This window comes from Pseudomonas sp. 2(2015) (assembly GCF_000955865.1).
Lineage (GTDB): Bacteria > Pseudomonadota > Gammaproteobacteria > Pseudomonadales > Pseudomonadaceae > Aquipseudomonas.
In genome coordinates this window covers 1-56356 of the sequence record NZ_JYOF01000006.1, presented here as the reverse complement: position 1 = coordinate 56356, position 56356 = coordinate 1, and the positions used below count along the sequence as shown (strand labels likewise).

At 63.2% G+C, this 56356-nt stretch carries 51 protein-coding genes and 2 tRNA genes (1 of these 53 cut by a window edge); 26 read left to right on the top strand and 27 right to left on the bottom strand.

What is annotated here, in order from left to right:
• The 4 genes from UB48_RS11270 to cycA form a co-directional block, all read left to right on the top strand.
• Positions 1–287: the end of an ABC transporter ATP-binding protein gene (locus tag UB48_RS11270; protein WP_045196957.1), read on the top strand. The gene continues 502 nt to the left of window position 1, outside the view; only the last 287 of its 789 coding nucleotides appear in the window; its start codon lies off the left edge, out of view; its stop codon occupies positions 285–287.
• The gene (locus UB48_RS11265; protein WP_045196954.1) at positions 284–1234 is read left to right on the top strand and encodes an ABC transporter substrate-binding protein; all 951 of its coding nucleotides are present in this window, start codon (positions 284–286) and stop codon (positions 1232–1234) included. Before UB48_RS11270 ends, UB48_RS11265 begins: the two co-directional genes overlap by 4 nt.
• Complete coding sequence (locus tag UB48_RS11260; protein ID WP_045196952.1) at positions 1231–2253, top strand: iron ABC transporter permease; 1023 nt, start codon at positions 1231–1233, stop codon at positions 2251–2253. Before UB48_RS11265 ends, UB48_RS11260 begins: the two co-directional genes overlap by 4 nt.
• A 110-nt stretch (positions 2254–2363) precedes the next feature.
• Positions 2364–3782, top strand: coding sequence for a D-serine/D-alanine/glycine transporter (gene cycA / locus UB48_RS11255; protein ID WP_045196950.1), 1419 nt, complete (start codon positions 2364–2366; stop codon positions 3780–3782).
• On the opposite strand, the gene UB48_RS11250 is transcribed toward cycA, so the two are convergent.
• Complete coding sequence (locus tag UB48_RS11250; protein WP_038997400.1) at positions 3783–4331, bottom strand: hypothetical protein; 549 nt, start codon at positions 4329–4331, stop codon at positions 3783–3785.
• A gap of 54 nt (positions 4332–4385) precedes the next feature.
• Complete coding sequence (locus UB48_RS11245; protein ID WP_256326692.1) at positions 4386–4961, bottom strand: hypothetical protein; 576 nt, start codon at positions 4959–4961, stop codon at positions 4386–4388.
• A 246-nt stretch (positions 4962–5207) separates the two neighbouring features.
• Between UB48_RS11245 and urtA the strand changes: the two genes are divergently transcribed.
• From urtA to UB48_RS11210, 7 genes are all read left to right on the top strand, one after another.
• Positions 5208–6473, top strand: coding sequence for an urea ABC transporter substrate-binding protein (urtA, locus tag UB48_RS11240; RefSeq protein WP_045196946.1), 1266 nt, complete (start codon positions 5208–5210; stop codon positions 6471–6473).
• 144 nt (positions 6474–6617) lie between these two features.
• Positions 6618–8117 carry an urea ABC transporter permease subunit UrtB gene (gene urtB, locus UB48_RS11235; RefSeq protein WP_045196945.1) on the top strand — a complete coding sequence of 500 codons (1500 nt, stop codon included), beginning with the start codon at positions 6618–6620 and terminating at the stop codon, positions 8115–8117.
• The gene (gene urtC, locus UB48_RS11230) at positions 8117–9196 is read left to right on the top strand and encodes an urea ABC transporter permease subunit UrtC (protein WP_045196943.1); all 1080 of its coding nucleotides are present in this window, start codon (positions 8117–8119) and stop codon (positions 9194–9196) included. Before urtB ends, urtC begins: the two co-directional genes overlap by 1 nt.
• 35 nt (positions 9197–9231) lie before the next feature.
• On the top strand, positions 9232–10053 hold the full coding sequence (urtD, locus tag UB48_RS11225; RefSeq protein ID WP_156160192.1) for an urea ABC transporter ATP-binding protein UrtD: 822 nt from the start codon (positions 9232–9234) through the stop codon (positions 10051–10053).
• Between the two features lie 20 nt (positions 10054–10073).
• A complete protein-coding gene (gene urtE / locus UB48_RS11220; protein WP_045196939.1) occupies positions 10074–10772 on the top strand; it encodes an urea ABC transporter ATP-binding subunit UrtE in 699 nt (232 codons plus the stop codon).
• A gap of 38 nt (positions 10773–10810) precedes the next feature.
• Positions 10811–11338, top strand: coding sequence for a GNAT family N-acetyltransferase (locus UB48_RS11215; protein WP_045196937.1), 528 nt, complete (start codon positions 10811–10813; stop codon positions 11336–11338).
• Between the two features lie 5 nt (positions 11339–11343).
• Positions 11344–11865 (top strand): GNAT family N-acetyltransferase, encoded by a 522-nt coding sequence (locus UB48_RS11210; RefSeq protein WP_045196935.1) that lies wholly within the window; start codon positions 11344–11346, stop codon positions 11863–11865.
• Between the two features lie 63 nt (positions 11866–11928).
• Here UB48_RS11210 and UB48_RS11205 read toward each other — a convergent pair whose 3' ends face one another.
• Positions 11929–12234: a chaperone modulator CbpM gene (locus tag UB48_RS11205; RefSeq protein WP_045196932.1), complete on the bottom strand. Its 306-nt coding sequence runs from the start codon at positions 12232–12234 to the stop codon at positions 11929–11931.
• A 2-nt stretch (positions 12235–12236) separates the two neighbouring features.
• Positions 12237–13196, bottom strand: coding sequence for a curved DNA-binding protein (gene cbpA / locus UB48_RS11200; protein WP_045196930.1), 960 nt, complete (start codon positions 13194–13196; stop codon positions 12237–12239).
• 159 nt (positions 13197–13355) lie between these two features.
• On the opposite strand from cbpA, the gene UB48_RS11195 reads away from it, so the two are divergent.
• Positions 13356–14621, top strand: a complete 1266-nt coding sequence (locus tag UB48_RS11195; RefSeq protein WP_045196928.1) for an Hsp70 family protein — start codon at positions 13356–13358, stop codon at positions 14619–14621.
• Positions 14622–14729: 108 nt separating this feature from the next.
• Here the strand turns inward: UB48_RS11195 and UB48_RS11190 are convergent, their stop codons facing one another.
• Positions 14730–15737, bottom strand: coding sequence for an AI-2E family transporter (locus UB48_RS11190; protein WP_045196927.1), 1008 nt, complete (start codon positions 15735–15737; stop codon positions 14730–14732).
• A 219-nt stretch (positions 15738–15956) separates the two neighbouring features.
• Between UB48_RS11190 and UB48_RS11185 the strand changes: the two genes are divergently transcribed.
• Positions 15957–16877, top strand: coding sequence for a hypothetical protein (locus UB48_RS11185; RefSeq protein ID WP_156160190.1), 921 nt, complete (start codon positions 15957–15959; stop codon positions 16875–16877).
• Between the two features lie 6 nt (positions 16878–16883).
• On the opposite strand, the gene UB48_RS11180 is transcribed toward UB48_RS11185, so the two are convergent.
• Complete coding sequence (locus UB48_RS11180; protein ID WP_045196923.1) at positions 16884–17165, bottom strand: PsiF family protein; 282 nt, start codon at positions 17163–17165, stop codon at positions 16884–16886.
• A gap of 62 nt (positions 17166–17227) precedes the next feature.
• The gene (locus UB48_RS11175) at positions 17228–18019 is read right to left on the bottom strand and encodes a helix-turn-helix transcriptional regulator (RefSeq protein WP_045196920.1); all 792 of its coding nucleotides are present in this window, start codon (positions 18017–18019) and stop codon (positions 17228–17230) included.
• Between the two features lie 98 nt (positions 18020–18117).
• Between UB48_RS11175 and UB48_RS11170 the strand changes: the two genes are divergently transcribed.
• On the top strand, positions 18118–19011 hold the full coding sequence (locus UB48_RS11170; protein ID WP_045196919.1) for a DMT family transporter: 894 nt from the start codon (positions 18118–18120) through the stop codon (positions 19009–19011).
• On the opposite strand, the gene UB48_RS11165 is transcribed toward UB48_RS11170, so the two are convergent.
• Positions 18992–19882, bottom strand: coding sequence for a triacylglycerol lipase (locus UB48_RS11165; RefSeq protein ID WP_045196917.1), 891 nt, complete (start codon positions 19880–19882; stop codon positions 18992–18994). The two genes, UB48_RS11170 and UB48_RS11165, sit on opposite strands and share 20 nt — an antisense overlap.
• A 123-nt stretch (positions 19883–20005) precedes the next feature.
• Here UB48_RS11165 and osmE point away from each other — a divergent pair, with 123 nt between their 5' ends.
• Both osmE and UB48_RS11155 read left to right on the top strand, forming a co-directional pair.
• Positions 20006–20359 (top strand): osmotically-inducible lipoprotein OsmE, encoded by a 354-nt coding sequence (gene osmE / locus UB48_RS11160; protein ID WP_045196915.1) that lies wholly within the window; start codon positions 20006–20008, stop codon positions 20357–20359.
• A 90-nt stretch (positions 20360–20449) separates the two neighbouring features.
• Positions 20450–20980 (top strand): bacterioferritin, encoded by a 531-nt coding sequence (locus tag UB48_RS11155; protein WP_045196913.1) that lies wholly within the window; start codon positions 20450–20452, stop codon positions 20978–20980.
• Positions 20981–21076: 96 nt separating this feature from the next.
• On the opposite strand, the gene UB48_RS11150 is transcribed toward UB48_RS11155, so the two are convergent.
• Positions 21077–23137 (bottom strand): AsmA family protein, encoded by a 2061-nt coding sequence (locus UB48_RS11150; RefSeq protein ID WP_045196911.1) that lies wholly within the window; start codon positions 23135–23137, stop codon positions 21077–21079.
• Between the two features lie 340 nt (positions 23138–23477).
• On the opposite strand from UB48_RS11150, the gene UB48_RS11145 reads away from it, so the two are divergent.
• The 3 genes from UB48_RS11145 to UB48_RS11135 all read left to right on the top strand — a co-directional run bounded on the left by UB48_RS11145 (position 23478) and on the right by UB48_RS11135 (position 25886).
• A complete protein-coding gene (locus UB48_RS11145) occupies positions 23478–23879 on the top strand; it encodes a hypothetical protein (protein ID WP_045196909.1) in 402 nt (133 codons plus the stop codon).
• A gap of 134 nt (positions 23880–24013) precedes the next feature.
• The gene (locus UB48_RS11140) at positions 24014–24643 is read left to right on the top strand and encodes a TetR family transcriptional regulator (protein WP_045196907.1); all 630 of its coding nucleotides are present in this window, start codon (positions 24014–24016) and stop codon (positions 24641–24643) included.
• A gap of 133 nt (positions 24644–24776) precedes the next feature.
• A complete protein-coding gene (locus UB48_RS11135; RefSeq protein WP_045196905.1) occupies positions 24777–25886 on the top strand; it encodes an AGE family epimerase/isomerase in 1110 nt (369 codons plus the stop codon).
• 84 nt (positions 25887–25970) lie between these two features.
• Here the strand turns inward: UB48_RS11135 and UB48_RS11130 are convergent, their stop codons facing one another.
• The 6 genes from UB48_RS11130 to UB48_RS11105 all read right to left on the bottom strand — a co-directional run bounded on the left by UB48_RS11130 (position 25971) and on the right by UB48_RS11105 (position 32497).
• Positions 25971–26738, bottom strand: coding sequence for an SDR family oxidoreductase (locus UB48_RS11130; protein WP_045196903.1), 768 nt, complete (start codon positions 26736–26738; stop codon positions 25971–25973).
• A gap of 676 nt (positions 26739–27414) precedes the next feature.
• The gene (locus UB48_RS11125; protein ID WP_038997425.1) at positions 27415–28131 is read right to left on the bottom strand and encodes an ABC transporter ATP-binding protein; all 717 of its coding nucleotides are present in this window, start codon (positions 28129–28131) and stop codon (positions 27415–27417) included.
• On the bottom strand, positions 28128–29003 hold the full coding sequence (locus UB48_RS11120) for an ABC transporter ATP-binding protein (RefSeq protein ID WP_038997426.1): 876 nt from the start codon (positions 29001–29003) through the stop codon (positions 28128–28130). Before UB48_RS11120 ends, UB48_RS11125 begins: the two co-directional genes overlap by 4 nt.
• Complete coding sequence (gene livM / locus UB48_RS11115) at positions 29000–30283, bottom strand: high-affinity branched-chain amino acid ABC transporter permease LivM (protein WP_045196897.1); 1284 nt, start codon at positions 30281–30283, stop codon at positions 29000–29002. The genes UB48_RS11120 and livM overlap by 4 nt, the downstream gene beginning before the upstream one ends.
• 2 nt (positions 30284–30285) lie before the next feature.
• On the bottom strand, positions 30286–31200 hold the full coding sequence (locus tag UB48_RS11110; RefSeq protein WP_010221625.1) for a branched-chain amino acid ABC transporter permease: 915 nt from the start codon (positions 31198–31200) through the stop codon (positions 30286–30288).
• Between the two features lie 160 nt (positions 31201–31360).
• Positions 31361–32497 carry a branched-chain amino acid ABC transporter substrate-binding protein gene (locus UB48_RS11105; RefSeq protein WP_045196895.1) on the bottom strand — a complete coding sequence of 379 codons (1137 nt, stop codon included), beginning with the start codon at positions 32495–32497 and terminating at the stop codon, positions 31361–31363.
• A 470-nt stretch (positions 32498–32967) separates the two neighbouring features.
• On the opposite strand from UB48_RS11105, the gene pncB reads away from it, so the two are divergent.
• Both pncB and nadE read left to right on the top strand, forming a co-directional pair.
• Positions 32968–34170 (top strand): nicotinate phosphoribosyltransferase, encoded by a 1203-nt coding sequence (gene pncB, locus UB48_RS11100; protein ID WP_045196893.1) that lies wholly within the window; start codon positions 32968–32970, stop codon positions 34168–34170.
• Positions 34171–34173: 3 nt separating this feature from the next.
• Positions 34174–35001, top strand: a complete 828-nt coding sequence (gene nadE, locus UB48_RS11095) for an ammonia-dependent NAD(+) synthetase (protein WP_045196892.1) — start codon at positions 34174–34176, stop codon at positions 34999–35001.
• Between the two features lie 62 nt (positions 35002–35063).
• Here nadE and azu read toward each other — a convergent pair whose 3' ends face one another.
• Positions 35064–35510, bottom strand: a complete 447-nt coding sequence (azu, locus tag UB48_RS11090) for an azurin (RefSeq protein WP_045196890.1) — start codon at positions 35508–35510, stop codon at positions 35064–35066.
• 355 nt (positions 35511–35865) lie between these two features.
• On the opposite strand from azu, the gene UB48_RS11085 reads away from it, so the two are divergent.
• A complete protein-coding gene (locus UB48_RS11085) occupies positions 35866–36453 on the top strand; it encodes a TIGR00730 family Rossman fold protein (RefSeq protein WP_045196888.1) in 588 nt (195 codons plus the stop codon).
• Between the two features lie 28 nt (positions 36454–36481).
• Here the strand turns inward: UB48_RS11085 and UB48_RS11080 are convergent, their stop codons facing one another.
• The 11 genes from UB48_RS11080 to rnr all read right to left on the bottom strand — a co-directional run bounded on the left by UB48_RS11080 (position 36482) and on the right by rnr (position 52997).
• Complete coding sequence (locus UB48_RS11080; RefSeq protein WP_045196886.1) at positions 36482–37387, bottom strand: transglutaminase family protein; 906 nt, start codon at positions 37385–37387, stop codon at positions 36482–36484.
• On the bottom strand, positions 37387–39873 hold the full coding sequence (locus UB48_RS11075) for a circularly permuted type 2 ATP-grasp protein (RefSeq protein WP_045196884.1): 2487 nt from the start codon (positions 39871–39873) through the stop codon (positions 37387–37389). Before UB48_RS11075 ends, UB48_RS11080 begins: the two co-directional genes overlap by 1 nt.
• A 39-nt stretch (positions 39874–39912) precedes the next feature.
• Entirely contained in the window at positions 39913–43197 is a 3285-nt protein-coding gene (locus tag UB48_RS11070) for a DUF2126 domain-containing protein (protein WP_045196882.1), read from the bottom strand.
• Positions 43198–43397: 200 nt separating this feature from the next.
• Positions 43398–45701, bottom strand: a complete 2304-nt coding sequence (locus UB48_RS11065; protein ID WP_045196880.1) for a YgiQ family radical SAM protein — start codon at positions 45699–45701, stop codon at positions 43398–43400.
• A 101-nt stretch (positions 45702–45802) separates the two neighbouring features.
• Positions 45803–47200 (bottom strand): replicative DNA helicase, encoded by a 1398-nt coding sequence (dnaB, locus tag UB48_RS11060; RefSeq protein WP_045196878.1) that lies wholly within the window; start codon positions 47198–47200, stop codon positions 45803–45805.
• 110 nt (positions 47201–47310) lie between these two features.
• Entirely contained in the window at positions 47311–47757 is a 447-nt protein-coding gene (gene rplI / locus UB48_RS11055; RefSeq protein WP_045196876.1) for a 50S ribosomal protein L9, read from the bottom strand.
• 21 nt (positions 47758–47778) lie between these two features.
• Entirely contained in the window at positions 47779–48678 is a 900-nt protein-coding gene (locus tag UB48_RS11050) for a hypothetical protein (protein WP_045196874.1), read from the bottom strand.
• Between the two features lie 36 nt (positions 48679–48714).
• A complete protein-coding gene (rpsR, locus tag UB48_RS11045; protein WP_009403887.1) occupies positions 48715–48945 on the bottom strand; it encodes a 30S ribosomal protein S18 in 231 nt (76 codons plus the stop codon).
• A gap of 28 nt (positions 48946–48973) precedes the next feature.
• Positions 48974–49396: a 30S ribosomal protein S6 gene (gene rpsF / locus UB48_RS11040; protein WP_045196870.1), complete on the bottom strand. Its 423-nt coding sequence runs from the start codon at positions 49394–49396 to the stop codon at positions 48974–48976.
• 254 nt (positions 49397–49650) lie between these two features.
• Complete coding sequence (gene rlmB, locus UB48_RS11035; protein WP_045196868.1) at positions 49651–50403, bottom strand: 23S rRNA (guanosine(2251)-2'-O)-methyltransferase RlmB; 753 nt, start codon at positions 50401–50403, stop codon at positions 49651–49653.
• A complete protein-coding gene (gene rnr, locus UB48_RS11030; protein ID WP_045196866.1) occupies positions 50400–52997 on the bottom strand; it encodes a ribonuclease R in 2598 nt (865 codons plus the stop codon). Before rnr ends, rlmB begins: the two co-directional genes overlap by 4 nt.
• A gap of 266 nt (positions 52998–53263) precedes the next feature.
• On the opposite strand from rnr, the gene UB48_RS11025 reads away from it, so the two are divergent.
• The 4 genes from UB48_RS11025 to UB48_RS11010 all read left to right on the top strand — a co-directional run bounded on the left by UB48_RS11025 (position 53264) and on the right by UB48_RS11010 (position 56282).
• Positions 53264–53350: transfer RNA gene (locus UB48_RS11025), tRNA-Leu, on the top strand.
• A gap of 87 nt (positions 53351–53437) precedes the next feature.
• Positions 53438–53524: transfer RNA gene (locus UB48_RS11020), tRNA-Leu, on the top strand.
• A 176-nt stretch (positions 53525–53700) separates the two neighbouring features.
• The gene (locus tag UB48_RS11015; RefSeq protein WP_045196863.1) at positions 53701–54714 is read left to right on the top strand and encodes an extracellular solute-binding protein; all 1014 of its coding nucleotides are present in this window, start codon (positions 53701–53703) and stop codon (positions 54712–54714) included.
• Positions 54714–56282: an iron ABC transporter permease gene (locus UB48_RS11010; protein ID WP_045196861.1), complete on the top strand. Its 1569-nt coding sequence runs from the start codon at positions 54714–54716 to the stop codon at positions 56280–56282. Before UB48_RS11015 ends, UB48_RS11010 begins: the two co-directional genes overlap by 1 nt.
• Positions 56283–56356: the final 74 nt, after the last annotated feature.

Here is a 56356-nt window from a genome sequence, read left to right as displayed (position 1 = left end):
TCCTCGACGAGCCGACCAATCACCTTGACCCGCGTTACCAGCTGGAGCTGCTGCAGCAGGTGCGGCGCCTGGGCATCGGCACCTTGGCGAGCATCCATGACCTGAACCTGGCGGCGGCCTTTTGCGATCGCCTGTACGTGCTCGACCACGGCCGCATCGTCGCCAGCGGCACGCCAGACCAGGTGCTGACCGCCGAATTGTTGCAGGCGGTGTTCGGCGTACAAGCGCTGATCGACCGCCACCCTCTGGCTGACCACCCTCGCCTTACCTGGATAACCCAGCGATGATTCGATCCATCCTGTTGCTCGGCCTGGCCTTGTTGCTGGCCAGCCCCGGCGCTTTCGCCGAGGCCACCCAATACCCGTTGACGGTGCAAAGCTGCAACCGCCAGGTGACTTTCACCAAGGCCCCGGAGCATGCCCTGAGCCACGACATCAACATGACCCAGATGATGCTCGCCCTCGGCCTGCGTTCGCGCATGGTCGGCTATAGCGGTGTCAGCGGCTGGAAGGCGGTCACCCCGCAGCTGCGCAAGCAACTCGACGGCCTGCCGGAACTGGCGGCCAAGTACCCGTCGGTGGAAACCCTGCTCAACGCCAATGTCGACTTCCTGTTCGCCGGCTGGGACTACGGCATGCGCGTCGGCGGCGACCTCACCCCGCAAAGCCTGGCGCCGCTGGGCATCCCGGTGTACGAGCTGACTGAATCCTGCGCCTTTGTCATGAAGCGCCCGGCAGCCAGCCTCGATGACACCTACACCGACCTGCGCAACCTGGGCAGGATCTTCGACGTGCAGGCGCGTGCCGAGCAGTTGATCGGCGACATGCAAGCGCGCGTTGCCGTGGTCCAGCAGCAGTTGCCGGCCGAGCGTCCACGGGTGTTCCTCTACGACAGCGGTGAAGACCGGGCCATGACCTCCGGGCGCCTGGGCATGCCCGAGGCGCTGATCGCCGCCGCCGGCGGGCGCAATGTGCTCAATGACATCGAAGCCAGCTGGACCCGGGTCAACTGGGAGAGCGTGGTCGAGCGCAACCCCGAGGTCATCGTCATCGTCGACTACGGCGAAGTCAGCGCCGCGCAGAAACAGGCGTTCCTCGAACAGCATCCGGCCCTGCAATCGGTGGAGGCGATCCGCAACAAGCGCTTCGTGGTCATTCCCTACGTGGCGGCCACGCCGAGCCTTGAAAACGTCGAAGCCATCGAGACCATCGCCAAGAGCCTGCACGGCGCATGAGGTCGGCAAACTCCCGGCAGCGGTTGTTGCTGCTCGCGCTGCTGGCCCTGCTGCTGGTGTCCTGCGTGGTGTCCCTGGGCTTTGGCTCGGCACCGGTGCCGGTCGAGGTGGTGTGGCGCGTGCTGCTGTTCAAGCTGTTCGGCGTTACCCCCGAGACACCGGCGTGGACCACGGGCCAGGAACATATCGTCTGGCTGATCCGCGTGCCGCGCATGCTTCTGGCGGCGCTGGTGGGCGGCGGTCTGGCGATGATCGGCGCGGTGCTGCAGGCGGTGACGCGCAACCCGCTGGCCGACCCGCACCTGCTCGGCGTCACTTCCGGGGCAACCCTGGGTGCGGTACTGGTGGTGCTGCATATCGGCGAGCTGCTCGGCGTGCTGACCTTGCCCCTGGCCGCCTTTATCGGCGCGCTGTGCAGCATGCTGCTGGTGCTGGCCATTGCCAGCCGCCACGGCCGCCTGGACAGCGACCGCCTGCTGCTGTGCGGCGTGGCCGTGGCTTTTGTGATGATGGCGGCGGCCAACCTGCTGCTGTTTCTCGGTGACCACCGGGCAAGCTCGGCAGTGATGTTCTGGATGCTCGGTGGCCTGGGCCTGGCGCGCTGGGAGCTGCTGCCGATTCCGGCGATCAGCGTATTGCTCGGCCTGGCCTTGTTGCTGGGCATGGCCCGCTCGCTGAATGCGTTGATGGCCGGCGAGCAGACCGCCGTGACCCTTGGCCTGAACGCGCGCAAGGTGCGCCTGCTGGCGTTTCTGATCTGCTCGCTGCTGACCGGCGTGCTGGTGGCGATCAGCGGCTCGATCGGCTTTGTCGGCCTGATGGTGCCGCACATCGCCCGGCGCCTGGTCGGCGCCGAGCATAGCCGCCTGCTGCCGGTGTGCTTGCTGCTGGGCAGCCTGTTCCTGATCTGGGTCGACGTCGCCGCACGTACGCTGATTTCGCCCGAGGACCTGCCGATCGGCATCGCCACTGCCGCCATTGGCGGTCTGTTCTTTATCGGCCTGATGCGCCGACGTTGATCACGGTCAACACCGCCCCCGCGTTGAGACGTATTGTCGCGCTAGCGCCAGGAAGGCGCGTGTTAGCCTAGCGGCGCACAACAAGACTGAACTCAACGGAATGCCTGCCTATGACCGCGAACCTGCCCCCGCAACACCCCACGCCGGAAAACCATGACCACCTGCAACGCAGCCTGTCCAACCGCCATATCCAGCTGATCGCCATCGGTGGCGCCATCGGTACCGGGCTGTTCATGGGCTCGGGCAAGACCATCAGCCTGGCCGGCCCGTCGATCATCTTCGTCTACATGATCATCGGCTTCATGCTGTTCTTCGTCATGCGCGCCATGGGCGAGTTGCTGCTGTCGAACCTCAACTACAAGTCGTTCATCGATTTTTCGGCCGACCTGCTCGGGCCCTGGGCCGGCTACTTCACCGGCTGGACCTACTGGTTCTGCTGGATCATCACCGGCATCGCCGACGTCATCGCGATATCGGCCTATTCGCAGTTCTGGTTCCCCGACCTGCCGCAGTGGGCGCCGGCGATTGCCTGTGTCGGCCTGCTGCTGTCGCTGAACCTGATCACGGTGAAGATGTTCGGCGAGATCGAGTTCTGGTTCGCCATGATCAAGATCATCGCCATCGTCGCCCTGGTCGGCACCGGCCTGTACATGGTCATGGCCGGCTTCCAGTCGCCGGCCGGACGCACCGCGGACCTTGCCAACCTGTGGAACGACCAGGGCATGTTCCCCCATGGCCTGATGGGCTTCTTTGCCGGTTTCCAGATTGCCGTGTTCGCCTTTGTCGGCATCGAACTGGTGGGCACCACCGCCGCCGAAGCGAAGAACCCGGAGCGCAACCTGCCACGGGCAATCAACTCGATCCCGATCCGCATCATCGTCTTCTACGTGCTGGCGCTGATCACCATCATGGCGGTGACGCCGTGGCGTGACGTGGTGCCGGGCAAGAGCCCGTTCGTGGAGCTGTTCGTGCTCGCCGGCCTGCCGGCGGCGGCCAGCATCATCAACTTCGTGGTGCTGACCTCGGCGGCCTCGTCGGCCAACAGTGGCGTATTCTCCACCAGCCGCATGCTCTTCGGCCTGGCCCAGCAGGGGGATGCACCCAAGCGTTTCGAGCAGCTGTCCAAGCGCAGCGTACCGGCCAGCGGCCTGCTGTTCTCGTGCACCTGCCTGTTGGCCGGGGCGCTGCTGATGTACGTGATTCCGGACCTGGTCGAAGCCTTCACCCTGGTGACCACGGTGTCGGCGATCCTGTTCATGTTCGTCTGGTCGCTGATCCTGCTGTCGTACCTGAACTACCGCAAACAGCGCGCCGCGCTGCACCAGGCCTCGAAGTACAAGATGCCTGGCGGGCGCTTGATGTGCTGGGTGTGCCTGGCGTTCTTCGCCTTCATCCTGGTGCTGCTGAGCCTTGAGCACGACACCCGCCAGGCGCTGATCGTCACGCCGTTGTGGTTCGTGCTGCTGACCGTCACTTACCAGTTCGTGCGGCGCAATCGCGCGCTGCTGACCGCCAACGCCGACAACTGATCAGTCGAACTTCAAGCCTTCTTGTTCGTATGCCGACGCCGCACGGTCCCACTGCTGTTCCAGTGCGGCGTCGGCTTCGGCTCGTTGCGCCTCGCTCGGGCCGTCGATGAACACACTGCGGCCCTGGCCAAGGCTCAGGCAGGCATTGATGTCACCACCCCAGATGTAAGGAAGGATAACTAGAAAACTGTCCGAGTCGACTTCGGCGTAGTGCGCCAGTTGCCGCAGCGGCGCCAGCAGTTGCAGCATCTCGCCATAATTGTCGGTGAACTCCAGCACGGCGAACGTCCACACCCCGGCCTGCTCATCGTAATGACTGCTGTTGCCCGCAGAAAACTCAACCCAGCCTTCGATCAGATCACCCAGGCTGCAGGAGGCGGTACGATCCAGGTCCTCGGCGGGGAGTTCGCCCGGGCCGTACGCGTCTTTGCTGTCATACCAGCATTGCCAGTCGTCGAACTGCCGCGGGTTGGCCACCGGCGCGCTCATCGCGGCCTGATAGGCAGCGGGGTTGAGGTTACAGCGAATGTACAGCGACGAAGCTTCCATCGGGTCTTTCCTTGTTCCGTGGGTGAATACTGATCAAACCGAGCTCAGAGAGGCTCAGCCTTCTGCTGCCTTGAGCAGTTCGGCCAGCACGGCATCGGCCTCGGCGCGTTGCGCTGGGGTCGGTGCCTCGGCGAACTGGCTGCGGCCGTTGAGTGTCAGGTAGGCGTTGTCGCCGTCACCCCAGATGTACGAGTAGACCAGCATGAAGCTGTCGGAGTCGGCGGCGCAGTACGGCGCGACACTGCGCAGTGGCGCCAGCATGGAGATCATCGCCCCGTAGTTTTCGCTGAACTGCAGCAGGGCGAAGCGCCACACGCCGGTTTTTTCGTCGTACTCCGATAGCGAGCCGTAACGGCTGCCGCCGGCGATCTGGCTAAGGGTCTCGGCCGGCATCGGCCGCAGGTCGTCTGTATCGACCTTGCCGCCACCGTACATTTCCTTGCTATCGAACCACTGCTGCCAGTCAGTGAATGCCGCGGCCTCGCCCGGCCGGGCGGCCATGACCGTGGCGTACTGCGCCTTGGTCATGCTGCAGCGAAAATACAGCGAGGACGGCTCACTGGCCTGTACCTGCCCCATCGCGGCCCACACGCCGGCCATCACCATCCCTGCACGGGCGAATCTGTTCACTGTCGTCATCCCTGAACTGCGTTCAAAGGCGGCGATGATACCTGCGCGAACCAAAGCTGTGCAGACTTGTTTGCCGCGCACCGGGCACAGCGCCATCACGGTGCAAGCATGCTCGCCCGCCATCGCCAATCGCCGTGCAAACCCCGCCCCAGACAGCTGCGCGCCACTCGGCACAGCCCTTGCTAACGCTCTTGGGCGAAGTCGCCATCTGCCCAACAGAACATCCGATTCCATGGAGAGAGCACTATGAAGCGTCGCAGTCTGATCAAGGCCTTTACCCTCAGCGCGTCCATCGCGGCGATGGGCCTGAGCTGGAGCATCCAGGCCGCCGAGACCATCAAGGTCGGCATCCTGCATTCGCTGTCGGGGACCATGGCGATTTCCGAGACTTCGCTCAAGGACATGGCCCTGATGACCATCGAGCAGATCAACGCCAAGGGCGGGGTCAACGGCAAGCTGCTGGAACCGGTGGTGGTCGACCCGGCGTCGAACTGGCCGCTGTTCGCCGAAAAGGGCCGCCAGTTGCTGACCCAGGACAAGGTCGCGGTGGTGTTCGGCTGCTGGACCTCGGTGTCGCGCAAGTCGGTGCTGCCGGTGTTCGAAGAGCTCAACGGTCTGCTGTTCTACCCGGTGCAGTACGAAGGCGAAGAGATGTCGCCGAACGTCTTCTACACCGGTGCCGCGCCCAACCAGCAGGCGATCCCGGCAGTGGAGTACCTGATGAGCGAAGACGGCGGCGCCGCCAAGCGCTACTTCCTGCTCGGTACCGACTACGTCTACCCGCGCACCACCAACAAGATTTTGCGCGCCTTCCTGCACAGCAAGGGCGTGGCCGACAAGGACATCGAAGAGGTGTACACGCCGTTCGGCCACAGCGACTACCAGACCATCGTCGCCAACATCAAGAAGTTCTCTGCTGGCGGCAAGACCGCGGTGATCTCCACGGTCAACGGCGACTCCAACGTGCCGTTCTACAAGGAGCTGGCCAACCAGGGCCTGAAAGCCACCGACGTGCCGGTGGTGGCCTTCTCGGTAGGCGAGGAAGAACTGCGTGGCATCGACACCAAGCCGCTGGTGGGACACCTGGCGGCGTGGAACTACTTCGAATCGGTGGATAACCCGGTCAACAGCCAGTTCGTCGCCGACTGGAAAGCCTACGCCAAGGCCAAGAACCTGCCGGGCGCCGACAAGGCGGTGACCAACGACCCGATGGAGGCCACCTACGTCGGCATCCACATGTGGGCCCAGGCGGTCGAGAAAGCCAAGTCCACCGATGTCGACAAAGTCCGCGAAGCCCTGGCCGGGCAGACCTTCAAGGCGCCATCGGGCTACACCCTGACCATGGACAAGAGCAACCACCACCTGCACAAGCCGGTAATGATCGGCGAGATCCAGGATGACGGCCAGTTCAGTGTGGTCTGGGAAACCGAGCAACCGCTGCGAGCGCAGCCGTGGAGCCCGTTCATTCCAGGTAACGACAAGCGGCCGGATTATGCGCAGAAGGGCAACTGAGTTGTCGGGGCCGCTTTGCGGCCCATCGCTGGCAAGCCAGCTCCCACAAGGACCGCGCATACCCACAGACACTGCAATGCCTGTGGGAGCTGGCTTGCCAGCGATGAGGCCCTGAGACATTCCACAACCGCGACGGATCCCGCTATGCCCAAGGCCCTCCAGCGCCTCTTCCTCGGCCTTCTCCTGCTGCTGCCGCTAGCCGCCCAGGCAAGTGATGCCGACTACTTCATCGCCGCCAAGGCCAATGAGCAGGCGCGCCTGCTCCAGGACTGGGCGGCGCAACCGGACCCGGCCCGTCTTGAGCTGCTAAGCGCCCTGCAACAAGGCCGCATCGCCGCCGGCGACACCCGCAAGCTGCGCCTGAACAACCGCCTGCGCGGGCTTGTGGATAACGCCCTGGCCAGCCATCAGTTGCTCAGCGCAGATAGCACAGTGCGCCTGGCGGCTGCCCAGCAACTGCAAAAAAGCGCGCAGCCGGCCCAGGTCGCCTTCCTCGACCGGCGCTTCGCCAGCGAAGCAGACGCCGCCGTACATGCCGCCCTCGGCCTGGCCCTGGCCAACCTGCAACTGGTCGACAGCGACCCGGCGGTACGCCTGGCCGCGGTGCGCCTGCTCGGCGAAACCGGCGATCCCATGGCCCGCACGCGCCTGGAGGCCTTGCTCACACCCGGTGTCGAAAACAACGCCGGGGTGCGCACCGCCGCCGAAACCAGCCTGGCCCAGGTCAAGCGCAAGCTGTTGTTCGGCGAGTTGCTCGGCCAGGCCTTCAGCGGCCTGTCGCTAGGCTCGATTCTGCTGCTCGCGGCCTTGGGCCTGGCGATCACCTTCGGCCTGCTCGGGGTGATCAACATGGCCCACGGCGAGATGCTCATGCTCGGCGCCTACGCCACTTACGTGGTGCAGATACTGGTGCAGCGCTACGCCCCCGGGGCCATCGAGTTCTACCCGCTGATCGCCCTGCCGGTGGCCTTCGCCGTCAGCGCCGGGGTCGGCATGCTGCTGGAGCGCACGGTGATCCGCCACCTCTACGGGCGGCCGCTGGAAACCCTGCTGGCGACCTGGGGCATCAGCCTGATCCTGATCCAGGCCATCCGCCTGCTGTTCGGCGCGCAGAACGTCGAAGTGGCCAACCCGGCCTGGCTTTCCGGTGGCCTTCAGGTGCTGCCTAACCTGGTGCTGCCCTACAGCCGCCTGGTGATCATCGCCTTCGCCCTGTTCGTGGTGCTGCTGACCTGGTTGCTGCTCAACCGCACGCGCCTGGGCCTGAACGTGCGCGCGGTCACCCAGAACCGCAACATGGCCGCCTGCTGCGGGGTGCCCACCGGGCGGGTGGACATGCTCGCCTTTGGTCTCGGCTCGGGGATCGCCGGGCTCGGCGGCGTGGCCCTGAGCCAGATCGGCAACGTCGGTCCGGACCTGGGCCAGAGCTACATCATCGACTCGTTCCTGGTGGTGGTGCTCGGCGGCGTCGGCCAGTTGGCCGGCAGCCTCTGGGCGGCCTTCGGCCTGGGCATCGCCAACAAGCTGCTGGAGCCGCAGATCGGTGCGGTGCTCGGCAAGATCCTCATCCTTGCGCTGATCATTCTGTTCATCCAGAAACGCCCGCAAGGCCTTTTCGCGCTCAAGGGACGGGTAATCGACTGATGAACCAGCCTCTGCTTGTAACCGCCAGCCAGAAGGCCGGCCCGCGCTGGACCCTGGCCATCGGCGCCGCTGTGCTGCTGGTGCTGCTGGCCCTGCCCGTGTTGTCGCTGCTGCCCGCCGGGCACAGCCTGCAGGTCTCGGCCTACACACTGACCCTGGTCGGCAAGATCCTCTGCTACGCCATCGTCGCCCTGGCCCTGGACCTGGTCTGGGGCTACGCCGGGCTGCTGTCGCTGGGCCATGGCCTGTTCTTCGCCCTCGGCGGCTATGCCATGGGCATGTACCTGATGCGCGAAGCGGCCGCTGATGGCTTGCCGGCGTTCATGACCTTCCTGTCGTGGAGCGAGCTGCCCTGGTACTGGGCCGGTACCCAGCACTTTGCCTGGGCCCTGTGCCTGGTGGTGCTGGCGCCCGGCTTGCTGGCGCTGGTGTTCGGCTTTTTCGCCTTCCGCTCGCGGATCAAGGGCGTGTACTTCTCGATCATGACCCAGGCCCTGACCTTCGCCGGCATGCTGCTGTTCTTTCGCAACGAAACCGGCTTTGGCGGCAACAACGGCTTCACCAACTTTCGCAGCATCCTCGGCTTTGAAATCACTGCGCAAAGCACCCGCGCAGTATTGTTCCTGCTTACCGTCGCCTTGCTGGTGGCCAGCCTGTACCTGGGCTGGCGCCTGGCCCGGAGCAAGTTCGGCCGGGTATTGACCGCGCTGCGCGATGCCGAGAACCGGCTGATGTTCTGCGGCTACGATCCGCGTGGTTTCAAGCTGTTCGTCTGGGTCTTGAGTGCGGTGTTGTGCGGCCTGGCCGGGGCCCTGTACGTGCCGCAAGTAGGCATCATCAACCCCAGCGAAATGTCGCCGACCAACTCCATCGAAGCCGCAGTGTGGGTGGCCCTCGGCGGGCGCGGCACGCTGATCGGGCCGCTGCTGGGCGCCGGGCTGGTCAACGGCATGAAAAGCTGGTTCACCGTGGCCTTTCCCGAGTACTGGCTGTTCTGCCTGGGTGCGCTGTTCATCCTGGTGACCCTGTACCTGCCACGGGGCGTGGTCGGTCTGCTGAAGAAAAGGGGCGAACAATGAGAGCCATCCCGCTAGCGCCGGTGCACCCGGAATTCATGCTTGAACCGATCCTCGACGCCGGCAGCGGCCGCGATGCCATCGGCCTTGGCCAGCGCCGCGGCGAAGGCCTGGACGTGCGTCACGGCACGGTGTTGACCCTGGAAGACATCAACGTCAGCTTCGACGGCTTCAAGGCGCTCAACAGCCTCAACCTGTACATCGGCGTCGGTGAACTGCGCTGCATCATCGGCCCCAACGGCGCTGGCAAGACCACGCTGATGGACGTGATCACCGGCAAGACCCGCCCCACCAGCGGCAAGGCCTGGTTCGGCGACACCCTGGACCTGACGCGCATGAGCGAAGTGCAGATCGCCCAGGCCGGGATCGGCCGCAAGTTCCAGAAGCCGACAGTGTTCGAGGCGCTGAGCGTGTTCGAGAACCTGGAGCTGGCGCAGAAGGCCGACAAGTCGGTGCTGGCCAGCCTGGTTGCGCGCTTGAGCGGCGAGCAGCGCGACCGTATCGACGAGATCCTGCAGACCATTCGCCTGAGCGGCTCGGCCCAGCGCCAGGCCGGGTTGCTCTCCCATGGCCAGAAGCAGTTCCTCGAGATCGGCATGCTGCTCATGCAAGACCCGCAATTGCTGCTGCTCGATGAGCCGGTGGCGGGCATGACCGATGCCGAAACCGAGTTCACCGCCGAACTGTTCAAGCGCCTGGCCGGCAGGCATTCGCTGATGGTGGTCGAGCACGACATGGGCTTTGTCGGCAGCATCGCCGACCACGTCACCGTGCTGCACCAGGGCAGTGTGCTGGCCGAAGGCTCGCTGGAGCAGGTACAGGCGGATGACCGGGTAATCGAGGTTTATCTGGGGCGATGAGGCCAACACAGGACGACAACATGCTGAAAATCGATTCCCTGCACCAATACTACGGCGGCAGCCACATCCTGCGTGGCTTGTCGTTCGAGGCCAAAGTTGGCGAGGTCACCTGCCTGCTCGGGCGCAACGGCGTCGGCAAGACCACCCTGCTGCGCTGCCTGATGGGCCTGCTGCCCATCCGCGAAGGCAGCGTGCACTGGGAAGGCCAGGCGATCACCACGCTCAAGCCGCACCAGCGGGTGCACGCCGGCGTCGCCTACGTGCCCCAGGGCCGGGAGATCTTCCCGCGTCTGACGGTCGAGGAGAACCTGCTGATGGGCCTGTCGCGCTTCGGCGCCGGCCAGGCCAAGAGCGTGCCGGCGTTCATCTACGAGCTGTTCCCGGTACTGGAGCAGATGAAGCAGCGCCGTGGCGGCGACCTCTCCGGCGGCCAGCAACAACAACTGGCCATCGGCCGTGCCCTGGCCAGCCAGCCGCGGCTGCTGATCCTCGACGAACCCACCGAGGGCATCCAGCCTTCAGTGATCAAGGAGATCGGCGCGGTGATCGCCAAGCTGGCTGCCCGTGGCGACATGGCGATCCTGCTGGTCGAGCAGTTCTACGACTTTGCCGCCGAGCTTGCCGACCAGTATCTGGTGATGTCACGCGGCGAAATCATCCAGGCCGGGCGTGGCGAAAATATGCAAGCCGAGGGTGTGCGCGGCCTGGTAACCATTTAACCTGAGCCGATCACTGTGCCCCTGTTCGAGACCCTGCCATGACCTACCTGCTGCGCGATACTGTGCCTGCCGACCTGCCGGGCATTCGCGAGATCTACAATGATGCCGTGCTCAACACCACGGCGATCTGGAACGAACAAGCGGTCGACCTCGCCAACCGCCAGGCCTGGTTCGACGCCCGCCAGGCCCAGGGCTACCCGATCCTGGTGGCGGTCGACGCTGGCGAGCAGGTACTGGGCTATGCTTCGTTTGGCGACTGGCGGCCGTTCGAAGGCTTTCGCCATACCGTCGAGCACTCGGTGTACATCCGCAGCGACCAGCGCGGCAACGGCCTGGGCCCCAGGCTGATGCAAGCGCTGATCGAACGGGCCCGCGCCTGCAACAAGCACGTGATGGTCGCCGCCATCGAAAGCGGCAACAGCGCCTCGATTCGCCTGCACCAGCGCCTGGGTTTCACCCTCAACGGGCAGATGCCCCAGGTCGGGGTGAAGTTTGGCCGCTGGCTGGACCTGACCTTCATGCAGTTGATCCTCAACCCCGATGCCCCGCCGCCGACAATGGAGTGACGCCTGTGAATGCTGCGCAGCTCAACCGTGTAACCCATGAAAGCTTTGCCTATTACCGCGACGGCCTGGTGGCGTTGCTGCTCGATGCCGTGCAACACGGGGCTTCGGTGGGGTTTCTGGCGGATATCGATGCGCAGCAGGCCGAGCACTACTTCGAAGAGGTGCGCCAGCGCCTGGTCAGCGGCGAGCTGTTGCTGTGGGTGGTGGGCAAGGACAAGGAAGTGCTCGGCAGTGTGCAGTTAGGGCTGTGCCTGAAACCCAACGGCTTGAACCGCGCAGAGGTGCAAAAGCTGCTGGTGCACAGTGCCGCGCGGCGTCGCGGCCTCGGTCAGCAACTGATCCAGGCGCTGGAACTGGCGGCGCGGCAAAAGCAGCGCGGCATGCTTTACCTGGATACCGAGGCCGGCTCCGGGGCCGAGGACTTTTACCGCTCGCTGGGGTACAGCAAGGCCGGCGAGCTTCCCGACTACGCCTGTGGGCCGGATGGGGTTTATCGGGCGACGGCGTTGTACTACAAATTGCTTTAGGGACTCATCGCGGGGCAAGCCCGCTCCCACAGAGATTGTGTGATCCTGTAAAGCGCCCCGCGATCAACCCTGCACAAACCGCCCCAGGCGCTGCCTGAGCATGCTGTTCTCGCTACGCAGCTGCTGCACTTCCTCCAGCAGCTCCAGCGCCAGCGCCACCCCTTCCCACTCCAGTTGCAAATCGTGATGCAGTTTGGCCGCGCGCTTGGCCAGCACCGGCGCCTGATCGTCAAACAGCCAGTCTTCCGGCGTTCGCCCGGAAGGCTCGACAATGCCGTGTTCGACGATTTCGATCACGTAGGCCGCCGGCAGATCGGCTTCCTGACAGAGGGTCTGCATGTCCAGTTGAACGATCAGGGTACTGCTCATGATCAGCTACTCCATTGTGTCCTCGGGTTGAACGCGGCCTTTTCCGACAACTTGCTCCACAGCTCACGGGCAGCGGCATCGGACTGGCTCGGCATCACCACTTTCAATTGCGCATACAGGTCGCCACGCTGGCCCTGCTTGTTGCTCAGGCCCATGCCCTTGATCCGCAGGCGCTGGCCGTTCTGGCTGTCCGGACGGATGGTCAGGTTGACCTTGCCGGTCAGGGTCGGCATCTCGACCTTGGTGCCCAATGCGGCTTCCCACGGTGCCAGCGGCACGGTGATGATCAGGTCATGACCTTCGACATCGAACAGTGGGTGCGGTGCCATGCGAATGGTCAGGAACAGGTCGCCATTGGCGCCGCCACCAACGCCCGGGGCGCCCTGGCCCTTGAGGCGGATCTTCTCGCCGTCGCTGACGCCGGCCGGGATCTTCACGTTCAAGGTCTTGGTGGTGAAGCCGGTGCGCTGGCCGCTGGCGTTGTGCTGCGGCACCTGGAAGCTGATCTGCTTGGATTCGCTGGACAGGGTTTCCTCAAGGAAAATCGCCAGTTCCATTTCCACGTCCTGCCCCCGCCGTCCGGCACTGCGTTGCTGGCCGCGGCCAAAAGGATTGCCGTTGCCACCGCGCGAACCGAAGATCGAGCTGAAGAAATCGGAAAAATCGCCACCGTCGCCGAAGCCCTCGGCACCTGCCGAACCACGGCTTTGCCAGCCCGGCGGGCCCTGGAACGGCCGGCCATGCTGGCCGTACTTGCGCAGCTCGTCGTACTCGGCGCGTTTTTCCGGGCTGCTCAGGGCTTCATAGGCCTCGTTGGCCTCCTTGAATTTCTCCTCGGCGTCACGCTCTTTGCTGACGTCGGGGTGATACTTGCGCGCAAGCTTGCGGTAGGCGGTCTTGATCGCCTTGTCATCCGCAGTGGGCTCAACGCCAAGAATCTTGTAATAGTCTTTGAAGTCCATCTAAGGAATCACCATGGGTTAATCGAATGCTTGTGTAGATTGGGGTCAAGCATAGCCTTTCAAGGTGCCCATGGGTTTGCCGCAAAGCAGATAATCGGTCTTGATTCTGCTGCCAGCTGGCATAAACTGCGCGGCCGTTTTTCCCCGGAAGTACAATCCATGAGTCAAGCATCCCCGGCCCGTGCCTGCGGCATCGACTTCGGCACCTCCAACTCCACCGTCGGCTGGCACCGCCCGGGCGTGGAGTCGTTGATCGCCCTGGAAGACGGCAAGATCACCCTGCCGTCGGTGGTGTTCTTCAACATCGAGGAGCGCCGCCCGGTGTACGGCCGCCTGGCCCTGCACGAATACCTCGAAGGCTATGAAGGCCGCCTGATGCGCTCGCTCAAGAGCCTGCTGGGTTCCAAGCTGATCAAGCACGACACCAGCGTGCTGGGCACCGCGCTGCCGTTCAAGGACCTGCTGGGCATGTTCATCGGCGAGCTGAAAAAGCGCGCCGAGGCCAATGCCGGCCGCGCCTTCGACGAGGTAGTGCTGGGCCGCCCGGTGCATTTCGTCGATGACGACCAGGCCGCCGACCAGGAAGCCGAGGACACCCTGGCAGAAGTGGCGAAGAAAATCGGCTTCAAGGACGTCTCGTTCCAGTACGAACCGATTGCCGCCGCATTCGACTACGAGTCGAGCATCCAGGGCGAAGAGCTGGTGCTGATCGTCGACATCGGCGGTGGTACCTCGGACTTCTCCCTGGTACGCCTGGCCCCGGAGCGGCACATGCTCGACGACCGCCAGCAGGACATCCTCGCCACCGGCGGCGTGCACATCGGCGGTACCGACTTCGACAAGCAGCTGAGCCTGCAGGGCGTGATGCCGCTGTTCGGCTACGGCAGCCGGATGAAAAGCGGCGCCTTCATGCCCACCAGCCACCACATGAACCTGGCCACCTGGCACACCATCAACTCGGTGTACTCGCAAAAATCCCAGCTGGCCCTGGGCAGCATGCGCTACGACATCGAAGACACCGACGGCATCGACCGCCTGTTCAAGCTGATCGAACAGCGCGCCGGGCACTGGCTGGCGATGGAAGTGGAAGAGACCAAGATCGAACTGACCCACAACGACCGCCGCCTGGTCGACCTCAAGCGGGTGCAGCCGGGGCTCAGCGTCGATCTGACCCGGGCGCTGTTCGAAGAGTCGATCGACAACCTGCTCGAGCGCGTGCGCGGCAGTGTCAGCGAGCTGCTGGCCAAGGCCGGCGTGGGTGTGGCGCAGGTCGATACGGTGTTCTTCACCGGCGGCTCCAGCGGCATTCCGGCGCTGCGCCAGAGCGTGGCGGCGATGCTGCCCAATGCCCAGCATGTCGAAGGCAACATCTTTGGCAGCATTGGCAGCGGCTTGGCGATCGAGGCGCGCAAGCGATACGGTTGAGATAGCCGGGGCCGCGTTGCGGCCCTTTCGCCGGCAACGCCGGCTCCCACAAAGTATTGCTGCACACTATCCCTGTGGGAGCCGGCGTTGCCGGCGATAGCCTTCAGATCACACCAGCTCTTGCTGGCGCAACTCACTCTTCAAATAGGCGTAATAGATCGGCCCGGCCACCACCCCCGGCAGCCCGAACGCCGCCTCGCACACCAGCATCGCCAGCAGCAACTCCCACGACTTGGCACTGATCTGCCCGCCAACGATCCGCGCGTTGAGGAAGTACTCGACCTTGTGGATAACGATCAGATAACCCAGCGCCGCCATCGCCACCCAGATCGACAACGACAGGCCGACGATGGTGATCAGGGTGTTGGACATCAGGTTGCCGATCACCGGCAGCAGGCCGAGCAGGAAGGTCAGCACGATCAGGGTCTTGGTCAGCGGCAGGTGCACACCGAACAGCGGCAGCACCACGGCGAGGAAGATGCCGGTGAAGAAGGTGTTGAGCAGGGAAATCTTGATCTGCGCAAAGACGATGTTGCGAAACGCCTGCACCAAAAGCGCCAGGCGGTTGAACAGCGCCGCCGCCAGGGGCTTGCGCTTGGAGATGTCGGGAATGCGCTGCAAGGCGACGATGGCGCCGAGGATCATGCCGATCAGCAAGGTGACGAACATGTGCGCCGCGCCCTTGCCCACCAGTTGCAGCTCGCCCAGGTGGGTCTTGAGCCATTCGCCGATGGCCACCTTGAACTCCGAGGCACTGGCCGGCAGGTAGGCGTCGATGAACGGCGGCAGTTGCCCGCGCGCCTGGTCGACCAGGAGCATGAACTTGTCCAGCGATGCCCCGGGGTTTTCAGCCTCGTGCAGCAAAAAACTGATGGCGCCGGCAAACAGCAAGGTCAGGGTGCTGACCACCAGGGTGCCGAGCAGCGCGACCGCCAGCCAGCGCGCCCGTTGCCCGGCAATCAGGTGCTGCAGCTTGGGCGTGAGCATGTTGACCAGTTCGAACACCAGCAGCCCGGCCAACAGGCTTGGCAGCAACTTGAGCGGCAACACCAGCAACAGGCCGGTGAAGACGATGATCCAACTGGCCAGGGTGATCTGGCGCTGAGTAAAGGTCATACAACCTCGAAAGGCGACGGCATGGAAAACCGGCAGTCTGCCAGCCTTCGCCCGGCAGGCATAGTGGCACGCAGCGGCGTTGCGGCTGGTAATGCCGCCCTGATGTTTCTATGATTGCCGCCCCCAATGGAATGGCGGCGCCGCGCTGGCGCATTCGCAGGCAGGCGAAACAGGAATCCCTCTGTGCCTTCCCACCTTCAAGGCACAGAGTTCAAAACCATGCGCAAACTGCTTGTCCTGCTTCCCCTGTTGCTGCTTGGCGGCTGTTCGGAAGATTTCGCCACCCTGCATTTCGCCCAGCCGGTAAGCGCCTACTATGGCGACCTCAAACAGCAGTACGGCGATGACCTGTACCAGGCCATCCTGAAACTCGGTATCGACCCGAAAGACGTCGAGGTCGAACTCGACAATGACCACCGCCAGGACTTGCTCATCAGCGTCTCGCGCTCGCTCGATGCCGGTAAGCGTCAGGCCCTGCGCGAGTTGTTCGACGAAATCCCCCGGGCCCGAGCGGCCACGTCCTGGGAAGTCGACGTCACCCTTGAACCGCAGTCACTGGAGCCCCAGTACCAGGTCTGGCGCGAGGCGCTGGAAAAGATCAAGGGCCCGGTCACCCTCGAGATCAAGCTTGGCAGCCGTATCGAAGCGCTTTCCACCGCCACCCTCATGGACAGCATCCAGGCCGCCGAGAAAAAAAGCGAAGTGGCGAGCATCATCACCTGCCACGTGCTGGCCGAAGTCTCGCGCGGACCATTCAAGCTCAGGTCGATCGTGCAGCTCGAGGAAGGCCCGTCGGAACGTGCGCAGGTGGTCATCGAGTACGGTCAGATGCGTTATGCCACGGTGCCTGCACAGTTCGACTTCAAGGATCCGGTCCTGAAGGAACGAATCCGCAACGGCCAGATCAAGGCCTGGCAAGCCGAACGGATGCTGCAGCGCAATCCGTACGGCCCGTTCGAGATGGCCTTCGAAATCGGCTCGCTGGGCAAGCAGAGCGTTAACCTCTACTCAGGCACCGACCAGCGCATCAGCATGCTCCAGAGTGACTGCCGGGAGCTGGCCGACCACGCCGGCCGGCCGTTCTCGCTGTTTATCGGCCAGGGCCTGGACCGGCTGGAGTCGGTGACTTACGCCAACTGACGCAGGTTACTTTTTCTTCAGGCAGTCGCTCATGTACGCCTTGCGCTCATCACCCTTGAGCGCTTTGGTGGTGGCGTCGGCGTTGCAGGTTTTCATTTTGTCCTGCTGGGTCGCAGGCTTGGCTTTCAGGCAGGTGCTCATGAACGCCTTGCGCTCGTCGCCCTTGAGCGCCTTGGTGGTGGCATCGGCGTTACAGGTTTTCATTTTCTCCTGTTGCGCCGTGGCGGCAAATCCTTGGGAACACATCAGCAAACCGAGCAACAGCAACGGCACACGCACCATCTTCATGGCGTTTTCTCCTGGTCGCTGCGCACCACGCGCAGCCTTGGCCGAAGTGTAGACAAATATTCTTACAAACCTCCAGCGCGAGCCTGCCGCCGGTACTGCTCCGGGGTGCAATGGGCCTGGCGCTGGAACATGGCGATAAATGCCGAGGCGCTGCTGTAGCCCAGGTCGAAAGCAATCTGCTGGGTCGGCAGGTTCTGCTCCAGGGCCTCGATAGCACGCAAAAAGCGCAGGCGCAGGCGCCATTCGCCAAAGCTCATGCCCAGCTCGCGAATGAACTGCCGGGCCAGGGTGCGTTCACTGACATGCACGCTGGCCGCCCAATGGCCGAGCGGGCGATTGTCGCCAGGCTCGGCGTGCAGCGCCTGCAATACTTCAGCCAAACCGGCGCTTCGAGCGTAGGGCAGGTAACAGGTCTGGGCCGGGGCGCGGCGCAGTTGGTCAACCAGCACCTGGGCCAAACGCTGGTCGGCTTCATCTTCAGGCACCTTGACGTCACGGGCGGCAAAATCGCCGAGTATGGCTTTGAGTATGTCACTGATCACCAAGGTGCAAGGCTCGCCTGGCAGCCCTTTGCACACCTCGCGATCCAGGTACACCGAGCGATAGACAATGGCCTGGGGGTTGTAGCAGCTGTGCTCGGTATCGGGCGGCACCCACACCGCATAGTGCGGCGGCGAGATGAAGCGCTGGCCGGCGATCTCCAGGTGCATGATGCCGTGGGCCGCATAGTTGAGCTGGCCCCAGGCGTGCCGGTGGGCGGCGCTATGGGTGTCGGCGCCGAATTCGTCATAGCGAAAGTACACCGGGGCCGGCAAGGTCTCGAATTGCGGGATGTTCAGGTACTTTATCGGCATGCTGTCTGGATCTATGCGCAGGTTGTCTGGATACAAGTATAAGCAACGGGACAGACAAGTGGATAATTGCCGCCTGTATCCTCAAGAGTTCCCGTTTCATGAATTATGCGTTTCCGTTACTGGCAATCTTCATCTGGGCCGGCAATACCGTGGTCACCAAGATGTCCGCCGGGGCGATCTTCCCGGCCGAGATCGGCTTCTATCGCTGGCTGCTGGCCGGCCTGCTGTTCACCCCCTTCCTGCTGCGCCCGGTGTTGCGCAACTGGGCAGCCATCGGCCCGAACCTGGGCAAGATCTTCATCCTCGGCGTGCTTGGCATGGCGGTGTACCAGAGCCTGGCCTACTTCGCCGCCGCCATCACCAGCGCCACCAACATGGGCATCATCCTCTCGCTGATGCCGTTGATGTCCCTGGCCCTGGCGATCATCAGCCTCGGCCAGCGGCTGACCATCGGCGCGCTGATTGGCGCCGTGGTGTCGTTCGTCGGTGTGCTGGTGGTGGTCTCGGCCGGTGATCTGGCGGCGTTGGTGCAACACGGCGTAAACAGTGGCGATGCGCTGATGCTGATTGCCACCCTGGCCTATGCGGTGTACAGCACCCTGCTGAAAAAGTGGCAGTTGCGCATCGCGCCGCTGCAACTGCTGTACCTGCAGGTGCTGGTGGCGATCATCGTGCTGTTTCCGCTGTTCGTGCTCTCACCGAAGACCGGCCTGGGCGCTGGCAATATCGGCCTGGTGATCTATGCCTGCGTACTGGCCTCGATGATCGCGCCGCTGGCCTGGATGCAGGCGGTCAGCCGCCTCGGCCCGAGCCGCACGACGCTGTTCTTCAACCTGCTACCGGCAGTCACGGCAGTGATCGCCGCCATGGTGCTGGGCGAGCAACTGGCGCTCTATCACCTGGTCGGCGGGGTGTTGACCCTGGTCGGGGTGATCCTCGCCGAACGCTGGAAAACACCCCTGCACCGCCGCGCTACAGCCCCGCAGCCTTGAGCCTGGCGGCATGCTCGGTGAACAGCCGCACCGGCTCCGCGCCCTTGCCCACCGCCCCTAGCGACTGGTTGACGATGTCCAGGTGATCGAGCGGATAGTCATCGCCGATCACCTGGCCCAGGTGCGAACTGAAGCGCCCGACCATGCCGTCGCACTGGCCCTTTTCCCGTACGAAGGTGCGGGCGAACAGGCGGCAGAAGCGGTTGCTGCCATCCAGGCGGTTGAGACCGCGATCGGTCAGGCCCGGCTGCAAGGTGCCGGACCAGGAGTAGTAACGCACACCATTGACCTGGGCCGGGCCCTCGCCGCCCCAGGTCGTCGGCAGACCCTGTGGATAAGCCTGGTTGAAGCGCGCCACGCCGGCACTGGTGAGCGACTGGTGCGAGGCGTGCACGTCGATCGGCAGTTTCGGTCCGCGCCAGCCGGTTTCCAGCCAACCCATCAATACCGCCAACCCGTGCAGCAAAGCCTTGAGCACACGGCCGCGGGCAGAGTGGGCGGGGTAATAGTCATGCAGGTGATCGGCCAGCTCCGAGCCGTGATTGGGCCCGGCAATCGAGGTGACCGAGGCCACCCATTCCGGCCGTTTGGCCGCCGCATAACGCGCGGTCAGGGCGCCCTGGCTGTGGCCGAGCAGGTTGACCTTGTCGGCGCCGGTACGCTGGCGGATATCGGCGATGATCAGCAGCAACTGCTCGCCGCGCACTTCGCAGGAGTTCAGCGGCGAAACCTGCACGGCAAACACCTGGGCACCGCCCCGGCGCAACGCCGAAACGATCCCGAACCAGTAGGGATACAGCAGCAAGCGGACAAACCCGAGCATGCCCGGCACCAGCAGCAGTGGATAACGCGTGGCGAGCCCTTGGGCCATGGCTGCATTCCCCGTTCCGTGGACAGTCGGCCAACCCTACAGGCAATTCGATGGCAATCGCAATCGAACTCCCGCCGCTCGCTGGGGTTCCAAGCCAATAGACCCTCAGCAAGGAGCTCAACCATGTACAAGCATACCCTGGCCATTCTGCTGACCACCGCCACCCTGGCCGCCTGTGGCAGCCGGCCGGAGAACCCGGTGGACTACGTCACCTACCACGAGGAACCGCTGGTCAAGCAGGTCGAGAACGGCATGACCATGCAGCGGGTGATTGCCATTGGCGGCAGCCCCTCGACGGTGATCGACCTGCCCCATGGCGGTACCTGCAACAACTACATCCTCAACCGTGACGGCAAGCAGCAGGCCTACTACGTGCGCTTCGACGCCACCGGCCATGTCGACGCCAAGGGCTTCAAGACCTGCGAACAACGCCAGGTCGACGACGATGCCGTCGACAAGGCCAAGGCCAAGCTATAAAACTTTTCCGCGTGCCGGGGACTCACAGCTTAAGTAACCAGCGCGCCGACAGAGCGTGAAGATCGATCCGTTTTCAGCCTGGAGATGATGATGAGCAACGTTGAACTGACCGATGTTAAAACCTTGCGCGAACGCGCCCGCCAGCATGTCGAGCAGGGCGCGGTGACCGAGGGTTACAGCGCCGACCGGGAGAAAATCCTGCGCCTGCTCAACGAGTCGCTGGCCACCGAGTGGGTCTGCGCCCTGCGCTACAAGCGCCACTACTACATGGCCAGCGGGATCAAGGCCAGTGTCGCCGCCGACGAATTCCTCGAACATGCCACCCAGGAGCTGCAGCATGCCGACAAGCTGGCCGAGCGCATTGTCCAGCTGGGCGGCGAGCCGGACCTGAACCCCGACAACCTGAGCAAGAACTCCCATGCCCAGTACGTCGCTGGCAACAACCTCAAGGAAATGGTCCTGGAAGACCTGATCGCCGAGCGGATCGCCATCGATAGCTACCGCGAGATCATCCAGTACATTGGCGAAAGCGACCCGACCACCCGGCGCATCTTCGAAGATATCCTGGCCCAGGAAGAAGAGCACGCTGACGACATGGCGGATTTACTGCAAGGCCTCTGATCCCCTCCTGCCAAAGGGCCGCGCCGCGGCCCATCGCTGACCTGTGGGAGCTGGCCTTGCCAGCGATGGGCCGCAAAGCGGCCCCGCCCCACACATTTACCCCGCCTTCACCGCCCGCGGCGCCTTGCCAGCCTTCATCTGCTCCAGCAACGGTGTGCACTGGTTGGGCACATCACCACTTGGCGCAATCAACGCCAGCAACCCCGCTGCCGGGCCGGCAACCACGCCCAACGCCACCATCCCCGCACCCCGCAGCGCCAGCGGCAGCGCCTGCACGCCGGCACTGGGCTTGGCAAACGGCCCGCGCACATACAGCGGCGAGCGCAACGAGAACAGGCGCACGCCCTTGGATTCGGGGTTGATCTTCAGGTCCAGTTGCTCGCTGGCAAAGTTGGCCGTGCCATCGATGTAGATGATCGCGTTCTCGGTATCGAAGACGAACACCCGGGTCGTGGCCAAACCGTCCTTGATGCCGAAATCGGCTGCCGCGCAGTTGATCTTCACTTCCTTGTCGCCAAACAGCTTGCCGACCACGTAGTTGCCGACGTTGAGCCCGGCGATTTCCATCAAGCCACGACTGATCGCACCGTCATTGATGAGCATCTTCAGGTCGCCATTGGCGGTGGCCAGCAAGGCTGCGACCGAGTTGCCGCGCCCACTGATGTCGGCGTCGCCATTGAGCTCGCCGAAGCTGGTCTTCATCGGCTCGAAGGTCGGGAACAGTTGCTTGAGCTTGAAGTTGCGCGCACTCAATTGCGCCCGTCCCTGCAACGGCACGCTACGGCCATCGAGGCGTACCTGGGCGTCGAGTTTGCCGCCGGCGATGCCAAAGCGCAGCGGCTCCAGGCGCAGCACACCGTCATCGAGGACGAAGTGGCTGGACAGGTCAGTGAACGGCAGCTCGGCACTGTGCACGATGCGCTTGCCGCTGAAGGTCACGTCGGCGTCCATGGTCCGCCAGCGTTCGGTACGAAACTCCTCGACCGGCAACACCTTGCCTGCCGGTTGCTTGCTGGCACCGCCGCGAGCTTTCTGCTGGGCATTGGAGTCGGCGCCGATCAGCGGTGCGAGGTCTTTGAACAGCAACTGGTTGGAAACCAGCTTGCCGGTCAGCTTCGGCCTTGGCTGGCTGGAGACGAACGCCAGGTCGCCATGGATATCGCTGTCGCCGATCTTGCCGTTGAAGCCTTCATAGCGAAACACCGCGCCACCGGGTTCATGCAGCTTGGCGGTCAGATGACCGTCGGTGGCGTAGGGCGGCGAATCGGGCAGGGTCACGCCGGTCAGCGGATACAGGTTAGCGAGGCTTGCGCCCGACAGGCGCAGGCGCAGGTCGAGGGCACCGAGGTTGCGTGGGTCGGTGAGGGTGCCGGCCACGGCGATGCGGGTATCGCCAATGGCCATGTCTGCCTGTAGCGGGAACGGTTGCGAAGCATCCTGCAAGGCCAGCAAACCGCCGATCTTGCCGGTACCGGTCAGCGCCTGGCCTTTGTAGCGGCCCTTGACCTTGAGGCCGAAGGCGTAGTCCTGGGCGGCACCGGCCTTCTGCGCCGAAGCCTTGCCGACGATGTCGCTGAACGGGATCGGCTTGCCCAGCGGGTCGATGAGCACGTCCAGACGAGTTTTCAGGGTCTGGTCATCAAGACTGACCTGGCCCTTGTCGAAGCCGATGGCGCCGATGTCCAACACCCACTTCGACGGCTCTGCCTGCTCATCCTTGGGGCCGAAGTCGAAAGTCCAGTTGGCGCGGCCATCGGCCAGGCGCTTGAGGCTGGCGGTCGGCTGGTTGAGGTCGATGCGCGGAATGACGATCTGCTGCAGCAGCAGCGGCAGCGGCGCCAGGCGGAATTCGACGCGCTTGAGGCTGACCATCTGCGGCTCTTTGAGCCAGTCGGGGTTGCCCAGGGTCAGGTCTTCGGCGATGAAGTGCGGCCATGGCAGCCAGGCGCGCCAACCACCCTGCTCCGGCTCGCGCTGCCAGCGCACCGCCAGGTTGCCGTTGATGGCGAAGGGCCGGTGCAGCGCTTCGGACACCTTGGCATTAAGGGTGGGCTTGACCCGGTTCCAGTCGAAGGTGGCGATGACGATCACCAGCACCGCCAGCACCAGCAGCAGGCTGGCGAGGGTCCAGGTGATGATTTTGGCGGGGCGCGTCATTGCACGATTCTCCTGATGACTGCATGGCAAAAGCGGGCGCGTTGAGGGCACTTATCTGTTCGGACTGATGAAACGCCGAGGGGTTTAATCGGTTGGCCATGATAACCGGGTTTTTTCTGACCTTTTTCTCAACTTTTGTCGATCGTCAGCACATTCGCCGAGCTCGGCAACAGCCCCACCGCTGTTGTTCATAGCGCCACAAACCACGTTCTAGAGCGGCTGGCGCGAAGCATCAATTGCGTTGATTGTTACCATTATCTTTATGAACTTTTATCTGGCGTTTCCCGGCGTAGCATTGGCTCCGTACCCACTTTCCAGCCCCGCCGAGGAGCACCGAATCATGAAACGCCAATTACTGCTGAGCCTGTCCCTGTCCATCCTGGCCGCCAACGCCTTTGCCGTACCTGCCGCCGACCAGGCGCTGACCGCCGAAGCGCGTTCGAGCTCGACGGTCATTTCGCAACCGCTGAACCCGCTGGCCGAAGGTGGTTCCGATCGCCTGATCGACCGTAACAACCGCGTTGCCGAAGGTGGCTCCGATCGCCTGCTGGAACGTAACAACCGCGTTGCCGAAGGCGGTGCTGATCGCCTGAACGACCGGGTCAAAGTCGCCGAGGGTGGTGCTGATCGCCTGAAACAGTATTACAAAGTAGCCGAAGGTGGTTCTGACCGTCTGAAAGCACGCTTCGAGGTCGCAGAAGGTGGCTCTGATCGCCTGATCGAAAACCAACGCGCGAGCTGAAGCCTATGCCAGACAACAAGACACATCAGCGCTGTAGCAGCTCCCCTCCCAGCCCGGTCCATTGACCGGGCTTTGTTTTTCTGGCGCCAGGCTATTAGAGTGCAGGGCTGTTTCACTGCCTGCCGATACTTGCCATGCTGCCGCGCGCCGAACAAAAGCAACAGACCCGCCACGCCCTGCTGGATGCCGCCCGCCACCTGATGGAGAGCGGTCGAGGCTTCGGCAGCATCAGCCTGCGCGAAGTGGCAAAAACCGCAGGCATCGTCCCTACCGGTTTTTACCGGCACTTTACCGACATGGACCAACTGGGCCTGGCCCTGGTCAATGAAGTGGGCGAAACCTTCCGCCAGACCATCCGCCTGGTGCGCCAGAACGAATTCGAGCTGGGCGGCATCACCGACGCCTCGGTGCGGATCTTTCTCGATGTGGTGGCGGCCAACCGTGCCCAGTTCCTGTTTCTCGCCCGCGAGCAATATGGCGGTTCGCAACCGGTGCGCCAAGCCATCGGTACCCTGCGCCAGGGCATCAGCTCGGACCTGGCCACCGACCTTGCGCGCATGCCGCGCTGGCAGCATCTGGACGCCGCGGCCCTGGCGGTGATGGCTGACCTGGTGGTGAAAACCGTGTTCGCCACCCTGCCGGAGCTGATCGACGAGCCAAGCGACAACGCCGGTGAACCGATCAGCGCCCAGGAGAAGATCACCCAGCAGCTGCGCTTCATCTTTGTCGGTGCCAAGCACTGGCAGGGGCTCAGTGCGCTGTAGGCAGTCTGCTGTGCTGGCTGTACTGGCCTCATCGCGGGGCAAGCCCGCTCCTAGCCCGCGATGAGGCCGGCAAAGTCAGCGCCTTTTCCTGCTACCATTGCGCGCAAACGCACCGACCGCGACGAAATTTTCCATGCCCGACCTTCATACTGCCCAGCCTGAACTGCCCGCCCTGCTCGCCGAGGTCCAGGCGCACTTTGACCAGCGCATCGTGCCGCTGTGGCAAGGCCCGGGCTGGAATGCAGAGATGGCCCTGCCCTTCGAAGCCCTCGACCCGCAGCAGCAACCCATGCCGGTGCAACGCTACCGGGCCATGGCCTGCGCGCGCCAGCTGTACCTGTTCAGCAGCCGCATCGAGCAACCCGGCGCCAGCGAACGCGCCGCCGCGCTGTTTCGCTCGTTGCAGCGGCATTTCCATGATGCCGAGCACGGCGGCTGGTTCTACAGCATCGACGCCCAGGGCAAGCCGCTGGACCGGCGCAAAGACCTCTACACCCATGCCTTCATCGTCTTTGCCTGCGCGCATTACTGGGGCAAGGTGCATGAGCCACTGGTCGAATCGGCCCTCAATGCCGCGCTGGAAGTGGTAACCGAGCAGTTCACCCGTGATGACGGCCTGTACGAGGCGAGCCTTGGCGAAGACTGGTCGGACCTGGCCAGCGGCCCGCTGCAGAACCCGCTGATGCATCTGGCCGAAGCCTTCCTCGCCACCCTCTCGGTGCGTGACGACGAGGCTGTCGAACAAGCCCTGCAAAGCCTGGCTGCGGCGATGCAGACACACTTCATCGACCCCGTACACGGGGTGATGCTGGAGAAACCACGCGGGGCTGTGGATAACTGGTTCGAACCCGGTCACCAGTTCGAATGGTTCTACTTGCTGGAGTCTTCACCGCTGTTACGCGGTAGCGAGCTGCATGCCTCGCTCAGCCGTGCATTTGCCTATGCCGAACAGTGCGGTGTAAAGGACAGCGCCGTGCTGGCCATGCTCAGCGCCGAGGGCCAGGTGCGCGACGCCACCCAGCGCATCTGGGCCCAGGCCGAATACCTGCGCGCCCTGACCTTGCGCCCGGCCAGCGCCGCCACGGTGCTGGCCCAGCTCAAGGCGTTGCAGCAGAACTTCCTGCATGCCGGTGGCTGGCACGAGTGCCGCGATGCCAGTGGCAAGGTCAGCCGCGCCGATATGCCGTCGACTACGCCTTACCATCTGGCGACGTGCCTGGAAGGGTTGCAGCGTCAGGTCTGACGCTATCGCCGGCAAGACCGGCTCCCACAACGGCCCTGGTGGCCAGCCCCCCCTGTGGGAGCTGGCTTGCCAGCGATTAGGCCCTCACGCCTTGCCCGAACGATCGATCGAGAACCCTGCCCACGCCTGGCTCACCGGCATCAGCTCAAGGCTGTTGATGTTGATGTGCGCCGGCTGGTTCATGATCCAGAAGATGGTCTCGGCGATATCCTGCGGCTGGATCGCCTCAGCGCCGGCATAGGTGGCATCGTAACGCGCCTGGTCGCCAGCGAAACGCACCAGCGAGAACTCGCTCTCGCACAGGCCCGGCTCGATATTGCTAACCCGCACGCCAGTGCCCTGCAGGTCGCAGCGCAGGCTCAGCGAGAACTGCCCGACGAACGCCTTGGTGCCGCCATACACATGGCTACCCGGATAGGGGTAATTGCCGGCTACCGAACCAACGTTGAGGATGGTCGCGCCACGGCCGTGGGCGATCAGCCGCGGCAGCAGCAGGCGGGTGCTGTACATCAGGCCCTTGATGTTGGTGTCGACCATGGTTTCCCAGTCGTCCAGATCGCACTTGGGTGCCGGGTCGGCACCCAGGGCCAGGCCTGCGTTGTTGATTAGCCCGCGCAATTTGGCGAACGCCGGCGGCAGGTTGTCGATGGCCGCTTCCATGGCCTTGCGGTCACGCACATCGAGCACCAGGCCGTGCACTTCAGTTTGCTGCGACAGCTCGGCACACAGCGCTTCCAGGCGCTCCTGACGGCGACCGGTCAGCACCAGCGACCAACCGGCTTGCGCAAAACGACGGGCGCAGGCTTCGCCGAAGCCGGAAGTTGCGCCAGTGATGAATACGGTAGAGGTCATGCAGGTCTCCTTGATGAGGCTGATCACAGGGGTTGCAGCATGCCCGCGGCCGCGTTCGGCAGCAAGCAATTCGCATCACTGTACAAAAAACGATCAAAGCTGTGAAAGCCCCGGTATAGAAGGCCTGCGGCAAGCTTTACGCATGTTATCCACAAGCCCTTCCACAAAATCCGGGGGCAACTCGAAAACCCTGCAAGCCGCGTAATCCGGGGCTTGCGCAAGTATTTCCCTTGACCTCTGGCGCCGGCCTTGACCTAAGGCCGGCAACAGGCGCCGAAGGCGTGGATTTCCATGATGGCTCCAGGCCTGTAACGACGCTGTCTTCGCCGATCTTTCCAAGGCTTGCCCACAGAGTTATCCACAGGCCGGAAGCGCGCTTTAATCGCCATTTACGCTAAGGACAAAACACTTGACAAACCCCGATGCGAAAGCCGCGAAAAAACCTGATCAAAAAACAACCATACCTCTGGAAGCCTTGTAAACAAAGGGATTCAGCAAGCTGCACCCAAGTTACCCACAGTCGGTTCCACACCAATGGTGGACAACTCAAACCCCCATGAAAACGCCCGCTGAAGCGACGTTCTGTCGCGCCCAAAAGAATGTCTGGACAATGTTTTCCACAAAACTGTGGACAAAAAAACGCCCCGTCAGGCGGGGCGCTTTTTTTCACTACCGATCAGTGCCCGCCCAAGTAAGCGTTGCGCACCTCCTCGTTGACCAACAGCTCTTGGCCAGTACCGGTCATGCGGATATGACCGTTGACCATTACATAGGCGCGGTCCGAGAGCTTCAGCGCATGGTTGGCGTTCTGCTCCACCAGGAAGATGGTCATGCCGGTCTGCGCCAGCTCGCGCAAGGTGGCGAAGATCTGCTTGACCACGATCGGCGCCAGGCCCAGCGACGGCTCATCGAGCAGCAGCAATTTGGGCCGGCTCATCAAAGCCCGGGCGATGGCGAGCATCTGCTGCTCGCCGCCGGACATGGTCATGGCGCGCTGGTTGCGCCGCTCCTTGAGCCGCGGGAACAGTTCGAACATGCGCTGCATGTCCTCGCTGGCGAACTTGTCGCCGATCGGGATGGTGCCCATCATCAGGTTCTCTTCCACCGACATGTCGGGGAACACCCGGCGGCCTTCCGGCGACTGGGCAATGCCGTTGGAAGCGATGTAGTGCGACGACTTGTGGGTAATGTCGGTGCCACGGTAGATGATCTGCCCGGCTGCCGCCCGCGGCTGGCCGAAGATCGACATCAGCAGGGTCGACTTGCCGGCACCGTTGGAGCCGATCAGGCTCACCGTTTCGCCTTCATCGATGTGCAGCGAGACTTTCTTCAGGGCCTGGATCGGCCCGTAGAACACGTCGATCTCTTTCAGTTCGAGGATCGGTGTACTCATACCAGTTCCTCTTCATCGGCGCCCAGGTAGGCGGCAATCACCGTCGGGTTGTGACGGATGTCCTGTGGCGCGCCTTCGGCGATCACGTTGCCGTGGTCAAGCACCACGATATGGTCGGAAATGCTCATGACCATGCCCATGTCGTGCTCGATCAGCACCACAGTCAGGTCATGTTCGTCGCGCAGCACGCGGATCATTTTGCTCAGCGCTTCGGTTTCCTGCGGGTTGAGGCCGGCAGCCGGTTCGTCGAGGCAGATGATCTGCGGCCGCGTACACATGGCCCGGGCAATCTCCAGGCGCCGTTGCTGGCCGTACGACAGCTCACCGGCCAGGCGGTTGGCGCAGTCGACCAGGTCGACCACTTCCAGCCAGTAGAAGGCATGGTCGAGGGCATCGCTTTCGGCCTTGCGGTAGCCCTTGGTGTTGAGCACGCCGGCCAGCAGGTTGCGGTTGACCCACATGTGCTGGGCCACCAGCAGGTTCTCGACCACCGACATTTCCCGGAACAGGCGAATGTTCTGGAAGGTCCGCGCCAGACCTGCGCGGTTGACCAGGTGAGTACCGCCAAACATCTTGTAGTGCAGGCGGTTGATGAAGCGCTTGGGCGAGACGAAATCGCCCAGCTGAAAGCGTTCGCCCAGCAGCTGGATGACATTGGTGCGGGTGCCGCGCAGGTTCAGTTCGATCTTGCCGCCACTGGCTTTGTAGAAGCCGGTCAGGCAGTTGAACACCGTGGTCTTGCCGGCACCGTTGGGGCCGATCAGGGCGAAGATCTGGTTGCGTCTGACCTTGAGGCTGACATCGCTGAGCGCCTTGATGCCGCCAAACTGCATCATCAGGTTTTCAACCGAGAGAATCACGTCATCGCTCATGGCGCCACTCCTTTACGCGGGACTACACCGGTACGGCTGATACGAATCAGGCCGCGCGGTCTCCAGATCATCATCAACACCATCAGCACGCCGAACAGCAGCACCCGGTACTCGGAGAAGCTGCGCAATAGCTCCGGCGCCACGGTCAGCACGAACGCAGCAATCACCACGCCGACGGTCGAGCCCATGCCGCCGAGCACGACGATGGCAAGGATCAGCGCCGACTCGAAGAAGGTGAACGACGACGGGTTGACGAAGCCCTGGTAGCTGGCAAAGAACACCCCGGCAAGGCCGGCGGTAGAGGCGCCGAGGGTGAAGGCCGAGAGTTTCACCAGCACATGGTTCAGGCCCATGGACCGGCAGGCGATCTCGTCTTCGCGCAGCGCTTCCCAGGCGCGGCCGACCGGCATGCGGGTCAACCGGTGCTTGATGTACAGCACCGCCAGCACCACCAGGAACAGCACGATGTAGATGAACAGGAATTTCACGTTGGGGTTGTAGGCAATGCCGAAGAATTCGTGGAACGGCACCCCGCCGTCCTTGGCCCGACGGCCGAACTCCAGGCCCATGAAGGTTGGCGACGGCACCGGCATGCCGTTGGGACCGCCGGTGAACGACAGCCAGTTGTTGAGCACCAGACGGATGATCTCACCAAAGCCGAGGGTAACGATGGCCAGGTAGTCACCATGCATCCTCAGCACCGGAAAGCCCAATATGCACCCGGCCAGCGCCGCAGCGATTGCCGCCAGGGGCAACACCGTCCAGAAGCCCAGGCCCAGGTACTGGTAACCCAGGGCCAGGCCGTAGGCGCCGATGGCGTAGAAGGCCACGTAACCCAGGTCGAGCAGGCCGGCAAGACCCACCACGATGTTCAGGCCCAGACCCAGCAGTACGTAGATCAGGCCGAGGATGACCACGGTCAGCAGGTACTTGTTGGCGAAGAACGGGAAGACGATGGCAATCACGATCAGTGCCGGAATGATCCAGCGCAGCCGCGACTTGTAGTCCGGCGCCAGCACGTGCACGCCGGAACCACTGCCCTCGAAGCCCTGGAGAATCGACTGGCCCTTGGGCGTCTGCAGGAACAGGCTGAGGAAAAACCGCCCAACCATCACCCCGGCCACCAGCCAGGCGACACGGGTCGGTTCAAGGTTGAAGCTGTAGCCGTCGAGCACCACGCCGACGATGGGCCCGAAAACGATCAGGGAAATCAGCCCGGCGAGGACCGTATCGATCAGGCTGCGCTTGATATCGAATGTAGTTGTTTTGGCAGCAGACATACTTACACCTTCGCCACGAGTGGGCGACCCAGCAGGCCTTGGGGACGGAAGATCAGGATCAGCACCAGTAGCGAGAAACTGAACACGTCTTTGTAGTCGGAGTTGATCAGCCCGGAGAACAGAGACTCGGAAATCCCGAGGATGATCCCGCCGAGCATGGCGCCCGGCAGCGAGCCTATGCCACCGAGCACCGCGGCGGTGAAGGCCTTGATGCCGATGATAAAGCCCGCATAGAAGTCGAAGGTGCCGTAGTTCATGGTGATCAGCACGCCGGCCAGGGCCGCCATGACAGCACCGATGACAAACACATAGGAGATCACCCGGTCGGTGTTGATACCGAGGATCGAAGCCATCTTGCGATCCTGCTGGGTGGCCCGGCACATGCGCCCGAGCTTGGTGAACTTGATGATGTAGGTAAGCGCCGCCATGCCGACGAAGGCCGCCACCAGGATGAAGATCTTGGTGTAGGTCAGTTGCACGAAACCGGTGCCCACTTCGACGCGCCAGGCGCCTTCAAGCAGGGTCGGTACGCCTTGCTGGCGTGCGCCCTGGCTGATCTGCGCGTAGTTCTGCAGGATCAGCGAGATGCCGATGGCACTGATCAGCGGCGCCAGGCGGGTGGAGTTGCGCAGGGGTTTGTAGGCGATGCGTTCGATGGTCCAGCCGTAGACTCCGGTGACCACCACCGTGAAGATCAGCGTCCCGAGCATCAGCAAGGGGAAGGATTCGATACCGAAATACGCCAGCAATGCCAGGCTGATTGCCGCCAGGTACGCGGAAATCATATACACCTCGCCGTGCGCGAAGTTGATCATGCCGATAATGCCATAGACCATTGTGTAGCCGATGGCGATCAGGCCATAGACGGACCCGAGGGTCAGCCCGTTGACCAGTTGCTGCAGGAAAATACCATCCATAACGCAATCTCACGTATTTGAGATTGCACAAGCGCCGACTACGGTGAGCCCCGGATGAAGCGGCCCTCGCAGCGCAGGGTTGTGCAGATCTACGAGAAAAGACAGGTACGGCGCAAAACCGGGTAGCGACCCGGGCTCAGGCCCGGGTCGCCTACCGTTGTTATTTTTGTTTTTCCAGTTGGTGGTACTTGCCGTCCTTGTCCCACTGGTAGACCACATAGTCAGAGACCGTCAGGTCGCCCTTGCTGTCCCACTTTTTCTCGCCCATCACGGTTTGCACCGGGTTGGCCTTGAGCCACTTGGCAGCGTCTTCGCCCTTGTTCGACTTGGCGCCGTTGAAGGCTGCAGCCAGGGCCTGGACCGAAGCGTAGGCATACAGGGTGTAGCCTTCTGGCTCGGTGCCGCCTTTGCGGAACTCCTCGACCACCGCCTTGCTGTCTGGCAGCAGGCGCGGGTCGGCGCCGAAGGTCATGTACACGCCATCGACGTATTGCGCGCCACCGGCAGTGGCCACCAGTTCGTCGGTTACGATGCCGTCGTCGGACATGAACTTGACGTCTTTCAGGCCCGCTTCACGCAGTTGTCGCACCAGTGGACCGGCTTCCGGGTGCAGGCCACCGAAGTAGACGACGTCGGCACCGGCACCACGAATCTTGGTGACCACGGCGCTGAAGTCTTTCTCGCCACGGGTCAGGCCTTCGTACAGCACCGGTGTCACGCCGCGTTTGACCAGTTGAGCCTTGGTCGCATCGGCCAGGCCCTGGCCGTAGGTGTCCTTGTCATGCAGGACGACAACCTTCTTGCCCTTGAGCACGTCGACGATGTAGTCGCCGGCGACGATGCCCTGCTGGTCGTCACGTCCGCACATGCGAAACATGCCAGTCAGACCGCGTTCGGTAACCGCCGGGTTGGTCGAGCCCGGGGTGATGGCGATGACACCGGCTTCGTCATACACCTCAGACGCCGGAATGGTGTTGGACGAGCAGAAGTGCCCGACCACACCGATCACCTTGTCCTGGTCGACCAGGCGGTTGGCCACGGCCACGGCCTGCTTCGGCTCGCAGGCATCGTCGCCCTTGACCAGCACGATCTTCTCGCCGTTGACGCCGCCCGCGGCATTGACCTTGTCAGCCGCTGCCTGTGCACCTTTCATGTACTGCTCGCCAAACGCTGCGTTGGCACCGGTCATCGGGCCTGCTACGCCGATCTTGATGTCGGCCTGAACATACGAAGAAACGCCCAGCGCCGTAGCTACGGCGAGGGCCAGAAAGCCTTTCTTGTAAAACGTCTGCGACATGAGGTGGTGCTCCTGGAGTTTTTTTTGGTTGGCACTACAACTTTCAGCAATTGCTCTGAGCAAGGGCCGTGCCATTGGTTTTTTATTCTGGAAAAACTCGTGAACAAGTTGCGCAGCCAGGATTCACGGCCTTTTTTTACTGGTCGTGCAACCGTCTGCCTCACGACAAGCGCCACCGGACACGAGAAAAAAGAGCAACCGCGAAGTGCCATCATTGCAACCCTGGGTTGTGGTTACGTGCAACCAGCCTGTAACAGGATGCGTAACCGAACTGCACATCCTTGGTGCGCGACTGCTACAGCGGGCACCATTACAGGCTAGCCGCTGCCCGACAAAAGCGCCGCTACCTGTAGCCTGCTACCGAATTACCCCGGCCTCGGCCTGCCCGCGTGGCGGCAAAGGCTGGCACAATGCGCAGGTCTGTGCGCCGTCGCTGGCGGTGATGGCGCGCGCCCCCTTTGGAGCCCCCTATGAGCGAGAGTGCATTTGCCGATCGCATCGTGCAGAACCTGCTCGACACCGATTTCTACAAGCTGACCATGATGCAGGCCGTGCTGCACAACTACCCCAACGTCGACGTGGAATGGGAGTTCCGCTGCCGCAATGGTGAAGACCTGCGCCCTTATCTGGCGCAGATCCGCGAGCAGATCGAGCAGTTGTGCGAACTGAGCCTGGGTAATGGCCAGCTGGGCTTCCTCGAGCAGATCAGCTTCATGAAGCCGGACTTCCTGCGCTTTCTCGGCCTGTTCCGCTTCAACCTGCGCTACCTGCAACTGGGGGTCGAGAACGACCAGCTGTACTTGCGCCTGCGCGGCCCGTGGCTGCACGTGATCCTGTTTGAAGTACCTTTGCTTGCGATCATCAGTGAGGTGCGCAACCGCCATCGCCATCCCCAGGCCAAACTCAGCGACGCCCGCGACCAGCTGTACCGTAAGTTCGACTGGCTCAAAGCCAATGCCAGCAGTGAGGAGCTGGCCGAATTGCAGGTCGCCGACTTCGGCACCCGCCGACGCTTCTCCTACAAGGTTCAGGAAGAAGTGGTACGGGTGCTCAAGGAAGATTTCCCCGCGCGTTTCGTCGGCACCAGCAACGTGCACCTGGCACGGAAACTGGATATCAAGCCACTGGGGACCATGGCCCACGAGTGGATCATGGCCCACCAGCAACTGGGGCCGCGGCTGATCGACAGCCAGATCGCCGCGCTCGATTGCTGGGTGCGCGAGTACCGCGGGCTGCTGGGCATCGCCCTGACCGATTGCATCACCATGGATGCTTTCCTGACCGATTTCGACCTGTACTTCGCCAAGCTGTTCGACGGCCTGCGCCATGACTCGGGCGATCCGGTGCAGTGGGCGGAAAAGGCCATCAGCCACTATCGCAAGCTGGGGATCGACCCGATGACCAAGACCCTGGTGTTCTCCGACGGCCTGAACCTGACCAAGTCGCTGGAGATCTTCCGGGCCCTGCGCGGGCGCATCAATGTCAGCTTCGGCATCGGCACCAACCTCACCTGCGATCTGCCCGGGGTGGCGCCGATGAGCATCGTGCTTAAAATGACCGACTGTAACGGCCAGCCCGTCGCCAAGATTTCCGATGAGGCGGCCAAGACCCAATGCCGCGACGAAAACTTCGTCGCCTACCTGCGCCACGTCTTCAAAGTGTCCAAGGAGTAATTCATGCAAGCCGTCCAGCGAGAGATTGCGCAAGCGCTCAAGGTCCAGCCGCCGTTCGCCGACAGCGCCGCGCTCGAAGCCGAAGTGGCCCGGCGCGTGGCCTTCATCAAGACCTGCCTGCACAACGCACGGCTCAAGACCCTGGTGCTGGGTATCAGTGGTGGTGTTGACTCGCTGACCGCCGCGCTGATGGCGCAACGGGCGATCAATGAACTGCGCAGCGAGACGGCTGATGAGCAGTACCGCTTCATTGCCGTGCGCCTGCCGTACCAGGTGCAGCACGACGAACACGACGCCCAGGCCTGCCTGGAGGTGATCAAGGCCGACGAGGTGCACACTGTCGACATCGCCCCGGCCGTGCGTGCCCTGGCGACCGAGGTCAAGGCCCTGGAAAACGGCGCGCCGGCGATGGTCGATTTCGTCGTCGGCAACACCAAGGCGCGCATGCGCATGGTTGCCCAGTACACCATCGCCGGCGCCCGCCAGGGCCTGGTGATCGGCACCGACCATGCCGCCGAAGCGGTGATGGGCTTCTTTACCAAGTTTGGTGATGGTTCCTGCGACCTGGCACCGCTCAGTGGCCTGGTGAAAAACCAGGTGCGGGCCATCGCGCGCAGCTTTGGCGCGCCGGAGTCACTGGTGGAGAAGGTGCCGACTGCAGACCTTGAGGACCTGGCGCCAGGCAAGCCGGACGAAGCGTCCCACGGCGTCACCTATGCGCAGATCGATGCGTTCCTGCATGGCGAGGCGGTGAGCCAGGAAGCGTTCGACATCATCAGCGCCACCTACCGCAAGACCCAGCACAAACGCGAGATGCCGTTCGCGCCTTGAACGCATCGCGGGGCAAGCCCGCTCCTGTGGGAGCGGGCTTGCCCCGCGATCAGGTACCCGAATTACTTCAGGGTAACAGTGCCTTTCATCATCGAGATGTGGCCAGGGAACGAGCAGAAGAAGCCGTACTTCTCGTCAGCTTTCAGCTTGGACACGTCGATGGTCAGCGAATCCTTCTCGCCAGCGCCGATGATCTTGGTGTGGGCGATCACGCGCTCGTCGCCTTCTTTCAGGTAGCTCTTGTCGATGCCGGCAGCCAGGCCGTCGGTGGCGATCGGCTGCATGTCAGCTTCTTTGCTGATGACCAGGTTGTGGCCCATGACGTTCTTCGGCAACGAACCGGAGTGGGTCAGTTCGACAGTGAAGGTCTTGCAGCTCTTGTCGATTTCGATGGCCTTGGTGTTGAAGGACATCTGGTCGGTGGAGTCGATCGTCGCCTTGCACTCAGCGGCAAATACCTGAGTGCTGGCGAGGGTCAGCAAGGATACTGCGACAACTTTGGCAAACATCGTGAATCTCCATGGCAGGGGTTTTTTATCAGTTTGCAGACTGCCTGAAACCGCAAGGCCGGCCCATGATGTGGGTCAAGCACTGGCCGAAGAGCCAGGCAGTGAATTTGTTCTATGGATTGTATACAGGAAATCTAAGTGCCCATCATGCACCTTTGAGGGAGGATGAGACAACCTCTCATTTAGGAGTAAACGATCATGTCCTTTGGTACTTTCTTCAATGGCCTGCTGGCCGCCTACGCCTGCGGCGCTGCGGGCGCCTCATGCGAATTCGCCCGGCCGGAGTAACGACTGCGGGCTTGGAAGCGAGCGGCCAGCGCCTTACTCTGTGTGCGCTTGTAACCGGAGAGAAGCAATGCCCGTACGTTCCGTTTGTGTGTTCTGTGGCGCCAGCACCGGCGTCAACCCGGCCTACCGCGAGGCGGCCATCGCCCTCGGCCAGGCCATCGCCGCGCGCGGCCTGACCCTGGTGTACGGCGGTGGCGCCGTGGGCCTGATGGGTATCGTTGCCGATGCGGCCATGGCCGCCGGTGGCGAAGTCATCGGCATCATCCCTGAAGCGCTGAAAAACGCCGAGATCGGCCACACCGGCCTGACCCGCCTGGAAGTAGTCGACGGCATGCACGCGCGCAAGGCACGCATGGCCGAACTGAGCGACGCATTCGTGGCCCTGCCCGGTGGCCTGGGCACCCTGGAAGAGCTGTTCGAAGTCTGGACCTGGGGCCAGTTGGGTTACCACGCCAAGCCCCTGGGCCTGCTCGACGTCAACGGCTTCTACAGCAAGCTGGGCAGCTTCCTTGACCATGTGGTGGAAGAAGGCTTCGTGCGCCCGCAACACCGCGCCATGCTGCAACTGGCCGACTCGCCAGCCGAGCTGCTCGAGGCCATGGACAACTTTGAAGCCCCGGTGCTGCCCAAGTGGGTCGACAAGAAGCCTGATTGACCCGCCTCATCGCGGGGCAAGCCCGCTCCTACAAGGCTGTGGCCTCATCCAGCGGCATCACCGTGACCTGCACCTGCGGGTCATGGCTGCCGCCACCGAGGATCACCCCACGCAGCGGCGAGACATCGGAAAAATCCCGGCCCCAGGCCAGGGTGATGTGTTCCAGCGCCGGGCGCAGGTTGTTGGTGGGATCGAAATCGATCCAGCCCTGCCCCGGGCAAAACACTGAAATCCACGCATGCGAGGCATCGGCGCCGATCAGCCGTGGCTGGCCGGGTGGCGGCCGGGTCAGCAGGTAGCCGCTGACATAACGCGCCGCCAGGCCGCGCGAGCGCAGGCAGGCGAGCATCAGGTGGGCAAAGTCCTGGCACACGCCGCGGCGGCGCTCCAGTACCTCCACCAGCGGCGTGGCGACCTGGGTCGCTTCGGCATCGAAGGTGAACTCGCTGAAGATCTTCTCCATCAACGCCTGCACGCCTTCCAGCAATGCCCGGCCAGGCTCGAAAGAGGATTCGCTGAAGGCCACGAAGCGCTGCTTGAGGCGCACATAAGGCGACTCGAATCGATAACGGCAGGCTTCCAGAAGCGCCGTTGCCATCGGCTGGCTGGCATAGGTCAGGGCCTCGCGCACCTGCTCCCAGGCCGGCGAGGCGGCAAAGTCCGGCGCCACCCGCTCGAGCACTTCAACCTGCAAGCGCGCCACCACCCGCAACTGCTCATGCTGGCGCTCGAACGCCAGGCGCGTCAGCGGGTTGCCGAACACGTCCCACTCATCGCGCCGCTGGGTCGGCTGCGGGCTGACCTGCAGGGCCTGGGCCGTGCAGCGTTGCCAGGCGCAAGGCCGTGGCCACAGGTGCGCCAGCTGCTGGGCCAGGGACACCGGGCTGTCGTAGCGGTAATGGGTGTCGTGGATAATCTGGTAGCGCGCACTCATCACAGCGACACCGTCTGCTGGCTGACATCGTCGACGTGAGCGAAATGGCGCAGGGCCAGGCGCTCGGAAATCTCGCCACTGGCCAGGGCCACCCCTTGCAGCAGGTCAGCAAGTCCCGACAGCACCGCTTGTACACTGGCGCTGCCGAACAACGGGTCTTCCAGGCTGCGCAGGTCGAAGTGACGCAATTGCTCGGCCAGTAGCGCCAGAGCCGGGTCGCGCGGGCTGTCGAATTCCTCGCTCAAGCGTTGGTTGGCACGCACCAGCAGTTTGAGTTGGAACAGCACGGCGTGGGGGTTCTGTTCATCGAGCAGGAGCAGATCGAGCACCGGGATCAACTGCGCCACCGCCAGGTAGCGCGAGCGGTAGGTGATGCTGCTATTGCCCAGCTCCAGCAACCATTCAAGCCCGGCCTGGTCGTACACCGCCGGCCCGCGCAGAAACGCCGCCAGGCTGCTGCACAGTGACTGCAATCGCTCGATACGCCGGCCAATCATCAGGAAGCGCCAGCCTTCGTCGCGGGTCATGTCGTCGAGGGCAAAACCCGACAGCGCCGCCAGCGACATCACCAGGCGGTTGAGAAAATCCACCCGCTCGCCAAAGTCCGCCTCGGCATCTTCCAGGCATTGCGCCTCCCGCTGCAGCTCGACCAGCGCCTGCCAGTTCTCCCGCGAGAGCTTGCCGCGCACCTGCGACGCCGCCCAGTGCAGACGCTGCAAATTGGCCCGCAGGCTGAAGGCCCAGTCGCCATCGTCCAGCGCCGCGCGCAGGCGCTCGGGCAACTCGCCCTCCTCCGGCAGCAGCGACAATTCATCGGCCAGTTCTACCGCCGCCTGCAGGGCCAGCGGATCGTCGCCGTCCAGGTAGCGGGTGAGGATGATCCGCAGCAGGCGCGCACTGGCATCGCAGCGCTCGCAGTAGCGCCCGAACCAGAACAGGTTCTCCACCACCCGCGAAGGCAGGTAAGGGTCCTGGCGGATCAGTTCGGCCACGCCGATGGTGCGCTGGGCCCGCCATTGCTCGCCCGCTGGCGCCGCTTCGCCGAGCACCCAGGTGTCCTTGCTGGCGCCACCGCGCTGCATCGACACCACCTCGGCGTCAGCTTGCGCAGCAACCCGGGTCAGGCCACCGGGCAGCACCCGATAACCGTCCGCCGAGGCCACCGCGTACACACGCATGCCAATGGCCCGCGGCTGCACCTGGCCCTTGTCAGCCTGCCACACCGGCGCCTGAGACAACTGCGCCAGCTCCTGGGCGACATAGGCGTAGGGCCGTGCCTGGATGCGTTCGGCCAGGGCCTGGCGCTGGGCCGGGTCGAGGTCACGGCCGAACACCGGGCTGAAACTCTGTGACGGGAACGCCGGCTTGACCAATAGCTTCGGCAACTGCTCCAGTGCCCGCGCCATCACCGGTGGCTCACCGCACCACCAGGTGGCGATCGACGGCAGGCTCAGTTCTTCAGCAAACAAGCGCTGGTTGATCGCCGGCAAGAAACCGAGCAGGCCCGGCGACTCAAGCACGCCGCTGCCCAGCGCATTGGCCACCAGCACCCGGCCCTGGCGCACGGCATCGAGCAAGCCGGGCACGCCCAGGGCCGAGTCGGTGCGCAGCTCCAGCGGGTCGCAGAAATCATCGTCCAGGCGCCGCATGATTGCGTGCACCCGGCGCAGGCCGCTCAGGGTCTTGAGGTATACGGTGGCATCGCGCACGGTCAGGTCGCTGCCCTCGACCAGTGGATAACCCAGCTGCCGCGCCAGGTACAGGTGCTCGAAATAGCTCTCGTTGAAGCGCCCTGGGGTCAGCAGCACCACCAGTGGCGCCTCCTGGTCACTGGGTGCCAGGCGCGCCAGGGTCTGTTGCAGGGTGCGGAAGAAACCGGCCAGGTGTTGCACCTGCAAGTCGCGGTATAGCTCGGGCAACGCCCGCGAAACGATGGTGCGATTCTCCAGCGCGAAGCCTGCGCCCGACGGCGCCTGGGTGCGGTCTGCCGTCACCCACCAGCGCCCGTCCGGGGCACGGGCCAGGTCCACCGCGTAGACATGCAGGTAGGTGCCTTCAGGTGGCGCTATACCCTGGCAGGGCCAGAGGAAATTGTTATGGCCATAGACCAGCTCGGCGGGCAGCAGGCCTTCGCTGATCAACTGCTGCGGCCCGTAGATATCGGCCAGTACCGCATTGAGCAAGCGCGCGCGCTGTTCGACACCGGCGGCCAGTTGCTGCCATTCGGCGGCAGGCAGCAGGTGCGGCAACAAGTCCAGCTCCCAGGGCCGGTCGGCGCCCTTGGGGTCGGCGTAAACGTTGTAGGTGACGCCGTTCTCGCGCAACTGGCGGGTCAGCGAGGCCTGGCGCTGGGCCAGTTGCGCCGGCCCGCTGCGCTGCAGGTAAGCGCACAACGGCTGCCAGTGCGCACGCACCGCACCCTGGCTTTCGAGCATCTCGTGATAAGTCCCCGCACTCAGCGGGTAAGCATCCAACAGGTCAGGCATGGCAATGCTCGAAGGCCACAGGTCAGTTCAGAGTAGCGCTCAGCCGCGGCGCAAATCCAGGGTAAAGGGTAGTTCCGGGTTCACCTGCGCCGAGGGTATGTCCACTACACCCGGGCTGTGTCCGAGGCGGAAGAAGCGTGCCTGGCGCCGGCTCTGGGCTTCGTTGGCATTGACCGGCAGGGTCTGGTAGTTGCGACCGCCCGGATGCGCCACGTGGTACTGGCAACCGCCCAGCGAGCGGCCCATCCAGGTATCGAGCAAGTCGAACACCAGCGGCGCCTGCACCGCAATGGTTGGCTGCAGGCAATTGGCCGGCTGCCAGGCGCGATAGCGCACCGCCGCGACGAACTCACCGACGCGCCCGGTGGCTTGCAAGGGTAGCGCCCGACCGTTACAGGTCAGTTGATAACGCTCCGGCGGCAGGCCGCTGACCTTGACCTGCAGGCGCTCCAGCGACGAGTCGACATAACGCACCGTGGCACCGCCAGTACCCTCCTCGCCCAGTACATGCCAGGGCTCCAGGGCCTGGCGCAGTTCCAGCTCGATGCCGTTGACGGCATAGTCGCCGACCTTGGGGAAACGAAACTCCAGGTGTGCGGCAAACCACTCGGCACGCAGCGGGTAGCCTGCGGCGTTGAGCTCGACCAGCACATCGGCAAAGTCCTGCTCGATAAAGTGCCCCAGCATGAACCGGTCATGCAGCTCGGTGCCCCAGCGGGCCAGGCGCTTGGGCGCATAGGGCTCACGCCAGAAACGCGCGACCAGGGCCCGCAGCAGCAGTTGCTGGACCAGGCTCATGCGCGCATGCGGCGGCATCTCGAAGGCGCGCAGTTCCAGCAACCCCAAACGCCCGGCCGGGCCGTCCGGGGAGTACAGCTTGTCGATGCAGAACTCGGCGCGGTGGGTATTGCCGGTAACGTCGATCAGCAAGTTGCGCAGCAGCCGGTCGACCAGCCACGGCGGGCCTTCCTCGCCCGCTGCCGGCATTTGCGCGAAGGCGATCTCCAGCTCATACAGCGCATCGTTACGCGCTTCATCCACCCGTGGCGCCTGGGAAGTCGGACCAATGAACAGGCCGGAAAACAGGTAGGAAAGCGACGGGTGATTGTGCCAGTAGCTGATCAGGCTACGTAGCAAGTCAGGGCGGCGCAGGAACGGCGAGTCGGCCGGGGTGGCGCCACCGAGGACGAAATGGTTACCGCCACCGGTGCCGGTGTGTCGGCCGTCGATCATGAATTTTTCGCTGCTCAAGCGCGTCAGGCGCGCCTGCTCGTATAGGAACTCGGTGCGCTCCACCAGTTCGTCCCAACTGGCCGAAGGCTGCACGTTGACCTCGATGACGCCGGGGTCGGGAGTCACCTTGAAGTTGGCCAGGCGCGGATCGGCCGGAGGCTCGTAGCCTTCGAGGATGACCGGGCAATGCAGCTCGGCCGCGGTGGCTTCGATCACCGCAACCAGTTCGAGGTAATCCTGCAAGCGAGACAGCGGTGGCATGAACAGGTACAGGCGCCCTTCTCGCGGCTCTGCACACAGCGCGGTACGGGTCAGCCAGTCGGCCGAGGCATCGACCTCGGGGGCTGCGTGCTCCTGCTCATCGACCGCCTGCCCGGCGCTGGCCTTGAGCAGTTGGTCACGATCAGGCAGATCGCCGAGCACCTGGTTGGGATCGGTCGGATGCACGTAGGGATATTCCGCGGCCTTGACCCAGGGCTGCGCCGCCAGCGGCAAGCGGTAACCCAGCGGCGAGTCGCCCGGCACCAGGCGGCAATGCTCATCGCGCAAGTACCAGCGTCCGCTCTGCCAGCGTTGCTCGTCGGCGCTGCGGGCCAGCGGCAGCACCTGGCCGATGACCTTGTCCAGGCCCTGGCTGAACACCTTGCGCAGCCTTGCACGCTCCATCTCGTCGTCCAGGCGCGCAGCGTCGGGGCGCACGTTGGACGGCAAGCCGCCCTCGCGCCACAGGTAATAGAGTGAGTCTTCGTAGGCGCCGAAGACATAACGCGCAGGCAGCCTCAGCCGTTCGGCAACGCTGGCCAGGAAGCGCGCGGCCAGCGCGCTGTCGGCGCCGAGATCCTGGTGTTGGTCGGCGATCAACGCCGGATTGTTCCACAGCGGCACACCATCACGCCGCCAAAAGCAGTTGAGCGACCAACGCGGCAGTTGCTCGCCCGGGTACCATTTGCCCTGGCCGAAGTGCACCAGGCCATGGGGCGCGTAATGCTTGTACAGGCGCTGGAACAGCTCACCGGCCAGGCGCCGTTTGTTCGCGCCCAGCGCTGCGGTGTTCCACTCGGCGCCGTCAGGGTCGTCAATGGCCACGAAGGTTGGTTCACCGCCCATGGTCAGGCGCACGTCCGCTGCTTTCAGGTCGCTGTCTACCTGGCGCCCGAGGGCGACGATGGCCTGCCATTGTTCGTCGCTGTAGGGCAGCGTCACCCGCGGCGATTCCCACAGGCGCTCGACACTCATTTCATGCTCGAAAGTGCATTCGCAGGGCTCGACCAGGCCGCTGATCGGTGCCGCTGAAGTCGGATCGGGGCTACAAGCCAATGGGATATGCCCTTCCCCGGCAAACAGCCCGGAGGTGGCGTCCAGGCCGATCCAGCCGGCGCCGGGCAGGTACACCTCGCACCAGGCGTGCAGGTCGGTGAAGTCCTCTTCGGTGCCCGACGGGCCGTCCAGTGCCTTGATGTCGGCGGTCAGCTGAATCAGATAACCGGAGACGAACCGCGCCGCCAGGCCCAGGTGGCGCAACAACTGCACCAGTAGCCAGGCCGAGTCGCGGCAGGAGCCGGAACCCAGTTCCAGGGTCTGCTCCGGGGTTTGCACACCGGGCTCGAGGCGGATGAGGTAGCTGATGTCCTCGCTCAGGCGCTGATTGAGCGCCACCAGGAAATCGACACTGGCCTGGGGCGTGCGCTCGATGCTGCCCAGGTAGGTGGCGAACTTCGGCGTCAGCGGCAGTTGCTCCAGGTAGGGCAGCAGTTCGTGGCGTTCGTCTCGGCCATAACTGAAGGGAATCTGCTCGGCGTAGGGTTCGAGAAAGAAGTCGAACGGATTGAACACCGCCATCTCGGCGACCAGGTCGACTTCCACGCGCAGGCTGTCAGTCTTTTCCGGGAATACCAGGCGCGCCAGGTAGTTGCCCTGTGGGTCCTGCTGCCAATTGATGAAATGTCCGTCCGGCTGCACCTTCAGCCCGTAGGAGAGGATCCTCGTGCGGCTGTGAGCAGCCGGGCGCAGGCGAATAATTTGCGGGCCCAGTTCAACTGCACGGTCGTAGCGGTACTCGGTGACATGGTGCAAGGCGACATGAATCGACACGGCGGGCCTCCTGCGAGCCTGGGCGGTAGTGGAACCGCGCAAGACTTGTGCCATGGGCCCAGGCCTGCGATTCCCTGCATGCAGCCGGTACAGTCGCACCAAAAGCGCACCGTAGCGAGGCCGCCGTGCAAGCCTTGCACAGATTTGAGGCTTTGCCAGCGACGCAAACAAAAACGCCAACCCGAAGGCTGGCGTTTCAGTTAGCGCGGTAGAACCGGCTGGCGGGCGGGCTTTTTCTTGCCCTTGCCGCCCTTGGCGGCATCCTTGCGCGCCTTGGCCGCTTCCTGGTTGCGGGCAAACGCCGCCGCCTTGGCCTGTTCACGCTTGTCCCACGGCTTGGAACCATCGCTGGCACGCGGCGGCAAGCCGTTGTGCTGGGTGAGGATCTTCTGCTCTTTGGCCACCTTGTGGCTGCCGGCCGGGGTCGAGTTCTTGCGCCGGGCACTCTGGTAGCTGTCGGTCGCCGGCTGGTGCAGCGGGATCAACTGGTGCTTGCCCGGGCCGATCAGGTCGGCGCGGCCCATGCGCTCCAGGGCTTCACGCAGCATCGGCCAGCCCTTCGGATCGTGGTAGCGCAAAAAGGCCTTGTGCAAGCGGCGCTGCTGCTCGCTCTTGACGATGGTCACCGGGTCGCTCTTGTAAGTGACCTTGCGCAGCGGGTTCTTGCCCGAGTGGTACATGGCCGTGGCCGAGGCCATTGGCGACGGGTAGAACGCCTGCACCTGGTCGGCACGAAAGCCGTTGCCCTTGAGCCACAGGGCCAGGTTCATCATGTCTTCGTCGGTGGTGCCCGGGTGCGCGGCGATGAAGTACGGGATCAGGTACTGCTCTTTGCCCGCCTCTTTCGAGTACTTCTCGAACATGCGCTTGAAGCGGTCATAGCTACCGATGCCCGGCTTCATCATCTGGTTCAGCGGGCCTTCCTCGGTGTGCTCCGGGGCAATCTTCAGGTAGCCGCCGACGTGGTGGGTCACCAGCTCCTTGACGTACTCCGGCGACTCTACCGCCAGGTCGTAACGCAGGCCCGAGGCGATGAGGATCTTCTTCACCCCTGGCAGGTCACGGGCACTGCGGTACAGCTTGATCAGCGCCGAGTGGTCGGTGTTCAAGTTCGGGCAGATGCCCGGGAACACGCACGACGGCTTGCGGCACGCCGATTCGATCTCGGGGCTCTTGCAGGCAATGCGGTACATGTTCGCGGTCGGGCCGCCGAGGTCGGAAATGACCCCGGTAAAGCCGGGCACCTTGTCGCGAATCTCTTCGATCTCGCGAATGATCGACTCGTGCGAGCGGTTCTGGATGATGCGCCCTTCGTGCTCGGTGATCGAGCAGAAGGTGCAGCCGCCGAAGCAGCCGCGCATGATGTTCACCGAGAAGCGGATCATGTCGTAGGCAGGGATTTTTTCCTTGCCGTACGCCGGGTGCGGGATGCGCGCATAGGGCATCCCGAACACGTAGTCCATTTCTTCGGTGGTCATCGGAATGGGTGGCGGGTTGAACCACACGTCCACTTCGCCATGCTTCTGCACCAGGGCACGGGCGTTACCCGGGTTGGTCTCCAGGTGCAGCACGCGGTTGGCGTGGGCATAGAGCACCGGGTCGTTGCGGACCTTCTCGAACGACGGCAGGCGGATGACCGTCTTGTCACGGGTCATGCGCGGGCTGGCGAGGATCTGCACAACCTTGGCTTCGTTGGGGTCTTCGACCTCGCCCTTTTCCTGCTCGATGGCACAGGCCTGGGTGTCCTGGGTGTTGACGTACGGGTTGATGATCTTGTCGACCTTGCCCGGACGATCGATACGGGTCGAGTCGACCTCGTACCAGCCTTGCGGGGTATCACGGCGTACGAAGGCGGTGCCGCGAATGTCGGTGATGCTCTCGATCGACTCGCCGAACGACAGGCGCTGGGCCACTTCGACGATGGCCCGCTCAGCGTTGCCGTACAGCAGGATGTCGGCGCAGGCGTCGATCAGGATCGAATGACGGACCTTGTCCTGCCAGTAGTCGTAGTGAGCGATGCGGCGCAGGGAGGCTTCGATGCCGCCGAGGACGATCGGCACATGCTTGTAGGCCTCCTTGCAGCGCTGGCTGTACACCAGGCTGGCGCGGTCCGGACGCTTGCCGGCCATGCCGCCCGGGGTATAGGCGTCGTCGGAGCGGATCTTCTTGTCAGCGGTGTAGCGGTTGATCATCGAATCCATGTTGCCGGCCGCGACGCCGAAGAACAGGTTCGGCTCGCCGAGCTTCATGAAGTCGTCTTTGGACTGCCAGTCCGGCTGGGCAATGATGCCCACGCGAAAGCCCTGGGCTTCCAGCAGGCGGCCAATGATGGCCATTCCGAACGACGGATGGTCGACGTAGGCATCACCGGTCACGATGATGATGTCGCAGGAATCCCAGCCGAGCTGATCCATCTCCTCCCTGCTCATCGGCAGGAACGGTGCTGGCCCGAAGCATTCGGCCCAGTACTTGGGATAGTCGAAAAGTGGTTTGGCTGCTTGCATGTCAGTGACCGGTGGCTAATCGATGAAAAATCGCGGGCGCGGAATATAGCACAAAAATTGACCAATTCCGACGCTCAAGGTCGGAATTATCCAAATTGCCCTTACTCGTCGTCGTCGAAGTTGTAACTGCCCGGCGCGAGGTTTTCGAAGCGTGTGTACTTGCCGATGAAGGCCAGGCGGATAAAGCCGATCGGGCCGTTGCGCTGCTTGCCGATGATGATTTCGGCAATGCCCTTGTGCTCGGTCTCCGGGTGGTACACCTCGTCGCGGTAAACGAACATGATCACGTCGGCGTCCTGCTCGATCGCACCCGATTCGCGCAAGTCGGAGTTCACCGGGCGCTTGTTCGGCCGCTGTTCGAGGGAGCGGTTGAGCTGCGACAGGGCAACTACCGGGCAGTTGAACTCTTTGGCCAGGGCCTTGAGCGAGCGGGAGATCTCGGAAATCTCGTTGGTACGGTTGTCGCCGCTGGAGCCCGGGATCTGCATCAGCTGCAGGTAGTCGATCATGATCAGGGCGATGTCGCCGTGCTCGCGCACCAGGCGGCGGGTCCGGGCGCGCATTTCCGACGGGCTGATGCCGGCGGTGTCATCGATGAACAGCTTGCGGTCGTTGAGCAGGTTGACCGCCGAGGTCAGCCGCGGCCAGTCGTCGTCTTCAAGCTGGCCGGAGCGCACCTTGGTCTGGTCGATGCGCCCGAGCGACGACAGCATACGCATGATCAGCGATTCGCCTGGCATCTCCAGGGAGTACACCAGCACCGCCTTGTCGCTGCGCAGTACCGCGTTCTCGACCAGGTTCATGGCGAAGGTGGTCTTACCCATCGACGGCCGGCCGGCGACGATGATCAGGTCGGCCGGCTGCAGGCCGCTGGTCTTCTCGTCGAGGTCGGTGTAGCCGGTGGACAGGCCGGTGATCGCGCTGTCGGTATTGAACAGCGTGTCGATGCGGTCGATGGCCTTGGTCAGCAGGTCGTTGACGCCCACCGGGCCGCCGGTCTTCGGCCGCGCTTCGGCGATCTGGAAGATCTGCCGTTCGGCTTCGTCGAGGATCTCGGCAGCATTGCGCCCTTGCGGGTTGAAGGCGCTGTCGGCGATCTCGTTGCTGATGCTGATCAGCTGACGCAGGGTTGCCCGCTCGCGGATGATCGCGGCATAGGCCTTGATGTTGGCCACCGACGGGGTGTTCTTGGCCAGTTCGCCCAGGTAACCCAGGCCGCCAACCTGCGAACTCAGGCCTTCCTTGTCCAGCTGCTCGTGCAGGGTTACCACGTCGAACGGGGCGTTCTGGTCGGCGAGCTTGTGGATGGCACGGAAGATCAGGCGGTGGTCATGCCGGTAGAAGTCGCCGTCGGAGACTTGATCGAGCACGCGCTCCCAGGCGTTGTTGTCCAGCATCAATCCACCGAGAACGGCCTGTTCGGCCTCGATGGAATGCGGCGGCACCTTCAGGGCAGCGGTTTGCAGATCATATTGCTCGGGGGCGGTTATCTCGTTCATGGCCACGCAGGAATCAGGGTGATGAAAAAGACAAAGGGCACGACCTGCAAAGCAGGATCGTGCCCGATGTTAACCGGCTGACACCCAAGGTGCCAGCCGATCGGTACAGCTTAGGCTGCGACAACAACCACGCGAACGGTGGCTTCAACGTCGCTGTGCAGGTGCACGGCAACGTCGTATTCGCCGACGTTACGGATGGTGCCGTTCGGCAGACGAACTTCAGCTTTAGCCACTTCAACGCCGGAGGCGGTCAGGGCGTCAGCGATGTCGTGGGTGCCGATCGAACCGAACAGCTTGCCTTCGTCACCGGCGGTGGCAGTGATGGTCACTTCCAGCTCGGCCAGTTGGGCAGCGCGGGTTTCAGCCGAAGCTTTTTTCTCTGCAGCCAGTTTTTCCAGCTCAGCACGACGCTCTTCGAACGCAGCCAGGTTGGCAGCGGTAGCAGCGGTGGCTTTGCCGAATGGCAGCAGGAAGTTACGACCGTAACCGGCCTTAACATTTACCTTGTCGCCCAGGTTGCCCAGGTTGGCGACTTTTTCCAGCAGGATCAGTTCCATTTGGTAATAACCTCTTAACTTTTAACCTTCACCGTTCGCGGAATCGTTATCGGCACCTTTTGGGGGCGCCTTGCGACCGCGAAAATCAATCAGGCTGTCGACAATGGCCAGGACCACGAGCAACGGATAAGTCAGCTGCATAAACAGCACCAGCGTCACGTACAACCCGACCAGCCAGAACTTGGCCAGTCGTCCTTGCGCCACCAGCCCATGCAGCAGGGCGAGCCCTGCAAACATCAGCGGTATGCTGCACAGGGGTGTCAACATCGCCAGCTCAGGACCGAAATTCGGCCCCACCAGCATGAGCACCACCAGCACCAGCGCCGGCACCAGGGGGAGCCTGACCGCTTGAAACTCGCGACCAAAACCACCCGGGTTATACAACAACGCCTGCCAGTAACGGCCCAACATCAGGGCCAGCACACTGACGGCTTGCAACAACGCCGCAATCAGGCCGACGAGCACCGGTGCAATAAGGCTTCCAAGGCGGCCCCGCTCCTCTACCGATAACTGTTGGTAGAGACCGTCGAGCATCTGCGGCAGGGCTTTTTCAAGCGCTCCAGCCAGAGCTTCAATCGGTTCGCGGAACACCGAACCCAGTACAACCCCGTACACCAGGCCCATGCCGATGCTGAACAACAGCACCCGGTTCCAGGACTGCCCGGCGCGCAGCAGCGCCGCCAGACCCAGCGTACCCAGCAACACCATCAAGGTGCGCGGCTCGCCGAAGAACCACCAGGCCATCGCCGGCAACAAAGCCCAGGCGAGGACACCGGAAGCGTCCTTGAAACCGCGCCGCAGGAACACCAGGCTCCCGGCGGCGGCACTCAACCAGAACAACAGCGGCAAAGCCGCACAACCCACCACCACGAGGGTGGCTTGCACGCGACCGCGCATGATGAAATCAGCCAAGGCGCGCATGCATTTTATCCTTTGCTACTTGTCGACGACCCGGTCTCAGCGGCCGTGGCTGTCGGTGTAGGGCAGCAGGGCCAGGAAGCGGGCGCGCTTGATAGCGGTAGCCAGCTGACGCTGATAACGAGCTTTGGTACCGGTGATACGGCTTGGAACGATTTTGCCGGTTTCGGATACATAAGCTTTCAGGGTGTTGAGATCTTTGTAATCGATCTCTTTCACGTCTTCAGCAGTGAAGCGGCAGAATTTACGACGACGGAAGAAACGTGCCATGTAATAGGCTCCTCAAAAGGTCCGTGGATTACTCGTCAGCGTTATCGCTGTTGTCGCTGTCATCACTATCAGCGCTTTCGGCGCTTTCGTGCTCAGGACGGTCGCGACGCTCACGGCGCTCACTGCGGTTCTCTTCAGCCTTGAGCATCTCGGACTGGCCGGTAACGGCTTCGTCGCGACGGATGACCAGGTTACGGATCACGGCATCGTTGTAGCGGAAGTTGTCTTCCAGCTCGGCCAGGGCCTTGCCGGTGCACTCAACGTTCAGCATCACGTAGTGAGCCTTGTGAACATTGTTGATTGCATAGGCCAGTTGACGACGGCCCCAGTCTTCCAGACGGTGGATTTTACCGCCGTCTTCTTCGATCAGCTTGGTGTAACGCTCAACCATGCCGCCGACTTGCTCGCTCTGGTCAGGGTGGACCAGAAAGATGATTTCGTAATGACGCATGAATGCTCCTTACGGGTTGTAGTCTGCCACCAGAGTGGTCAGACAAGGAGTGAAGGACACTTGTATGTCTTGCCCTGGGAAGAGGCGCGTGAACGCCTGCCAACATGGCAAGGGGCGCAATTGTAGAGAAGCGCCGAAAGACAAGCAAGGTCATTGGTGATTATTTGAACAGCCTTAAAAGCATCGCGGGTCCAGCCCGCTCCCACAAGGACCTGTGGGAGCGGGCTGGACCCGCGATAGATGCAACGCCGAAATCAAGCCTGGCGCTTTGCCTGGCGCTGACGAACGGCCTCGAACAGGCACACGCCCGTCGCCACCGACACGTTCAGGCTGCTGACGCTGCCTGCCATCGGCAGCTTGACCAGAAAATCACAGTGCTCGCGGGTCAAGCGGCGCATGCCCTTGCCCTCGGCGCCCATGATCAGGATGGTCGGGCCGGTCAGGTCCTGCTGATACAGCTCTTGCTCGGCCTCGCCCGCAGTACCGACCACCCACAGGCCACGTTGCTGGAGCTTCTCCAGGGTCCGCGCGAGGTTGGTGACCGCCACCAGCGGAATGACTTCTGCCGCACCACAGGCCACTTTCCGAACCGCTGGGGTCAGGGTCGCCGACTTGTCCTTGGGCACCACCACCGCCAGCGCACCGGCGGCATCAGCGGTGCGCAGGCAGGCGCCGAGGTTGTGCGGGTCGGTGACACCGTCGAGTACCAGGATCAACGGCGCGCCTTCAGTGCGGTCGAGCAGCTCTTCGAGCATCGCCTCGCCCCAGACCTGGCTCGGGCTGACTTCAGCCACCACGCCCTGGTGCACGCCTTCAACCCAGGCATCCATCTCGCGGCGTTCGGCCTGGCCGACCGCCACGCGATTTTGCCCGGCCAGCTCCAGCAGCGCCTGCAGGCGCGGCTCGCTACGCCCTTCCGACAGCCAGATCTGCTTGACCCGCTTGGGGTGGTGACGCAACAGGGCTTCCACGGCATGCACGCCGTAGATTTTTTCCAACTGACTCATGACTTGGCCTTGGGTTTACGTGACGCGGAGCCGGCTTTCGGCGGCCCTTTACGGTGCTTGCTCGGTTTTTCCGATTTGCCCGACTTCGACGCAGGCTTGCCGCCTGCGTGCTTGGCATCGGACATCAAGGCCTTTTTCATTTCCCGGCTCTTGCGCACCTCGGCGTTGTTGGCCACGGCATTGGCTGGGAAATAGGCTTCGGCAGTTTCGTTCTTGCGGCTGCGACGGGCAGGCTCTGCAGCCTTGGCCGGCGCCTCGGCCTTCTTGTCGAGCACCGGCACCGGCTTGCCGTCTTGCGGGCGCACGCCTTCACCACGCTGCTTGCGGCCAATCGGCGCCTTGAGGGTGTTCTCGGCCATCTCGAAGTCGATCTTGCGCTGCTCGAGATCGACGCGCATCACCCGCACTTCGACGGTATCGCCCAGGCGGAAGCTGCGCCCGGTACGCTCACCGGCCAGGCGGTGGTGCACAGGGTCGAAGTGATAGTAGTCGCCCGGCAGGGCACTGACATGGACCATGCCTTCGACGTAGATGTCGGTCAGTTCGACGAACAGGCCAAAGCCGGTCACCGCGGTGATCACACCCGGGAAGCTCTCGCCGACGCGGTCTTTCATGTACTCGCACTTGAGCCAGTTGACCACGTCGCGGGTGGCCTCGTCGGCACGCCGCTCGCTCATCGAGCACTGCTCGCCGAGCTGCTCCAGGGTCGCCTCGTCGTACGGGTAGATGCGCGCCTTGGGGATGCTCATGGCACCGGCACGCTTGACGTGCGGGGTTTCCTGACGCGAACGGATCACGCTGCGGATCGCCCGGTGGGTCAGCAGGTCCGGGTAGCGGCGGATCGGCGAGGTGAAGTGGGTGTACGCCTCGTAGTTCAGGCCGAAGTGGCCGTTGTTGTCGGCGCTGTACACCGCCTGGCTCAGCGAGCGCAGCATCACGGTCTGGATCAGGTGGAAATCCGGGCGGTCGGCGATGCTCGCCAGCAATGCCTGGTAATCCTTGGGCGACGGACCGTCCTTGCCCTTGTGCAGGGACAAGCCCAGCTCGCCGAGGAAGGCGCGCAGTTTTTCCAGGCGCTCCGGTGGCGGGCCGTCGTGAACACGGTACAGGGCCGGAATTTCGTGCTTCTTGAGGAACTCGGCGGTGGCCACGTTGGCCGCCAGCATGCACTCTTCGATCAGCTTGTGAGCGTCGTTGCGCACGGTCGGGCGGATTTCGGCGATCTTGCGCTCGGAACCGAAGATGATCCGCGTTTCCTGGGTTTCGAAGTCGATCGCGCCACGGGTATGACGGGCCGCCAGCAGCACCTTGTACAGCGCATAAAGCTGCTTGAGGTCCGGCACCACTTCGCTGTACTGCTCGCGCAGGGCCTTGCCTTCGCGGGTACGAGCGTGTTCGAGCATGCTGCTGACCTTGTTGTAGGTCAGGCGTGCATGGGAGTGGATCACCGCTTCATAGAACTGGTAATCGACCATCTGCCCGGACTTGTTGATGGTCATTTCACAGACCATCGCCAGCCGGTCGACGTGCGGGTTCAGCGAGCACAGGCCGTTGGACAGCTCTTCAGGCAGCATCGGTACCACGCGCTCGGGGAAGTACACCGAGTTGCCGCGCACCTGGGCTTCGGCATCCAGGGCAGAGCCCAGGCGCACGTAGCTGGAAACGTCGGCAATCGCCACGTACAGGCGCCAGCCACCGGAGAACAGGCGCAATTTGCCCAGGCTCTCGCAGTACACCGCATCGTCGAAGTCGCGGGCGTCTTCGCCGTCAATGGTGACGAACGGCAGGTGACGCAGGTCGACGCGGTGCTCTTTGTCTTTCTCTTCGACTTCCGGCTTGAGCTTGCGCGCTTCCTTGATCACCGCTTCGGGCCAGACGTGCGGAATGTCGTAGCTGCGCAGGGCAACGTCGATTTCCATGCCCGGGGCCATGTAGTTGCCGATCACTTCGGTAACGTCGCCCTGGGGCTGGAAGCGCGGGGTCGGCCAGTGGGTGATCTTGACTTCGACGAACTGGCCGATCTTGGCACCGCCGTTACGCCCCGGGGTGATCAGCACTTCTTGCTGGACCTTGGGGTTGTCGGGGGTGACAAAGCCGATACCGCCTTCTTCGAAGTAGCGGCCAACGATGCTTTCGTGGGCGCGGGAGATCACTTCGACCACCACGCCTTCGCGGCGGCCACGGCGATCCAGGCCGGAAACCCGGGCCAGGGCGCGGTCGCCATCGAACACCAGGCGCATTTGCGCAGGGCTCAGGAACAGGTCGTCGCTGCCGTCATCCGGGATCAGGAAGCCAAAGCCGTCACGGTGGCCGGCGATCCGGCCGAGGATCAGGTCGAGCTTGTCTACCGGGGCATAAGTGCCGCGCCGGGTATAGATCAGCTGGCCGTCACGCTCCATCGCGCGCAGACGGCGGCGCAGGGCTTCGATCTGGTCTTCGGTGGTCAGGCCGAACTCTTCGACCAGCTGCTCACGGGCTGCCGGCGAGCCGCGCTCGTCCAGACGCTGGAGGATCAGCTCACGGCTAGGAATAGGGTTTTCGTATTTTTCCGCTTCACGAGCGGCCTCGGGATCGAGGGTCTGCCAATCGGCCATTAGGAGGGGTTCACCTTGTCTATATAAGGGTTAGTTTGGCATAGGCGTATTGAAACCGGAAATTTCAGGCTTGGACAGCCCTGTCAGAGCCCCCTGGATGCTGCCAAAACCATCATAAGGAACAACGACTTGAATTTTTTAAGATTTTTTCTGAACGGGGGTTTACAGCTCTCAGGAGCATCCGTATAGTGCGCACCACAACGACGGACACCGTCGTTATAGTTGAGAAGCAGCACGATGTGAAGCATCATGTTCCTCAGCGAAATGCCCAGATGGTGAAATTGGTAGACACGCCAGCTTCAGGTGCTGGTGACCTTACGGTCGTGGAAGTTCGAGTCTTCTTCTGGGCACCAATTTCAAATCTTAGAACTGCCGCTGGCTTCTGAGATTTACTGCAACACGCTACACTGTTTTCGTTACAAGCTACACCGCTTCATTTTGCCCAGATGGTGAAATTGGTAGACACGCCAGCTTCAGGTGCTGGTGACCTTACGGTCGTGGAAGTTCGAGTCTTCTTCTGGGCACCAATTCAGATCAAACCCGCGAAAGCGGGTTTTTTCGTTTCTGCCCTACCCTTTTCCTCGCCTGCAATCCCGAAACGACCGATAGCCTGCTCATGAATTTTCCCTCACAAGGGCATTTGAGAAGCGATATCGATTATCATTGTTTCCAGATATGTAGCCGCAAGCGAGGAAGTACCCGCATGACGTTCCGCAATAACCCCCTGTTGCGCGGCCTGGCCGTCTCTGTTTTCGCCATGCTGCTCGGCACCCCAGCCGCCATGGCCGCCGACCCGGTGTCGCTGACCCTGTACAACGGCCAGCACAAGGAAATCGGTGAAGCCATCGCCAAGGCCTACGAGGCCAAGACCGGCATCCACATCAATATCCGCAAGGGCAGCAGCAACCAGCTGGCCAGCCAGATCATCGAAGAAGGTGATCGCTCCCCCGCCGACGTCATCTACACCGAAGAATCGCCACCGCTGAACAACCTCGGCGAACTGGGCCTGCTGGCCAAGATCGATGATTCGACCCTGCAGGTCCTGCCCAAGGAATACGTCGCCGCCAACGGTACCTGGATGGGCGTTACCGCACGCACCCGCGTGGTCGCCTTCAACCCCAAGGTAATCGACGAGAAAGACCTGCCACCTTCAGTGATGGACTTTGCCGACCCCGAGTGGGACGGCAAGATCGGTTTCGTGCCGACCAGCGGCGCCTTCCAGGAACAGGCCGTGGCCATCCTCAAGCTGCACGGTCGCGAGGCCGCCGAAGAATGGCTGACCGGCCTCAAGGCCTTCGGCAAGACCTACACCAACAACATGGTTGCGCTCAAAGCCGTGGAGAATGGCGAAGTGGCGGCCGTGCTGGTCAACAATTACTACTGGTACGCCCTGAAGAAAGAGCGCGGCCAGCTGGATTCGAAACTCTATTACCTGGCCGACGGCGACGTCGGTGGCCTGGTGACCATCTCCAGCGCCGCGGCGGTAAAAGCCAGCAAGCACCCGAAAGAAGCCCAGGCCCTGCTGGCCTGGATGGCCAGCGAAGAAGGCCAGCGGGTAATCACCCAGACCACTGCCGAGTATCCGCTGCATAAAGGCATGGTCTCGGACCAGGGCCTGAAGCCCTTCGAAGACCTGCGTCCGCCGAAAATCACCCCGGCCGACCTGGGTAACGCTGAAGAAGCTCTGGAACTCGAACGCGAAGTTGGCCTGCTGTAATGAGCGCAGCCCTGCCCGCGGTCGCACTGGCCAGCCGTTATATTCCCAAGCGCAAGCGCCCGTCGATCTGGGTGGTGCTGCCGGTGCTGCTGCTGGTCGGGCTGAGCCTGCTGCCGCTGCTGTACGTAGCGCTGAAAACCTGGGAAGCCGGCTGGCGCGAAGCCTTGCACTTGCTCTGGCGCCCGTTCGTCTGGGGCCTGATGCGCAACACCCTGATGCTGATGGCCGGCGTCACCCTGGCCTGCATGGCCTTGGGTGTATCCCTGGCCTGGCTGCTGGAGCGCAGTGACCTGCCCGGACGGCGCCTGTGGGGCGTGATCCTGTGCCTGCCGTTTGCCGTGCCAGCCTTTGTCAGCGGCTTTACCTGGGTGTCGCTGAGCCCGCGCTTCGAAGGCCTGGGCGGTGCCATCCTGGTGATGAGCCTGTCCAAGTACCCACTGGTGTTCCTGCCGGTTGCAGCGACCCTGCGCAACCTCGATACCTCACTGGAAGAGTCGGCACGGACCCTGGGGCAGACGCGCTGGGGCGTGTTCTGGCGCATCACCCTGCCACTGCTGTGGCCGTCGATCATTGGTGGCAGCCTGCTGATTGCCCTGCACATGCTGGTGGAGTTCGGCGCCCTGTCGATCCTCGGCCTGCAGACCTTTACCACGGCGATCTACCAGCAATTCGAGCTGGAGTTCAGCAACGCCAACGCCGCGATGCTCTCGGCAGTGCTGTTGTTCATGTGCCTGCTGATGCTCTGGCTGGAGCTGCGTGTGCGCGGCAAGGCCCGCCATGTGCGCATCGGCCAGGGCGTGGCGCGTCGCGGTGCGCCGATTCGCCTGCGCGGGTGGATGCCGGTCGGGCAGCTGTATTGCCTGATCCTGGCGCTGCTGGGCAGCGGTATTCCACTGGGCATGCTCGGTTACTGGCTGAGCGTTGGTTCGTCGGCGGCCTTTCCGGTGGCCGATATCAGTCGCGCACTGTTCTCATCGTTGTCGCTATCGCTGGGTGGTGCCGGATTGAGCTTGCTGCTGGCACTGCCGGTGAGTTTCCTGGTGGTGCGCTACAAGGGCCGCCTGGCGATCTGGGCCGAACGCCTGCCGTACCTGCTGCACGCCCTGCCCGGCTTGGTGATCGCCCTGACCCTGGTGTACTTCGCCCTGCACTATGTGCCGGCACTGTACCAAACCACTGGCTTGTTGCTGCTGGCCTACGCGCTGCTGTTCCTGCCCCTGGCCCAGGCGCCGGTGCGCACGGCCTTGAACAAGGCGGCGCCACAGCTCGAAGAAGCCGCCCGCACCTTGGGCGCGACCCAGTTCACGGCGTTTTGCCGGGTGACCCTGCCAATCATCTTCCCGGCCCTGGCGGCGGCGTTCGCACTGGTGTTCCTGGACGCCATGAAGGAGCTGACCGCAACCCTGCTGCTCAGCCCGACCGGCATGACCACCCTGGCCACCGAAGTGTGGGCGCATACCGCCAACGTCGAGTTCGCGGCGGCAGCGCCCTATGCGGCATTGCTGATCCTGGTCTCGGGGTTGCCGGTGTATCTGCTCACTACGCGGATGTACCTCAACCGCGCGTGATACCTGAAAAGCATCGCGGGGCAAGTCGAGTCGTCGCACCGCCGCTCCCACCGTGGGAGCAACTGTCTTGATCA

What these genes read in the sequence shown, in the direction of transcription:
- UB48_RS11265 (WP_045196954.1), top strand. Translation starts at nt 284, where the DNA reads ATGATTCGATCCATCCTGTTGCTCGGCCTGGCCTTGTTGCTGGCCAGC.
- UB48_RS11260 (WP_045196952.1), top strand. Translation starts at nt 1,231, where the DNA reads ATGAGGTCGGCAAACTCCCGGCAGCGGTTGTTGCTGCTCGCGCTGCTG.
- cycA (WP_045196950.1), top strand. Translation starts at nt 2,364, where the DNA reads ATGACCGCGAACCTGCCCCCGCAACACCCCACGCCGGAAAACCATGAC.
- UB48_RS11250 (WP_038997400.1), bottom strand. Translation starts at nt 4,331, where the DNA reads ATGGAAGCTTCGTCGCTGTACATTCGCTGTAACCTCAACCCCGCTGCC.
- urtA (WP_045196946.1), top strand. Translation starts at nt 5,208, where the DNA reads ATGAAGCGTCGCAGTCTGATCAAGGCCTTTACCCTCAGCGCGTCCATC.
- urtB (WP_045196945.1), top strand. Translation starts at nt 6,618, where the DNA reads ATGCCCAAGGCCCTCCAGCGCCTCTTCCTCGGCCTTCTCCTGCTGCTG.
- urtC (WP_045196943.1), top strand. Translation starts at nt 8,117, where the DNA reads ATGAACCAGCCTCTGCTTGTAACCGCCAGCCAGAAGGCCGGCCCGCGC.
- urtD (WP_156160192.1), top strand. Translation starts at nt 9,232, where the DNA reads ATGCTTGAACCGATCCTCGACGCCGGCAGCGGCCGCGATGCCATCGGC.
- urtE (WP_045196939.1), top strand. Translation starts at nt 10,074, where the DNA reads ATGCTGAAAATCGATTCCCTGCACCAATACTACGGCGGCAGCCACATC.
- UB48_RS11215 (WP_045196937.1), top strand. Translation starts at nt 10,811, where the DNA reads ATGACCTACCTGCTGCGCGATACTGTGCCTGCCGACCTGCCGGGCATT.
- UB48_RS11205 (WP_045196932.1), bottom strand. Translation starts at nt 12,234, where the DNA reads ATGAGCAGTACCCTGATCGTTCAACTGGACATGCAGACCCTCTGTCAG.
- cbpA (WP_045196930.1), bottom strand. Translation starts at nt 13,196, where the DNA reads ATGGACTTCAAAGACTATTACAAGATTCTTGGCGTTGAGCCCACTGCG.
- UB48_RS11195 (WP_045196928.1), top strand. Translation starts at nt 13,356, where the DNA reads ATGAGTCAAGCATCCCCGGCCCGTGCCTGCGGCATCGACTTCGGCACC.
- UB48_RS11190 (WP_045196927.1), bottom strand. Translation starts at nt 15,737, where the DNA reads ATGACCTTTACTCAGCGCCAGATCACCCTGGCCAGTTGGATCATCGTC.
- UB48_RS11185 (WP_156160190.1), top strand. Translation starts at nt 15,957, where the DNA reads ATGCGCAAACTGCTTGTCCTGCTTCCCCTGTTGCTGCTTGGCGGCTGT.
- UB48_RS11180 (WP_045196923.1), bottom strand. Translation starts at nt 17,165, where the DNA reads ATGAAGATGGTGCGTGTGCCGTTGCTGTTGCTCGGTTTGCTGATGTGT.
- UB48_RS11175 (WP_045196920.1), bottom strand. Translation starts at nt 18,019, where the DNA reads ATGCCGATAAAGTACCTGAACATCCCGCAATTCGAGACCTTGCCGGCC.
- UB48_RS11170 (WP_045196919.1), top strand. Translation starts at nt 18,118, where the DNA reads ATGAATTATGCGTTTCCGTTACTGGCAATCTTCATCTGGGCCGGCAAT.
- UB48_RS11165 (WP_045196917.1), bottom strand. Translation starts at nt 19,882, where the DNA reads ATGGCCCAAGGGCTCGCCACGCGTTATCCACTGCTGCTGGTGCCGGGC.
- osmE (WP_045196915.1), top strand. Translation starts at nt 20,006, where the DNA reads ATGTACAAGCATACCCTGGCCATTCTGCTGACCACCGCCACCCTGGCC.
- UB48_RS11155 (WP_045196913.1), top strand. Translation starts at nt 20,450, where the DNA reads ATGAGCAACGTTGAACTGACCGATGTTAAAACCTTGCGCGAACGCGCC.
- UB48_RS11150 (WP_045196911.1), bottom strand. Translation starts at nt 23,137, where the DNA reads ATGACGCGCCCCGCCAAAATCATCACCTGGACCCTCGCCAGCCTGCTG.
- UB48_RS11145 (WP_045196909.1), top strand. Translation starts at nt 23,478, where the DNA reads ATGAAACGCCAATTACTGCTGAGCCTGTCCCTGTCCATCCTGGCCGCC.
- UB48_RS11140 (WP_045196907.1), top strand. Translation starts at nt 24,014, where the DNA reads ATGCTGCCGCGCGCCGAACAAAAGCAACAGACCCGCCACGCCCTGCTG.
- UB48_RS11135 (WP_045196905.1), top strand. Translation starts at nt 24,777, where the DNA reads ATGCCCGACCTTCATACTGCCCAGCCTGAACTGCCCGCCCTGCTCGCC.
- UB48_RS11130 (WP_045196903.1), bottom strand. Translation starts at nt 26,738, where the DNA reads ATGACCTCTACCGTATTCATCACTGGCGCAACTTCCGGCTTCGGCGAA.
- UB48_RS11125 (WP_038997425.1), bottom strand. Translation starts at nt 28,131, where the DNA reads ATGAGTACACCGATCCTCGAACTGAAAGAGATCGACGTGTTCTACGGG.
- UB48_RS11120 (WP_038997426.1), bottom strand. Translation starts at nt 29,003, where the DNA reads ATGAGCGATGACGTGATTCTCTCGGTTGAAAACCTGATGATGCAGTTT.
- livM (WP_045196897.1), bottom strand. Translation starts at nt 30,283, where the DNA reads ATGTCTGCTGCCAAAACAACTACATTCGATATCAAGCGCAGCCTGATC.
- UB48_RS11110 (WP_010221625.1), bottom strand. Translation starts at nt 31,200, where the DNA reads ATGGATGGTATTTTCCTGCAGCAACTGGTCAACGGGCTGACCCTCGGG.
- UB48_RS11105 (WP_045196895.1), bottom strand. Translation starts at nt 32,497, where the DNA reads ATGTCGCAGACGTTTTACAAGAAAGGCTTTCTGGCCCTCGCCGTAGCT.
- pncB (WP_045196893.1), top strand. Translation starts at nt 32,968, where the DNA reads ATGAGCGAGAGTGCATTTGCCGATCGCATCGTGCAGAACCTGCTCGAC.
- nadE (WP_045196892.1), top strand. Translation starts at nt 34,174, where the DNA reads ATGCAAGCCGTCCAGCGAGAGATTGCGCAAGCGCTCAAGGTCCAGCCG.
- azu (WP_045196890.1), bottom strand. Translation starts at nt 35,510, where the DNA reads ATGTTTGCCAAAGTTGTCGCAGTATCCTTGCTGACCCTCGCCAGCACT.
- UB48_RS11085 (WP_045196888.1), top strand. Translation starts at nt 35,866, where the DNA reads ATGCCCGTACGTTCCGTTTGTGTGTTCTGTGGCGCCAGCACCGGCGTC.
- UB48_RS11080 (WP_045196886.1), bottom strand. Translation starts at nt 37,387, where the DNA reads ATGAGTGCGCGCTACCAGATTATCCACGACACCCATTACCGCTACGAC.
- UB48_RS11075 (WP_045196884.1), bottom strand. Translation starts at nt 39,873, where the DNA reads ATGCCTGACCTGTTGGATGCTTACCCGCTGAGTGCGGGGACTTATCAC.
- UB48_RS11065 (WP_045196880.1), bottom strand. Translation starts at nt 45,701, where the DNA reads ATGCAAGCAGCCAAACCACTTTTCGACTATCCCAAGTACTGGGCCGAA.
- dnaB (WP_045196878.1), bottom strand. Translation starts at nt 47,200, where the DNA reads ATGAACGAGATAACCGCCCCCGAGCAATATGATCTGCAAACCGCTGCC.
- rplI (WP_045196876.1), bottom strand. Translation starts at nt 47,757, where the DNA reads ATGGAACTGATCCTGCTGGAAAAAGTCGCCAACCTGGGCAACCTGGGC.
- UB48_RS11050 (WP_045196874.1), bottom strand. Translation starts at nt 48,678, where the DNA reads ATGCGCGCCTTGGCTGATTTCATCATGCGCGGTCGCGTGCAAGCCACC.
- rpsR (WP_009403887.1), bottom strand. Translation starts at nt 48,945, where the DNA reads ATGGCACGTTTCTTCCGTCGTCGTAAATTCTGCCGCTTCACTGCTGAA.
- rpsF (WP_045196870.1), bottom strand. Translation starts at nt 49,396, where the DNA reads ATGCGTCATTACGAAATCATCTTTCTGGTCCACCCTGACCAGAGCGAG.
- rlmB (WP_045196868.1), bottom strand. Translation starts at nt 50,403, where the DNA reads ATGAGTCAGTTGGAAAAAATCTACGGCGTGCATGCCGTGGAAGCCCTG.
- rnr (WP_045196866.1), bottom strand. Translation starts at nt 52,997, where the DNA reads ATGGCCGATTGGCAGACCCTCGATCCCGAGGCCGCTCGTGAAGCGGAA.
- UB48_RS11015 (WP_045196863.1), top strand. Translation starts at nt 53,701, where the DNA reads ATGACGTTCCGCAATAACCCCCTGTTGCGCGGCCTGGCCGTCTCTGTT.
- UB48_RS11010 (WP_045196861.1), top strand. Translation starts at nt 54,714, where the DNA reads ATGAGCGCAGCCCTGCCCGCGGTCGCACTGGCCAGCCGTTATATTCCC.